A 55,864-nucleotide genomic window follows, 5' to 3' on the forward strand; every position below is an offset into this window, starting at 1 on the left:
CATCATCAAGCTCTACGGCGCCGAGCCTGCCAACTTCCTCGACGTGGGCGGCGGCGCGACCAAGGAAAAGGTCACCGAGGCGTTCAAGATCATCACCTCGGATTCCAACGTCAAGGGCATCCTCGTCAACATCTTCGGCGGCATCATGCGCTGCGACGTGATCGCCGAGGGCGTGGTCGCCGCCGTAAAAGAGGTGGGCCTGCAGGTGCCCCTCGTCGTCCGGCTCGAAGGCACCAATGTCGAAAAGGGCAAGGAGATCATCAACAATTCCGACGTCGACGTGATTGCCGCCGACGACCTCGCCGACGCCGCACAGAAGATCGTGAAGGCGGTGAAGGGGTGAGCACGCGGCGTGCCGTGGTCAGGAGCGGGAGGGATTTCCCATGCGTGACGCTCTGAGATCGGAATTCGAGGCCAAGGACTGGTCGGGACGCAAGGTCGAATCGCGCTCCGGCGCGGGCTCGACGCTCGAGGCCACGACCGCCCTGCGCGCCGCGCTACCGGGGCTGCTGGCACGCCACAACGTCCGCCGCTTCCTCGACGCGCCCTGCGGCGACTGGTTCTGGATGCAGCATGTCGATCTGGGCGATGTCCATTACATCGGCGCCGATATCGCCCGCGACGTGCTCGATGCGGTGGCCGCCCAACACGCGGGCCCGGTCCGCGAATTCGTCCATCTCGACATCACCGCCGACCCCTTGCCACGGGCCGACATGATGATGTGCCGTGATTGCCTGTTTCACCTCAAGTGGTGGCTGCGCTGGAAATTCTTCGAAAATTTCGTGGAGAGCGGCATCCCGTACCTGCTCACCAGCATGCACCACACGCCGGTGAACCGGCGGCTGAACAAGAATGGCGACTTTGCGCCCTTCAACCCGTGCATTGCCCCGTTCAACTTCTCCGACCCGTTGGAGACGATCCCCGAAACCGGCGATATCAACCTCGATCCCGCGTTCCTCGATACCGCCCGTGGCCGCCGTCAGCGGTCGATGGGCCTGTGGTCGCGCGCGCAGGTGGTCGAGGCTCTGGACCGACACGCAGCCGAGGAGAAGGCCCCCTGATCCACCCATGCAAGGCGCGCCTCCAGGGCGCTCCTGACGACAAACAGCAACACCAAAGGAAGGAGCCAGAGAAATGGCAGTCCTCGTAGACAAGGAAACCAAGGTCATCTGTCAGGGGCTCACCGGTAGCCAGGGCACGTTCCACTCCGAACAGGCCATCGCCTATGGCACGCAGATGGTCGGCGGCGTGACGCCGGGCAAGGGCGGCACCACGCATCTCGACCTGCCGGTGTTCAACTCGGTGCACGAGGCGAAACACGCGACAAAAGCCAACGCCTCCGTCATCTACGTGCCGCCCCCCTTCGCCGCCGATTCCATCCTCGAAGCGCTCGACGCCGAGATGGAATTGATCGTGTGCATCACCGAGGGCATCCCGGTCCTCGACATGATGCGCGTCAAGCGCGCGCTGATGGACAGCAAATCGGTCCTGATCGGCCCCAACTGCCCCGGCATCATCACGCCCGACGCCTGCAAGATCGGCATCATGCCCGGCCATATCCACAAGCGCGGCTCCTGCGGCGTGGTCTCGCGCTCGGGCACGCTCACCTACGAGGCGGTCAAGCAGACCACCGATGCGGGGCTGGGGCAGTCCACCTGCATCGGCATCGGCGGCGACCCGATCAAGGGGACCGAGCATATCGACGTGCTGGAATGGTTCCTCGCCGATGACGAGACCGAGAGCATCATCATGATCGGCGAGATCGGCGGCTCCGCCGAGGAGGACGCCGCGCAGTTCCTCAAGGACGAGGCAAAGAAGGGCCGCAAGAAGCCGGTCGCCGGCTTCATCGCTGGGCGCACCGCCCCTCCGGGCCGCCGCATGGGCCATGCGGGCGCCATCGTGGCGGGCGGCAAGGGCGGCGCCGATGACAAGATCGAGGCGATGCGCTCCGCCGGTATCGTCGTCGCCGACAGCCCCGCAGGCCTCGGCGAGGCCGTGCTCGAAGCGATCGGGTGACGCATTCGGCAGGCCGAGGCATCCTCGGCCTGCCCAGACACGCAAGGTTCCAAGCTCCTCCGAGGTGCCATCATGACCGACCAATCTTCCAACGACCAGTTCCACGCCTCTTCCTTCATGCAGGGGCATAACGCCGAGTATCTCGAGCAACTCTACGCGCGCTACGCCAGCGATCCCGGTGCGGTGGACGAGGCGTGGAAGAAGTTCTTCGACGATCTGGGCGATCCCGGATCAGAGGTGACGCGCGAGGCCGCCGGCCCCTCCTGGGCGCGCGGCGACTGGCCGCCGCAGCCCTCGGACGACCTGACCGCCGCGTTGACCGGTGAATGGCCCGCCGAGCCCGAGATCAAGGACGCAGGCAAGAAGATCGCCGCCAAGGCCGCCGACAAGGGCGTCGAGGTCACCGACGAACAGGTCAAGCGCGCGGTGCTCGACTCGGTGCGCGCGCTCATGCTGATCCGCGCCTATCGTATCCGCGGCCACCTCATCGCAGAGCTTGACCCGCTGGGCCTGCGCGATCACGGCCACCGCCCCGAGCTTGACCCGAAATCCTACGGGTTCACCGAGGGCGACATGGACCGTCCGATCTTTATCGACAACGTGCTCGGGCTCGAGGTCGCGTCGCTGCGCGAGATCCTCGCCATCGTCAAGCGTACCTATTGCGGCACCTTCGCGCTGCAATACATGCACATCTCCGACCCCGAACAGTCCGGCTGGCTCAAGGAGCGGATCGAGGGCTACGACAAGGAAATCAGCTTTACGCGGAACGGGCGCAAGGCGATCCTGAACAAGATGGTAGAGGCCGAGGGCTTCGAGAAATACCTCCATGTAAAGTACATGGGAACCAAGCGCTTCGGCCTCGACGGTGCCGAAAGCCTGGTTCCTGCGATGGAGCAGATCATCAAGCGCGGCGGCCAGCTCGGCGTGCGGGACATCGTCATCGGCATGCCGCACCGCGGGCGGTTGAACGTGCTGGCCAACGTGATGGGCAAGCCCTATCGCGCGCTGTTCCACGAGTTCCAGGGCGGCAGCTTCAAGCCCGAGGATGTCGACGGGTCGGGCGACGTGAAATACCACCTCGGTGCCAGCCACGACCGCGAATTCGATGGCAACACCGTTCACCTGTCGCTCACCGCCAACCCCTCGCACCTCGAGGCGGTGAACCCGGTGGTCATCGGCAAGGTCCGCGCCAAGCAGGACCAGTTGAACGACACCGAGCGCACCAAGGTCCTACCCATCCTGCTGCATGGCGACGCGGCATTTGCCGGGCAGGGCGTGGTGGCCGAGTGTTTCGGCCTCTCGGGGCTCAAGGGGCACAAGACCGGCGGCACCATGCACATCGTGGTCAACAACCAGATCGGCTTTACCACCGCGCCGCACTTCTCGCGCTCCTCGCCCTATCCCACCGATATCGCGCTGATGGTCGAGGCGCCGATCTTCCACGTCAACGGCGACGACCCCGAGGCGGTGGTGCACGCCGCCCGCGTCGCCACGGAATTCCGCCAGAAGTTCCACAAGGACGTGGTCATCGACATCATCTGCTACCGCCGCTTCGGCCATAACGAGGGGGATGAGCCGATGTTCACCAACCCCCTGATGTACAAGAAGATCAAGCAGCAGAAAACCACGCTCGCCCTCTACACCGACCGGCTGGTCAAGGACGGCCTCATCCCCGAGGGCGAGGTCGAGGACATGAAGGCGGCGTTCCAGTCGCATCTCGGCGACGAGTTCGAGGCGGGCAAGGACTATCGCCCCAACAAGGCCGACTGGCTCGACGGCGTGTGGTCCGACCTCAACCCCCACAAGGGCGATTACGAACGCGGCGAGACCTCGATCAAGCCCGAAACGCTCAAGGAGATCGGCACCGCGCTGAGCCGTGCGCCCGAGGGCTTCAACCTGCACAAGACCGTGGGCCGCCTGCTCGACGCCAAGCGCCAGATGTTCGAGACGGGCGAGGGCTTTGACTGGGCCACCGCCGAGGCGATCGCCTTCGGCTCTCTGTTGACAGAGGGCTACGGCGTCCGCCTCTCGGGTCAGGACAGCACCCGCGGCACCTTCAGCCAGCGCCATTCCGGGCTGATCGACCAGGAGACCGAGGACCGCTACTACCCGCTCAACCATATCCGCGAGGGCCAGGCGCAATACGAGGTCATCGACTCGATGCTCTCGGAATACGCCGTGCTCGGGTTCGAGTATGGCTACAGCCTCGCCGAGCCCAAGGCCCTCACCCTCTGGGAGGCGCAGTTCGGCGATTTCGCCAACGGCGCGCAGATCATGTTCGATCAGTTCATCTCCTCGGGCGAAGCGAAATGGCTGCGCATGTCGGGCCTCGTCTGCCTGCTGCCCCACGGCTACGAGGGGCAGGGCCCCGAGCACTCCTCGGCCCGGTTGGAGCGGTTCCTGACCATGTGCGGCGGCGACAACTGGATCGTGGCCAACTGCACCACCCCGGCCAACTACTTCCACATCCTGCGCCGGCAACTCTACCGCACCTTCCGCAAGCCGCTCATCCTGATGACGCCGAAATCGCTCCTGCGCCACAAGATGGCGGTCTCGGTCGCGGCGGATTTCACCACCGGCTCGTCGTTCCACCGGGTGCTGTGGGACGATGCCCAATACGGCAATTCCGATACCGAGCTTGTCCCCGACAAGAAGATCAAGCGCGTGGTCATGTGCTCGGGCAAGGTCTATTACGACCTGCTCGAAGAGCGCGACAAGCGCGGCATCGACGATGTCTACCTGATGCGGATAGAGCAGTTCTACCCGTTCCCGGCCATGTCCATGGTCAAGGAGCTCGAGCGCTTCAAGCAGGCGGAAATGGTCTGGTGCCAGGAAGAGCCCAAGAACCAGGGCGCCTGGTCCTTCATCGAGCCGAATATCGAATGGGTTCTCACGCGCATCAAGGCCAGGCACAAGCGGCCCCAATACGCCGGTCGCCCCGCCGCTGCCTCGCCCGCCACGGGCCTCGCCAAACAGCACAAAGCACAACAAGAGGCGCTGGTGGATGCCGCGCTGACCATCGAAGGGAAATAAGTGATGAGCACCGAAGTCCGTGTCCCCACCCTGGGCGAATCCGTCTCCGAGGCGACCGTCGCCACCTGGTTCAAGAAACCCGGCGACAGCGTCGCCGTCGACGAGATGCTGTGCGAGCTTGAAACCGACAAGGTGACGGTAGAGGTGCCCGCCCCCGCCGCCGGCACGCTGGGCGAGATCGTCGCGCAGGAGGGCGAAACCGTGGGTGTCGATGCGCTCCTTGCCACCATCACCGAAGGCGCGGGCAAACCCGCCCCCAAGGAAGAAAAGAAGGCCGAGGCCGCGGCCCCGAAGGACAGCGGCGGCGGCGAGGGCGAGAGCATCGACGTCATGGTCCCCACCCTTGGCGAGAGCGTGAGTGAGGCCACCGTCGCCACATGGTTCAAGGCGGTGGGCGACGCCGTCGAGGCCGACGAGATGCTGTGCGAGCTGGAAACCGACAAGGTCTCGGTCGAGGTCCCGGCCCCCGCCGCTGGCACGCTGACGGAAATCCTCGCCGGTGAGGGCGAGACCGTGCAGGCGGGCGGCAAGCTCGCGCTCATGTCCTCGGGCGCGGGCGCGGCGGCCCCCGCCAAGGCCAGCGAGGGCGACGACGACGCCCCCGCCAAAACCTCGGCCAAATCCCCGGCCAAATCATCCGGCAAGGATGTCGAGGATGCCCCCTCGGCGAAAAAGGCGATGGCCGAGGCGGGCGTCTCGCGCGATCAGGTCGAGGGCTCCGGCCGCGACGGCCGCGTGATGAAGGAAGACGTGGCCAAGGCCGGCGCCGCCGCCAAACCGGCCCACGCCGCCGCCCCCGCGCAGGCCCCCCGCGCGCCCTCCCCGGCAGAGGACGCCGCGCGAGAGGAACGGGTCAAGATGACGCGGCTCAGGCAGACCATCGCCAGGCGGCTGAAGGACAGCCAGAACACGGCCGCCATGCTCACCACCTATAACGAGGTGGACATGACCGCGGTGATGGACCTGCGCAACGAGTACAAGGCCGAGTTCGAGAAGAAGCACGGCGTGAAACTCGGCTTCATGTCCTTCTTCACCAAGGCCTGCTGCCACGCGCTCAAGGAGGTGCCCGAGGTCAACGCCGAGATCGACGGCACCGATATCGTCTACAAGAACTTCGTCCACATGGGCATCGCGGCAGGCACGCCCACCGGCCTCGTCGTGCCGGTGATCCGCGACGCCGATTCCATGAGCTTCGCCGCCATTGAAAAGGCCATCGCCGAGAAAGGCGCCCGCGCCCGCGACGGCAAGCTAAGCATGGCCGAGATGCAGGGCGGCACGTTTACCATCTCCAACGGCGGCGTCTACGGCTCGCTGATGTCCTCGCCCATCCTCAACCCGCCGCAATCGGGAATCTTGGGCATGCACAAGATCCAGCAGCGGCCCATGGTCGTGAACGGCGAGATCAAGGCCCGCCCGATGATGTACCTCGCCCTCAGCTACGACCACCGCATCGTCGACGGAAAGGGCGCAGTGACGTTCTTGGTGCGGGTCAAAGAGGCGCTCGAAGACCCGCGGCGGCTGCTGATGGATTTGTGATCGCGGGCCGGGGTAAACCCCGGCCTACCGTAGGGCGGGGTTAACCCCGCCACCAATCCAACCGGAGGCAAGCTCCATGACCGCCCGCCCCGCCGCTCCCGGCGGCCTCAAAAAGAAATGGTGGGGTTCAGCCACCAAAACGACACTGAACAAAGAGGGGTGACGTCGTAGAAATGATTGAAAGCTGGCCTTTGTATGCAATCCTCGCTCTCATCATTGCTTGTGGATTTTACCTCCAACGCATTGATCGGAGAGTAAAGTTGATAAGCGCTAGGCTGGGCCGACTTTCTCTAACGTTTCAAAAAATCGAAAACGATTTGGATTCGCTCCAAACCTCAGTTCTAATTCTTGCGAAGAATGATCCTGATATGATTGAAGAGATTACCTTGGCAAGAGATCGCAGGCCTTTGATTTTTCGCCAAATTGTAGAAAGTGGTCCTAATTCCGCGGAGATTCTCAGAGGCTTGGAATGGCCCGACATGGACGATGATCCGGTCTTTTGGAGAGAAGGTTCACTTGCCGACCACATGCGGTTACCGGAAAGCTTAGACGAAGCGCAAAGCGCGAAGGGGAACAAATGACCCCGGAACTCACCGCCCTCACACTCGCCGCGCTCCTGCAGGTCGTCCAATACCTGCTCTACGCGGTCCCCGCCAATCTCGAGCTTGGCCCCGGCTACACCATGTCCGCCCGCGACCGCGAACCGACCAAACAGATGTCCGACGGCACCGCCCGTCTGGGCCGCGCGCTCACCAACCATTTCGAGGGGCTGATCCTCTTCACCATCGCCGTCGTCACCGTCACGCTCGGCGACCAATCCACCCCCCTGACCGCCGCCTGCGCGTGGACCTACCTCGCCGCCCGCGTCGCCTATATCCCGACCTATTACCTCGGCCTGCGCCCCTGGCGCTCGCTGATCTGGGCGGTGGGCTTCTTCGCCACGCTCCTCATGCTGCTGGCGGCGCTCGTCTGATGCTTCATCTTGCCCGAAATATCCCGGGGGAGTCGCCGCAAGGCGACGGGGGCAGCGCCCCCAAACCACCGACGCAATACCGACAGAATACCGACGCGATACCGACGCGCAAAATGAAAGGACTCTGACCCATGGCCTCCTATGACGTGATCATCATCGGCGCCGGCCCCGGCGGCTATGTCTGCGCCATCCGCTGCGCGCAACTCGGCCTGAAAACCGCCGTGGTCGAGGGCCGCGAGACGCTGGGCGGCACCTGCCTCAACGTCGGCTGCATCCCCTCCAAGGCGCTGCTGCACGCCACCCATCAACTCCATGAAGCGGAACACAATTTCGCCAAGATGGGCCTCAAGGGCAAGTCGCCCTCGGTCGACTGGAAACAGATGCAGGCGTACAAGGACGACGTCATCGGCCAGAATACCAAGGGCATCGAATTCCTGTTCAAGAAGAACAAGATAGACTGGATCAAGGGCTGGGCCTCGATCCCCGGGGCGGGCAAGGTCAAGGTGGGCGACGAGACCCACGAGGCAAAGAACATCGTCATCGCCTCGGGGTCTGAATCCGCCAACGTCCCCGGCGCCGATGTCACCATCGACGAAAAAATCGTCGTCACCTCCACCGGCGCACTGGAATTGTCCAAGGTTCCCAAGAGCATGGTGGTGATCGGCGGCGGCGTGATCGGGCTCGAGATGGGCTCGGTCTATGCCCGCCTCGGCACACAGGTCACCGTGGTCGAATTCCTCGACGCCATCACCCCGGGCATGGACGGCGAGGTGCAGAAAAACTTCCAGAAGATCTTGAAGAAACAAGGCATTGATTTCGTCATGGGCGCCGCCGTCCACACCGTCGAGACGCTCAAGACCAAGGCCAAGGTGCACTACAAGCTGCGCAAGGACGACAGCGAGCATCAGCTCGACGCCGATGTCGTCCTCGTCGCCACGGGCCGCAAGCCCTATACCGAGGGGCTCGGCCTCGACAGCCTCGGTGTCGAGATGACCAAGCGCGGACAGGTCGCTGTGGGCAAGGATTGGCAGACCAACGTCAAGGGCGTCTACGCCATCGGCGACGCCATCGACGGCCCGATGCTCGCCCACAAGGCCGAGGACGAGGGCATGGCCGTGGCCGAGGTGCTGGCGGGCAAGCACGGCCACGTCAACTACGGCGTAATCCCCGGCGTGATCTACACCCACCCCGAGGTGGCCAACGTGGGCGAGACCGAAGAAACCCTGAAAGATCAAGGGCGTGCCTACAAGGTCGGCAAGTTCTCCTTCATGGGCAACGGCCGCGCCAAGGCCAATTTCGCCGCCGACGGCTTCGTCAAGATCCTCGCCGACAAGGTGACCGACCGCATCCTCGGCGCGCATATCATCGGGCCGATGGCGGGCGATCTCATCCACGAGATCTGCGTCGCGATGGAATTCGGCGCAAGCGCCGAGGACCTCGCCCTCACCTGCCACGCGCACCCCACCTATTCCGAGGCGGTGCGCGAGGCGGCGCTGGCCTGTGGCGACGGTGCGATCCACGCCTGAGCCCCTCCGGCGCGGCCAATGCGTCGCGCCGGTCTCAGCCGGACCTGCCTGATGGGATTGGAGCGGGTGAAGGGAATCGAACCCTCGTCGTCAGCTTGGGAAGCTGCTGCTCTACCATTGAGCTACACCCGCGACGCGCCTTGATTACCCGCAAATGCGCCCGCGCCGCAAGAGCAAAGCGCGCGCTATTCCGGCAGCTCCGCCTCGGGGATCATGGCAAAGAACGCGCCGCCCGACCACAGGCCGAACCACCCGTCTTGGCGGTCCCCGATCTCGACAAGGCGGTAAAAGCTCTTGCGGTCGATCAGCGCGTCGAGACCGGCGCGGACATGGACATAAGGCGACGGCTCGCCGGTCTCCGGGTCGCGCTCCACCCGGATCGGGTGATCCGGCCCGGCGGTGACGTGATCGCCGACGTTGGTCTCGAATCGCAGGTTCTGGCCCTCGCCTTCGCCGTCACGCTCGAAATCGACGGCGACGAAGGGCGCGTCATCGACGGTGATTCCCACTTTCTCGACCGGGGTGACGAGGAAGTACCTGTCGCCGTCCTTGCGCAGGATGGTGGAAAACAGCCGCACAAGCCCGTGGCGGTTGATGGGCGTGCCTTGATAGTACCACGTCCCGTCACGGGCGATCCGCATGTCGAGATCGCCGCAGAAGGGCGGGTTCCACTCATGCACCGGCGGCAGATCCCGGCCGCTGGATTTCGCGGCACGCGCCGAGGCGGCTAGGCTCTCGGCTGACGGGGTTGTGACGCTGCTCGCACTCATTGCTTTTGCCATTTCCAATTGAAACGATACATTCCACATGAAGATATAGGCCCAACCGGAGTTTTGCCATGACCGAAGAGACCGATCTCGTTGCCGGGCTGGAGGCGCTGGAGGAAAAGCTGGCGCGTGCACGGGCCTCGATCACCCGGCGCTTCATCGGGCAGGAGCGCGTCGTCGACCTGTCGCTCTCGGCTCTCCTGTGCGGTGGGCACGGGCTTTTGATCGGCTTGCCGGGGCTGGGCAAGACGCGGCTGGTGGAGACGCTGGGCACAGTGATGGGGCTCGCGACCAACCGGGTGCAGTTCACCCCCGACCTGATGCCCGCCGACATCCTCGGGAGCGAGGTGCTCGAGACCTCGAATGACGGTCGCCGAGCGTTCAAGTTCATCGAGGGGCCGATCTTCTGCCAGCTTCTCATGGCCGACGAGATCAACCGCGCCAGCCCGCGCACCCAATCGGCGCTGTTACAGGCGATGCAGGAGCGGCAGGTGACCGTGGCGGGCGAGACCCGCGCGCTGGACCAGCCCTTCCACGTCCTGGCCACGCAGAACCCGATCGAGCAGGAGGGCACCTATCCGCTGCCCGAGGCGCAGCTCGACCGCTTCCTCGTGCAGATCGAGGTGCCATACCCTGATCGCGACACCGAGCGCGCGATCCTTCTGGCCACCACCGGGGCCGACGAGGAAGAGGCGCATGGCGTGTTTACGCCCGCGGACCTGATCGCCGCGCAGCGGATGCTACGGCGGATGCCGGTGGGCGAGAGCGTGATGGAGATGATCCTCGACCTCGTCCGCGCCGCCCGCCCAGAGGAGCCCGGAGTTTCCGAGGCGGTGCGCGAAAGCGTCGCCTGGGGGCCGGGGCCGCGCGCCGCGCAGGCACTCATGCTGACGGTGCGCGCGCGGGCGATGTTGCAGGGCCGCCTCGCCCCGGATGCGAGCGACGTGGCTGCGATGGCGATGCCGGTGCTGAGCCACCGCATGGCGCTCAACTTCGCGGCACGGGCACGCGGCGACAGCCTCGGTGCTCTGATCTCGACGCTGGTCGAAGACATCACCCGGGTCGAGGCGGCAGCCTGAGATGGCCGATGCCGCCCCGAGCCTGCGCGCCCGCGCCGAGGCGGAAACGGCGCGCCTGCCGCCGCTGCTGGCGCGCGCCGACCGGCTGGCGCGCACGGTGATGATGGGCGAGCACGGTCGCAGGCGGGCGGGCACCGGTGACGATTTCTGGCAATACCGCCCCGTGCAGCCGGGCGACAGCCGCCGCATGATCGACTGGCGCCGCTCGGCACGGTCGGATGCCCAGTTTGTCCGTCAGCGCGAATGGAAACTGGCGCAAAGCGTGATGCTCTGGGTCGATCCCGCCGCCTCGATGCGCTTCGCCTCGCGCAAGGATCTGCCGGAAAAGGCCGACCGCGCGCGGCTTCTGGCGTTGGCGGTGGCGCTGCTCCTTGATCGCGCTGGTGAGCGGGTGGGGATGACCGGCACGGCGCTGCCGCCACGGCGCGGTGCGGCACAGGTCGCGCGGCTGGCCGAGGCGCTCATCGCCGAGAGCGGCGAGGATCACGCAGCGCCCGACATGTCCGGCCTCGTGCCGTATGGGCGCGCGCTGCTGGTCTCGGATTTCCTTGGTGACCCGGAGCCGGTGCGCCACGCGCTGACTGCGGCGGCGGATCGCGGCGTGCGCGGCGTGCTGCTGCAGGTGCTCGACCCTGTGGAAGAGGCGTTTCCCTATCGCGGGCGCACCATTTTCGAGAGCGTCGCCGGCACGCTCACCCATGAGACGCTCAAGGCATCTGATCTGCGCGGGCGCTATCTTGAGCGGCTCGCGGCGCGCAAGGACGAGTTGTCGTCGCTGGCGTCGGCGACCGGCTGGCAATACGGCTGCCACCACACTGACGGCCCCGCGCAGGCAGCGCTCTTGTGGCTGCACAGTGCCATCGCCGAAGGACGGGGAGGGCGCGCATGAGCCTGTTGTCCATCGGTTTCACCACGCCGTGGCTCCTATGGGCGCTGGTGGCGCTGCCGCTGTTATGGATTCTCCTGCGCGCGGTGCCGCCCGCACCGGTGCGGCGGCGCTTCCCCGGTGTGGCGCTACTCCTGGGGTTGCGCGACGAGGACAGCGTGAGCGACCGCACGCCGTGGTGGCTGTTGCTTCTGCGGATGCTGACAGTGGCGGCGGCCATCGTCGGGCTGGCGGGTCCGGTACTCAATCCCCGCGATGCCGGCGGTACGGTAAACACCGCGCCGCTGCTGCTCGTGGTCGAAGACGGCTGGGCCGCCGCACGCGATTGGCCGGCACAACGCGCCGCCATAGAGGCGCAGCTTGCACAGGCCGCGCGTGACGGGCGCACCGCCGCGTTGATGCGGTTGAGCGCGCCTGAGCGCCCGGTTTTTCGCGCCGCTGCCAACCTGCGTAGTCGCCTGCCGGGGCTCGCGCCCGCCCCGTGGAGCGCACGGCCCGAGAGCTATGCCGAGGCAGTGGCGCTGCTGCCCGAGGGCGCGGTAGAGACGCGCTGGTTCTCCGACGGGCTGGACCGCGACGGGCGCGAGGACCTGCTCGCCGCGCTTGAGGCGCGCGGCCCGGTGGTGGTGCACGAAAGCGCGCGCCCTGTTCTGGCGCTGGCCCCGCCCGGCCTAGAGGACGGGATGGTGGCCCTGCGTGCCTTGCGCGCGGGGGCAGAGGGCGCGCGCGACGTTGAGATCGCCGCGCATGGCCGCGACCCGGGCGGCGCCGAGCGGGTGCTGGCGCGCCTGCCTCTGGAGTTTGCGCCCGGGGCCACCGAGGCCACTGGCCGCCTCTCGCTACCGCCCGAGTTGCGCGCGCGGATCGACCGGTTCGAGATCGAGGGCGCGCGCCACGCCGGCGCCGTCAGCCTCGCCGATGATGGGCTGCGGCGGCGCGAAGTGGCGCTGGTCGCGGGCCGCGAGGACCGCGAGGGGCTCGAGCTTCTGTCGCCACTTTATTACCTGCGCAAGGCGCTCGCCCCCAATGCCGACATCCTCGAGGGCGCACTGCTCGATCTCATGCCTGCCAACCCCGACGCTGTCGTGCTGGCCGACGTGGCAACGCTCTCGTCGGCGGAACAGACCGCGCTGGGCGAGTGGGTCGAAGCGGGCGGCGTGCTGGTGCGCTTCGCCGGGCCAAGGCTCGCGGCAAGCGATGTTTCGCGCAGCGAGGAGGCCCCGCTCATGCCGGTGCGCCTGCGCGCGGGCGGGCGCACCGTGGGCGGCGCGATGAGTTGGGGCGCGCCCAAGACACTGGCCCCCTTCCCCGAGAACAGCCCGTTTCGCGGCCTCGAGATCCCCGAGGACGTCAACGTGACCGCACAGGTGCTGGCGCAGCCCGATCCCACCCTTGCCGACCGCGTGATCGCCCAACTGGGCGACGGCACGCCGCTGGTCACGCGCAAGCGGCTCGGTGCGGGGCAGGTGGTGCTGTTTCACGTTACGGCCAACGCCGCGTGGTCGTCGCTGCCGCTGTCGGGACTGTTCGTGCAGATGCTCGACCGGCTCGCGGTGTCCTCGACCCGGGCGGCACCGTCACCGGCAGAGCTTGCCGGGACGATATGGCAGCCGGTGCAGGTGCTCGACGGGTTCGGGCGCTTGCAGGACGCGGGCACGCGGCCCGGCGTGGCGGGCGAGCGTCTTCTTGACGCAGCCCTCGGTCCCGATCTCGTGCCCGGCATCTACGAGGGCCCCGAGCGGCGTGTGGCGCGCAACGTGATCGGGCCCGAGACGCGGATTGCGGCGTCGGAATGGCCCGCCCGCGTGCCCGTCGAGGGGCTGGCGCTCGCGCCCGAGACGCCGCTGGGCGGCTGGCTCCTGTCGGCGGCGCTGGCGCTGATGGTGGCCGATATCCTTGCGGCGCTGGCGCTCTCGGGGCGGCTCTGGCGCGGCGGGGCGGTGGCGTCCGTCCTGGCCGCGCTCGCGCTCGCCGCTGTGTCACCCGGTCCGGCGCATGCACAGGCCAGCGACGACGCGCGCGCTATCGAGGCCACGTCCGAGGTGGTGCTCGCCCACGTTCTCACCGACGATCCGCAGGTGGATGACGCCGCGCGCGCCGGTCTGCGGGGGCTTGGGCGCGTACTCACCTTCCGCACCTCGGTCGAGCCTGCGCCCCCCATCGGCGTCGATCTCGAACGCGACGAGCTTGCCTTCTACCCGATGCTCTACTGGCCGATCACCCCGGATCAGCCGCTGCCGTCGTCCGATGCTTATGCAAGGCTCAACGATTACCTGCGCAATGGCGGGTTGATCCTTTTTGATACGCGCGATGCCGATATCGCGGGCTATGGTGCGTCCTCGCCCAACGGTGCGCGGTTGCAACGGCTGGCCGCCCCGCTCGACATCCCACCGCTGGAGCCGGTGCCCGAGGATCACGTGCTCACCCGCACCTTCTATCTGCTGAGTGATTTTCCCGGCCGTCACAGGGGCCGCGACGTCTGGGTCGAGGCCGCCCCGCCCGATGCCGAACGGGCCGAGGGGATGCCGTTCCGCGATCTCAACGACGGGGTGACGCCGGTGGTGATCGGCGGCAATGACTGGGCCTCGGCCTGGGCCGTGAGCGAGCGGGGTGACCCGCTCTTCCCCGTAGGCCGCGGCTATACCGGCGAACGGCAGCGCGAGATGGCCTATCGCTTCGGCGTCAACCTCGTGATGCACGTGCTCACCGGCAACTACAAATCCGACCAGGTGCACGTGCCCGCGCTGCTGGAAAGGCTGGGACAATGACCGGCACGGTGATCTTTGACCCGCTCGTGCCGCTGTGGCTCGTCGCTGCGCTGGCAGTTGTGACGGGGGCAGTGCTGGTGCTCGCTGCGCGATTCGGGCTGGCGGGCTGGGCGCTCCGTGGGTTGGCCGCGCTGGTGCTGATCGCTGCACTCTCCGGCCCCTCCTACCGGCAGGAAGAGCGCGACCCGCTCAGTGATATCGTCCTGCTGGTCGATGACCGCAGCGCCAGCCAGCGGCTCGCGGACCGCGCGGAAACCACCACCGCCGCCGCCGAGACGCTGGCCGCCCGGATCGAGGCGCGCGACAATACCGAGCTGCGCCGTGTCACCGTCGGCGACGCGCCCGAGAACCGCGGCTCGCTGGTGATGGGCGCGCTTTCCGAGGCGCTGGCAGAGCTGCCTCGCGGTCGGGTCGCCGGGGCGATTCTGCTGTCGGACGGGCAGGTGCACGATCTGGAGGCCGCCCCCGACATGCCTGCACCGTTGCATCTCTTGCACACGGGCCGCGAGGACGACTGGGACCGGCGGCTGCGCATCGACAATGCTCCGGCATTCGCCATCCTCGGCGAGGAGGTGCGCCTGACCCTCACGATCACTGACGAGGGCGCTGCCCCCGAGGGCGTGACCACCGTTCCCGTGGATATCGCCGTCGACGGTGCGGCGCCGCAGCGCTACGACGTCCCGCTGGGGCGCGAGGTGACGCTGCCGCTCACCCTGCCGCATGGCGGGCGCAACGTGCTGCAATTCTCCACACCCGCCGCCGAGGGTGAGCTGACCGACCGCAACAACACTGCGCTGGTGCAGATCAACGGGGTGCGCGACCGGTTGAGCGTTCTGCTCGTCTCGGGGCAGCCGCACGCGGGCACGCGGACATGGCGCAACCTGCTGAAATCCGACAGTTCCGTGGACCTCGTGCATTTCACGATCCTGCGTCCGCCCGAGAAACAGGACGGCGTACCGGTGCGCGAGCTGTCGCTCATCGCCTTTCCCACCCGTGAGCTGTTTCTCGAGAAAGTGGACGAGTTCGACCTCATCATCTTCGACCGTTACCGGCGGCGCGGTATCCTGCCCTCGATCTATCTCGAGAACATCCGCCAGTATGTCGAGCGTGGCGGCGCGGTGTTGCTCGCCGCCGGGCCGGATTTCGCCGGGGCCGAGAGTATCTATCGCGGCCCGTTCGAGGAAATGGTCCCCGCGCGCCCCACCGCGCGCGTAGTCGAGAAGGGCTATCGACCGCGGATCAACGAACTGGGGCAACGGCACCCGGTGACAGCGGGACTCGATGCGGCTTGGGAGGGCGACTGGGGTCGCTGGATGCGCCAGATCGAGGTGGAGCCCGACGCGGATGGCGAGGTGGTGATGACCGGCGCGGATGAGCGCCCGTTGCTGGTGCTCGACCGGGTGGGCGAGGGGCGCGTGGCGCTCTTGGCTTCGGATCATGCCTGGCTGTGGGGGCGCGGTTACGAGGGTGGCGGGCCACAGCTCGACCTGCTGCGGCGGCTGGCGCACTGGATGATGAAGGAGCCCGAGCTCGAGGAAGAAGCGCTGCGCGCCGAGGCGACCGGGCAGACGATGCGGATCACCCGCCGCACGCTATCCGAATCGGTGCCCGACGTGACCATTACGACCCCCTCGGGCGACGAGGTGGTCCGCTCGCTCGAAAAGGTGGCACCGGGCCGGTTCGAGACCGTCTACGAGGGGCCCGAGATCGGGCTCTACCGGCTGGAGAACGGTGACGAGACGGCGGTGATCGGCCTCGGCCCGGCTGCCCCGGTGGAATTCGAGCGAACGCTGGCCACCGGTGATGTGCTCGAGCCCGCCATCGCCCCCACGGGCGGCGGCGTGCGCGCGCTCAAGGACGGGTTGCCGGCGATCCGCGAGGTGCGCGCAGGCCGCCCCGCCGCCGGGCGCGGCTGGATCGGGATCACCCCCCGCGGGGCTTACGAGACGGTGAGCGTGCGGCAGATGGCGCTCCTGCCGCCGTGGCTGGTGTTGTTGCTGACCGCCGGGTTTATCACCGCCGGGTGGCTGCGCGAGGGTAGGCGCTAGAGCGTGTCGCTCAAAAGTGGGAACCGGTTTTGAGCTTCTCGGACACGCGAAATCAATGAGTTGGAGCGGGTTGCGTGAATGCGAATGAACGCGAAACGCTCTAGGCACCGGTAACAGGGCGTTACCTCCTCACGATTCGAGGCATATCCGGGGTTGATGCGCTCCGCGACTCCGTGTGTCATGGCCCGCGTTCGGCGACTCAAGATAGCACCGTCGTCCATGGGTTGGCGCTTGACCTCGGAGAGGCAGCTTCACACGTCGCGTAAAGAAGTCGCATTGGATGCCGTGCTTCATGTAAATGTTACAAAAACGTAGCACTGATGTCACCCGAGACGCCTATCCGACGCGTGGTTGTCCAAACCTAAACCTGACAGCAGGAGCTATCATGTCCTACACCAAACTTTCCGTCTCGGCGCTGGCGCTGGCCGCCATGTCCGCGACCACGGCCGCCGCGCGCGACCAGATCAGCATCGTCGGTTCGTCCACCGTGTTCCCGTACACGCAAGCCGTGGCCGAGCAATTCTCGAATAATACCGGCGCGCCGTCGCCGATCGTGGAATCCACCGGCACCGGCGGCGGGATGCAGATTTTCTGCGAAGGCATCGGCGAAAGCCATCCAGACCTGACCGGCGCCTCGCGCGCGATGAAGGCCTCGGAATGGGCCAAGTGCGAGGAAAACGGCGTGACCGACATCACCGAGGCGATGATCGGCTATGACGGCCTGTCCATCGGCGTGTCGCGCGACAACGATTTTGCATGGGACCTGTCGCTCGAGGAAATCTACCTCGCGCTGGGTGCCGAGGTTCCGGTCGATGGCGAGTGGGTCGATAACCCCTACACCAAGTGGTCGGAAATCAACGCCGACCTGCCCGAGACCGAGATCCTCGTTCTCGGACCGCCGCCGACCTCGGGCACCCGCGACGCCTTCGTCGAGCTGGCGATGCGCGAGGGCTGCAAGGAGACCGATTACGTCGCGAATGGCGACTTCGACAAGAAATGGGTCAAGGAAAACTGCTCGCGCATGCGTACCGACGGCCCCTTCATCGAAGCTGGCGAGAATGACAACCTGATCGTGCAGCGTCTCGAGGCCGACCCGAACGCGATGGGCATCTTCGGCTATTCGTTCCTCTACGAAAACCTCGACAAGCTGAAGGGCGTGAACATCAACGGTGTCGAGCCCACTGCCGACACTATTGGTGACTTCTCCTACCCGATCTCGCGCCCGCTGTTCTTCTACGTCAAGAACGCGCATCGCGGCGTGATCCCGAACTTCCAGGAGTTCGTCGAGGAGTACATGTCCGAGGACGCGATGGCCCCCGGCGGCTATCTTGAGGAGCGCGGCATGGTTACCCTGCCCGACGATCTGCGCGCCAAGACCCAGGACGACGTCATCAACGGTGCCTCCATGGAACCCAAGAGCTGATACGGCTATACTTCTGACCGGGCACGGTACGCCGCGCCTTCCCGACGCCCCCTCTCGCAGTGGCGGGGGCGTCATTACTTGAAACCGCAGGCATTCCCATGACGCTCATCGCCTTTCTGATCCTGTTCGTCGCCGTGGTGATCGGATACGTTCTCAATCTGCGCGCGGCGCGCGCCCTCCGTGCCGGGGGCACGACGATGCATTCGCTCGACGGGTTCCACGGCGGATATGCCGCGCTGTCGGTTCTCATCCCGACCTTCTTTCTCATCGTGCTGTGGCTGCTGTTCCAGGGAACGGTGATCGAGATGCTGCTCAAGGGGGGGCTGCCGTCGGGGCAGCTCGATGGCCTCGGAACCGGCGAAATCCAGTTGATCATGGCCGAGATCCGCTCCATCGCGGGCGGTCGGATCTTCGGTGAGCCCGAGCAATGGAAGCTCGACGCCGCCGAGCGTCTCGTGTCGCTGCGCGTGACCTCGGGGATGCTTCTGGTCGCCGTCACCGCGGCGCTGGCGGCGCTGCTTCTCTCCCGCGCACGTCGCCGTGTGTCCGCCGATTTCCGGGCGCGGCAGGGCACCGAGGGCATGGTGCATGGCCTGATGGTGGCTTGCGCGACGGTGGCGATTTTCGTGACCATCGGCATCGTCGCGTCGCTCCTGTTCGAGACGATCCGTTTCTTCAACATGGTCCCCTTTTGGGATTTCGTGCTCGGCACATCGTGGGAGCCGCAGATACCGCTGCGCGAGGACCAGATCGCGGCAGAAGGCGCCTTTGGCATGTTGCCGGTGTTTCTCGGCACGCTCGTCATCGCCACGGTGGCGATGGTGGTGGCCACGCCCATCGGCCTTCTGTCGGCCATCTACCTGCATGAATTCGCCTCGCACCGGGTGCGTTCGGTGGTCAAACCGGTGCTCGAGATACTCGCCGGCGTGCCGACGGTGGTCTACGGCTTTTTCGCCATTCTCGTAATTGCCCCCGCGATTCGCTCTTTTGGTAGCGATCTGGGCCTGCCTATCGCGCCCAACACCGCGCTGGCGGCGGGCAGTGTCATGGGCATCATGCTGATCCCGTTCATCTCGTCCTTTGCCGACGACGCGTTGGGCGCGGTGCCGCGCAGCCTGCGCGACGGATCGCTCGCAGTCGGCGCCACCTCGGCCGAGACCGTTCTCAAGGTGCTCTTTCCCGCGGCGATCCCGGGCATCGTGGGGGGCATCCTGCTGGCGGTGAGCCGCGCCATCGGCGAGACGATGATCGTCGTGATGGCCGCCGGTCTCATCGCCAAGATGACGATCAACCCGCTTGACAGCGTGACCACCGTCACCGTGCAGATCGTGACCCTTCTGATCGGCGACACCGCGTTCGACAGCCCCAAGACCCTCGCGGCCTTCGCGCTCGGCATGGTGCTGTTCCTGATGACGCTGGTGATCAACGTCGCCGCCCTGCGCATCGTGCGCAAGTACCGTGAAATCTACGACTAGGACCCATGGCCATGACCGACGCGACCACGGACAAGTTCGACTGGACGGCCCCCGCCTTCCAGGCCGGTCTGCGCAAGCGCAAGCGCAGCGAATTGTGGCTCAAATCCCTCGGGCTTGGGGCGATCTCGATCGCCTTCGCGATGCTGCTTTTGCTGATCGGCTCGCTGATATCGACCGGGTATCACGCCTTCACCCAGACCCATCTGGAAATCGAGGTGGAGCTTGATCCCGACCTAATACGCGCGGACGCGCCCGAGCGCGGCAATTACCGCCAGATCCTGACGAACACGATGCAGTCGCTATTCCCTGATGTGCCCGATGATCGCGCGGAGTTGCGCAAGCTGACGAGCATCCTGTCCAACGGCGCGCAGTTCATGATCCGCGACATGGTTGTCGCTGACCCCGGCCTGATCGGCGAGACGGTGAGCGTGACCGTCCCGCTCTCGGACCCCTATGATCAGCTCAACAAGGGGCTGATCGATCCTGACACCCCCGAGGAGAACCGCCGCCTCAAGGATGACGAGATTGCAAATTTCAATCAGCTCGCCGAGGCGGACATGGTCTCCGAGCCATTAAACTGGGGACTGATCACCAACGCCGATTCGCGCTTCCCGGAACTGGCGGGGCTCAAGGGCGCGATCATCGGCTCGGCCTACGCGCTGCTGGTGTGTTTCCTGCTCGCCTTCCCCGTGGGTATTGGCGCGGCGATCTATCTAGAGGAATTCGCACCCAAGAACCGCGTCTCGGATCTCATCGAAATCAACATCAACAACCTCGCTGCGGTGCCGTCGGTGGTATTCGGCCTGCTGGGTCTCGCGGTGTTCATCGGCTGGTTCGGGATGCCGCGCTCGGTGCCCTTCGTGGGCGGACTGACGCTGGCGCTGATGACCCTGCCGACGATCATCATCGCCACCCGCGCAGCCCTCAAGGCCGTGCCCCCCTCGATCCGGGAGGCGGCGCTGGGCGTGGGGGCGTCCAGGCAACAGGTGGTGTTCGGCCATGTGCTGCCGCTCGCCATGCCGGGCATCCTGACCGGCACGATCATCGGGCTGGCACAGGCGCTGGGCGAAACCGCGCCGCTCTTGCTGATCGGAATGAACGCCTTCATCACCTCGGCCCCGGCGACGCCCTTCGATAGCGCGACCGCCTTGCCGACACAGATATTCATCTGGGCCGACAGCCCGGAACGGGGCTTCGTCAGCCGCACCTCGGCCGCGATCCTGGTCTTGCTGACCTTCCTCATCACCATGAACGCCATCGCCATCTTCCTGCGCCATAAATTCGAGCGGAAATGGTAGAAAGGACCGAGAAAAGATGTATGACGTGACAAAATCGGAGCACGACGTGGACCAGGCCGAAACCAAGATATCCGCGAGAGACGTGCAGGTCTATTATGGCGACACGCACGCCATAAAGGATGTCAACGTGGATATCGCGGACAAGACCGTGACCTCGTTCATCGGCCCCTCGGGCTGCGGCAAATCCACCTTCCTGCGCTGCATCAACCGCATGAACGACACGATCGACATCTGCCGCGTGGAAGGCGAGATCAGGATCGACGGGCAGGACATCTACGCGCCCTCCGTCGACCCGGTGCAGTTGCGCGCCAAGGTGGGCATGGTGTTTCAAAAGCCCAACCCGTTCCCCAAGTCGATCTATGACAACGTGGCCTACGGCCCCAAGATCCACGGCATGACCCGCAACAAGGCCGAGCTTGACGAGGTGGTGGAAACCGCCCTGCGCGGCGCGGGACTCTGGGATGAGGTCAAGGACCGGCTCGACACCCCCGGTACCGGGCTATCGGGCGGCCAACAGCAGCGGCTCTGCATCGCGCGTGCCGTGGCCACGCAACCCGAGGTCCTGCTGATGGACGAGCCGTGCTCGGCGCTCGACCCGATCGCGACCGCCCTGATCGAGGACCTGATCGACGGGCTAAAGAAGCAGTTTTCCGTGGTGATCGTCACTCACTCGATGCAGCAGGCGGCGCGTATCAGCCAGAAGACCGCGTTCTTCCACCTCGGCAACCTGGTGGAATATGGCGATACCGACATGATCTTTACCAACCCGCAGGATGAGCGGACGGAGAACTACATCACCGGGCGTACCGGCTGAGGCTTGGCCCCGCGCGACCAATCGCACGGGGCAGGGGCCTCATCCCTGCGCGGCCGTGACGATCAGTTCCACCTTGTACGCGGGCGTGGCGAGCTTTGCCTCTCCACAGGCGCGGGCGGGGGCGTGGCCCTCGGGCACCCAGGCATCCCAAACCGCGTTCATCTCTGCGAAATCGGCCATGTCGGCGAGCCAGATCACGCATTGCAGGATGCGCGTGGCGTCCGATCCGGCCTCGGCCAGAAGTGTCTCGACCTTCTCGAGGCAGGTGCGGGTCTGGTCGGCGACGCTGTCACCCGGGTTGCCGACCTGCCCGGCTAGGTAGATGGTGCCGTTATGGGTGACGATCTGGCTCATGCGTTGGCCGGTGTCGTGGCGGTTGATGTCGCTCATGGAATGTGCCTTTCGGTTGGGTCAGATCAGGCGGTCGGGCGCGAGTGCGGTGCGGGTGGCCGCGTCGATTTCCGGTGTACGACCGGTCAACAGTGCCGCGCTCAATCGCGATAGCGCGGGCGCGGTCTGAACGCCATAGCCACCCTGACCAGCCAGCCAGAAAAAGCCATGTGCGCGTGGATCGAAGCCTGCCACCGGCGTGCGGTCGGGGGCAAAGGTGCGCAGCCCCGCCCAGCTATGTTCCAGCCGCGTGACCTCGTGCGTCACCGCCTGCTCAAAGCGATGCAGCCCTTCGGCGAGCACCATGTCCTCTGGCCAGGCGTCATGTGGGTCCACGGGGTCCTCGTCGGCGGGAGACACCATCAGCTTGCCTGCTTCGGGTTTGGCATACCATGTCTCGGCGATGGAGCCGAAGATCGGCCAGTGCTCGGTGTCATGGCCCTCGGGGGCCGGAATGATTGCGGCGGAGCGGCGATAGGGTTGCAGGCCGAGGCGTGGCAGACCCGCCATCGCGGCCACCTCGTCGGCCCACGCGCCTGCGGCGTTGACGATGGTGGGCGCGGTGAAGGTACCTTGTGTCGTTTCCACGTGCCATAGTCCGGCCTCATGGCGCAGCGCCTGCACCTGCGCGCCGGTGACGATCCGTCCACCGCGCGAACGCAGCATCCGGGCATAGCCTTGCAACAGGAGGTCTACGTCGATTCCGCGCGCGTCGCGCTCGATCATCGCGCCGGCGATGCGTTCGGGGCGCAGGATGGGGACGATCTCGGCTGCCTCCTTGCCGGTTAGCCGCTCTACCCCCACCGCGCCATCGAGATAGGCGTCGAGCACCGGCAGTTCTTCCTCCGAGGCGACCATCAGCTCGCCGCGCGGGCTGAGGATCGGCTTGTCGCTGATCTCGCCCGGCTCTTGGAAAATTGGCTCGGCCACGGCGTTCAAGGCTCTCAGCGTGGCGTTGCCGTAATTGCGGATGAAGATCGCCGCCGAGCGGCCCGTCGCGTGATAGCCGATCTGCGGTTCGCTCTCCAGCACGGTGACGCTGGCCCCCGCGCGGGCGCATTCGGCCGCCGCGCTGATGCCCGCGATGCCGCCGCCGATGACGAGGATATCGGTCATGCCTGCGCCCCCTCGAACCCGGTGAGGGTGGCGGTGAGGTTCTGGCCCAGTTCCTCGCAGAGATAGCCGCCCTCCTGCACGAAGAGCGTGGGCAGCCCCACCTCTGCTATGGCGGCGCCGATGCGGGTGAAGCCGGGGGTGGTGATGGCAAGCCCCTGGAACGGATCGCCCTCGTAGGCGTCGAGGCCAAGCGCCACGACGACGGCATCGGCACCGAAATTGGTGATGCGTTCGAGGGCCCTGTCGAGGGTCTTGAGGTAGTCGTCGTCGCCGGTCTTGCGTGGCAGCGGCAGGTTGAGGTTGTAGCCGGTGCCGCGGCCCTCTCCGCGTTCCTGCGCATGGCCCCAAAAGAACGGGTAAAAGCGTTCGGGATCGGCATGGATCGAGATGGTCAGCACATCGTCGCGGTCGTAGAAGATGCCCTGCGTGCCATTTCCGTGATGCACGTCGACGTCGAGGATGGCGGGGCGCAGGCCAGCCATACGCAACCGTTCGGCGGCGATGGCGGCGTTGTTCAGAAAACAGAACCCCCCCGCCAGATCGCCGAAGGCATGGTGCCCCGGCGGACGGCAGAGGGCATAGGCGGCACGCGTGCCCTGCTCCAGCAGATCGGCCCCGGTCACGGCCACCTGCGCCGACCAATAGGCGGCCTCCCATGTGCCTGCGCCGATGGGACAGGCCGTATCGGCCTGGTGATAGCCTGCCTGCCCCACGGCGGACTTGGGGTAGCCATCGGTGCGCGTGGCGGGGTGGATGTTGGGGATCACCTCGGGCCCGCCGCCGTCGATCCGCTGCCAGCGGGTGTGGATGTTGCGCAGGAAGGTGACATACTCTGGTGTATGCACCGCGGCAACCGGGCCAAGCCCGGCCTCACGAGGCGCAATGAGGTCGCAGCCCGCAGCGCGCGCACCATGCGTCAGCCGCGCAATGCGCTCGGGCTGTTCGGGGCTGGGCTGGATGACGCCGTTGGCCATGAAATGCTTGGGGTCATGCTTCCACTGGCGGTCGTCGAAAATGGCCTTCATCTGCCCTCTCCCTTCAGTCTTTCAAACCCTGCCTGTGACAGGCGCATCTGTGTCACGCTCTCCTGCGGTGCAAAGCCCAGCCGCTCGTAGAACCGGCGCGCGGCGGTGCTGTGGCCATAGACTGCCAGCGTCATCCATTCTGCCTGCCACAGCTTCCCGGCCCGCCGCGCGATCTCGGCCAGAATACTCTGCCCGACCCCCTGTCCGCGCGTCGCCCCATCGACCCACAGGTCCGAGACATAGACCCCCGCCGCCCCCCGCGCCGTGGAAAAGACCGGGCTGTAGAGCGCCGCTCCGACCACGTCACCATCCCAGGCCAGAAGCCCGTAAGCCGCCGGAGTAGTGCCGGTCAGCGCCGCGCGCAAGGCGTCGAGCCCGGCCTCGTGCGTGTCCCCCAGGTCATGGCTCAGCGCACGCAGGGCGCGGTCCAGAAGAACCACGTCCGCCTCCGTCGTGACCGTGCGAAACTCCGTCATCATGACCTAGATCGCGGTCCGGTCCGCGCCCTTGAGCGCAAGCAGGCGGCGCGCGCCGTCGGCATCCACCACCTCGCGCCCCATTGCTTCGACGATGCCGCGCACCTTGGCGACCTGTTCGGCGTTTGACCGCGCCAGCGTGCCGCGCGCAATCGTCAGGCTGTCCTCCAGCCCCACGCGCACATGCCCGCCCATCGCCGCCGCCTGCGCTGCCATCGGCATCTGGTGTCGCCCTGCGGCCAGCACCGAGAACATGTAGTCATCGCCGAACAGCTTGTCCGCAATGCGCACCATGTGCGTGAGGTTCTCCGGGTCCGGCCCCATGCCCCCCAGCACGCCGAACACGAACTGGATGAAGAACGGCGCCTCGATCAGGCCACGATCCGCGAAATGGCGCAGCATGTAAAGATGGCCCAGATCGTAGCATTCGAATTCAAATCGTGCGCCGCGCTCTTGCCCCAGCTCCGTCAGGATGCGGGCGATGTCGCGCGGGGTGTTCTTGAACACAAGGTCGTCGGAGCCTTCGAGGAACGGCTTTTCCCAGTCATGCCGCCAGTCGGTGATGCGCTCGGCCATCGGGTAGAGGGCGAAGTTCATCGTTCCCATGTTGAGCGAGGCCATTTCCGGCGCGGCCTCCTTGGGCGCGGCGAGGCGTTCGTCGAGGCTCATCACCGCGCTGCCCCCGGTGGAGAGGTTGAGCACCGCGTCGCAGCCCTGTTTCAGGCGCGGCAGGAAGGCACGAAAATGCTCCGGATCGGCAGAGGGTCGGCCCGTTTCGGGGTCGCGCGCGTGCAGGTGCAGGATCGCCGCGCCCGCCTCCGCCGCCTCGATGCCCGCCGTTGCGATGTCATCGGCGGTTACCGGCAGATGCGGCGACATCGACGGCGTGTGGATCGAGCCGGTGAGCGCGCAGGTGATGATGATTTCACGCATTGCCCCTCACACGACCCGGTCCAGCGCGGGGCGGATTTCGGTGGTGAACTCCGACAGCGACGCATCCAGCATCTCGGTGATCTCGTCGAGATGCGTCTCGGTCGCGATCATCGGCGGGGCGACGATGATATGGTCGCCCTCCACCCCGTCGCGGGTGCGCCGCGAATAGACGATCAGCCCCTTGTCATAGGCGATCTGCACGAACCGGTTGAAGGCCTGAAGGTGCTTCGGCAGTGGTGCCTTGCTGCCCCGGTCGGCCATGAATTCGAACGCCGTCAGCAGCCCCTTGCCACGCACGTCGCCGATGATGGCATAGCGCTGCATCAGGCCCTCCAGCCGCTCCTTGAGCTTGACCCCCATGCGCGCCGCGTTGCCGACCAGGTCCTGCCGCTCGATCTCGTCGATCACGGCCAGACCGGCGGCGCAGGCCAGCGGGTTACCAGCATAGGTAAAGCCGTGCAAAAATCCGCCCGCATCCAGCACCGCCTCGACCAGCCGCTCGTGTGCGACCATCGCGCCAAGCGGCACGTAACCGGCGGCAAAGCCCTTGGACATGACGATGATGTCCGGCTCCAGATTCCAATGCTCGGAGGCGAGAAACTTGCCGGTGCGCCCCGCCCCGGTCATCACCTCGTCCAGGATCAGCAGCACGCCGTACTTGCGGCAAATCTCCTGCACCCGCTCCATGTAGCCCTTGGGCGGCACCAGCGCCCCGGTCGAGGCGCCACCGATGGGCTCCACCACGAAGGCCAGCACACTCTCGGGGCCTTCCTCCAGTATCTTCGCCTCCAGCATGTCGGCATAATGGTGGCCCGTGGCCTCGTCCTCGGGGTCCAGCCCGTCGAGATAGGCGCGGGGCGCGGGCACCTTCGGCATTGCCTGCATCAGCGGCGTAAAGGGCTCGGTAAGCGGCGCATAAGAGGTGATGGCGAGCGCACCGAGAGTGCAGCCGTGATACGACGGCGCGCGGCTGATGATCTTCCAGCGGCTGCCTTCGCCGGTGGCGAGCGCGTATTGCCGGGCGAGTTTCAGGGCCGATTCCACCGCCTCGGACCCGCCCGAGACGAAGAACACCCGGTTCATGCCGTCCGGGCACAGGGCGGCGGTCTTGGCGGCGAGTTTCTCCGACGCCTCGGTTTCGAAATGCAGGCGGTAGCCGAAGGTGGATTTTTCCATCTGGCGGCGCATCGCTTCGAGCACGTTCTCGTTGGAATGGCCGATATTGCAGACCATCGCGCCCGACGACCCGTCCAGATAACGCTTGCCGTCCACGTCCCACATGTAGACGCCGCGCGCCTGATCGAGCACCGGCTTGCGCTCGCGCCCCTGGTAGAAAAGGTGAGAGGGTTTCACGTTCATTCTCTTATCCCGGCAGCGCTGCGCAATCCTGCGGGCGCAGGTGCAGGTGGACCGAATCGCCCGCGGCGAAGGGGTGTTCGTCGATCATGTTGATGGCTTGCAGTTGTGCCTCGCCCGCACGCACGAAGTAGCGCACCGCCTGCCCCTGGTAATCCACGGTTTCCACGGTGGCAGGGACCGAGACAACGCCCTCGGGCGCCGGGTCGCGGGCCAGAAGCAGCTTTTCAGCGCGCACCACCAGCTTGGCCGCGCCCGTGCCCTTGAGGTTGGGGGCCTTGGCGGCGGGCACCTGCACGCGGCCGAAAGTGGGCTCTTCGAGCATGACGGCGGCGCCGTGATCGGTGCATTTCGCCACCATGATATTGGATGCGCCGAGGAAATTGGCGACGAATTCCGAGGCGGGGGTGTTATACACCTCTTCGGGTTTGCCGACCTGCTCCACGCGCCCCTCGGACATGACCACGATCAGGTCCGACATGGCGAGCGCCTCGGACTGGTCATGGGTGACGAAAACGGTGGTCACGCCGATGCGCTCCTGGATGCGCTTCAACTCCACGCGCATATCCTCGCGCAGGTTGGCATCGAGCGCCGAGAGCGGCTCGTCGAGCAAGAGCACATCCGGCTCGATCACGATGGCGCGGGCCAGCGCGATGCGCTGCTGCTGGCCGCCAGATAGTTCCTTGGGGTAGCGGTCGCCGACATTGGGCAATTGCACCAGTTCCAGCGCCGCCTGCACCTTGGCCGGAATGTCCGCCTTGGGCACGTCACGATACTTGAGGCCAAAGGCCACGTTCTCGGCCACGGTCTTGTGTGGGAACAGCGCGTAGTTCTGAAAGACGAGGCCGAGATTGCGCTTGTGAATCGGCACGTCGTTGACGCGCTTGCCGCCGATCAGGATCTCGCCCTCGGTCGGGTCGAGCAGCCCGGCGATCATGCGCAGGTTGGTCGTCTTGCCACAGCCCGACGGGCCGAGCAGCGTCAGGAAAGCGCCTTCGGGGATTTCCAGCGTGGTGCGATGCACGGCGGTGAAGGTGCCGAAACGCTTGACGATGTCTTGCAGGGTGACGGCGCTCATCGGGGGCTCCTGTCAGGGGATGAGCCGCGCCCCGGCATGGGGCGCGGCGTTGGCTTAATACCCGCGCTGCACGCGGCTGAAGGTCTCGGACCATTCCGCCTCGTTGCCGTTCCAGTAATTCGGATCGGCAAAGGTGAGCGACGCCAGCGTGCCGGTCGGATCATAGGCCGGCAGGGTCGGGATCTTGTCGCCCAGATCGACCTTGGTCCCGTCGAGCGCGGGGGGGTAGTTCTGCCCCTCGGCCACGGCGATGGAGGTCTCGGGTGCGAGCATGAAGTTCAACAACTCCTCGCAGGCCTCGACCGGGCTGCCCTTGAGAACGTGCAGGCATTCCTGCCACGCAAAGCTGCCCGGCGCATCGTAATAGCCGATGTCGTGGCCTTCCTGTTGCAACGCCGCGATACGGCCCGACCAGCCTTCGGTGACGTAGATTTCCTCCTCCGCCAGCAGGCTCATCAGTTCCGCCCCCGACGACCAGTATTTCAGGGCCAGATCGCGGTGGCTGCGGATCGCGTCCCAGACGGCCTCCATATCCTCGATGTTGTTGGGGTCCTGGCCGGTCTGGAGCGCGCCATACCAGATCCGCGTGCGCCATTCGCCCCAGCCGCCGATCTTGCCCTTGTAGGCCTCGTCGATGAGGATGCTGGCACCCTTTTCCTTCATCTCCTCGTCGGAGATATATTTGCGGTTATAGGCCAGACCCGTGGTGCCGTAATCGTAAGGCACCGCCGAGAGGTAATCCGGCGTCACCCCCCGGAACGCGTTGGTCAGCGCGTCCATCACCAGCGACATGTTGGGGATATTGTCGAGGTTCAGCTTTACCGTCAGCCCGAAATTCACGTAGCGGGCATAGTCGAACACGCCCGAGAGGTGCGCGATGTTGTACGTGCCCTCCTGGCTGGACCGGACCTGCGCGAGATACTCGTCGCTGCCCGCAAAGGTGCCGTCCACGACCTTGATGCCGGTGGCCTTGGTATAAGGCTCGAACGCATGTTCGCGGAACGCCTCGGAGACGACACCGCCCCATCCGTCGAATCGGACCTGTTGCACCTCCTGCGCGTGGGCGAACTTGGCGAATGGCGTCTGCACCCCATAGGCAAGCCCCGCCGCGCCGATCAGGCCCAGAAAATTGCGCCGGTCCAGGTCACCGTTGCGGTAGCGTTCGAGAAGTCGTTCATATCTCTTGGTATTGTCCATTGTCATATCTCCTTGTCGAGGGTTGGGGCGGTTCTTAGTTGCCGCCTTTCATGGCGAGTTTGCGGGCCACCGCCGCACCGAGCAGCGGCAGGCCCACGGTCATCACGATCATCACCGTGCCGAGCGCGTTGATTTCCGGGCTGATCGAATTGCGTAGCATCGAGAATATCTGCGTCGGCACCGTCTCCACGCCGCCGGGTTTCCAGAACAGCGTGCCGGTGATGTCGTCGAAACTGATGGTGAAGGCGAAGAGCGCGCCTGCGGCCACGGCGGGCAGCATCAGCGGCAAGGTGACCGAAAAAAACGTCTGCACCGGACTTGCCCCGAGGCTGAGCGCTGCCTCCTCCACATCGCGCTTGATGCTGACCAGCCGCGCCTGCACCACGAGGATCACGAACGGCAGGGTAAAGATCACATGCCCGGCGAGTAGCAGCGCAAAGCTCTTGCCGAGGCCGAGCCAGTTTAGAAACAACAGGAGCGCCACGGCCAGCACCACCTCGGGCACCAAGATGGGAGCGATGAGCAGCGTGGTGATCGTGTTGCGCCCGGGCACGTTGTAGCGCACCAGCGCGAGGCTGGCGAGGATGCCGAGGGTGGTCGAGATCACCGCCGTCATCAGCCCCAGCACGATCGAGGTCTGAAAGGCGCGCATCACCGCATCGTTGTTCCACAATTCCACGAACCAGCGCAGCGACATGCCGGTCATCGGAAAACTGCCGAACTGATTGGCGTTGAAGGACAGAAGCACCACCACCGCCACCGGCAGGAACATGAAGCCATAGACCAGAACGGTCCAGATTCGGATCGCCTGCCAACCCATCAGCCCAGCCCCTTCGCCAATTGCGCCATGCCGAGATAGCGATTGTAGATCGCCACCAGCACGCCCAACACAGCGAGCAGCAGGAGCGACAGCGCAGAGCCGAGCGGCCAGTTGAGCTGCGTGATGATCGCCTCGTACACGAGGTTGGCAAACATCGCATCCGTCGGTCCGCCAAGGATCACCGGCGTGATGTAGGTGCCCGCGCCCAGCACGAAGCACAGCAAACCCCCGGCGGCGAGGCCGGGCAGCGACAGTGGCAGGGTGACTTGGGTAAATGCCTCCCACCGGGTCGCCCCTAGGGAATTGGCGGCATCCTCCAGGTTGGTGTCGATGCCCTCCAGGCTCACATAGACATTGAGCACCATGAAGGGCAGCAGGAAATGCACGAGGCCGAGGATCACCGTCGCCTCGTTATAAAGCATCTGCATCGGCTCATTGATGATCCCGAGCGTCATCAGCAACGTGTTGAGCGCGCCCGAGGTCCCGAGGATGTTGATCCAGCTCATCGTGCGAATGATATAGCTGATCCAGAAGGGCAGCATCAGAAGCAGCAGCAGGATCATTTTGTTGCCGCGTGAACGCGCGATGAAATAGGCCGCCGGATAGCCCATCAGCCCGCAGATCACCGTGGTGATTGCCGCGATCTTGAGCGTGTTGAGCAGGATTTCGCGATAGAACCGGTCCGAGAGCGCCTTTTGCCAGTTGTCGAGGTAGAATCCGACCGTATCCGCGCCCATGGCCGAGCGCAGCCAGAAGGAATAGACCACGATGAACATCAGCGGAATGATCAGCAGGAACAGCACCGCCCCCAGGGCGGGCGAAAGCAATATCCACGGCTGTCTCGCCTCGCGGGCTTCGACCGACATGCGTCTCCCCTTCATGCGCCGCCCGTCCATTGCGGGCTTGCGTCGAGGGTGCAAACCGGCCAATCATTAATCAAATAGATAATAAGAATTGTGACAATAGATGAAAACTATGGAGAGCCGCGACAGCCCCGAACGCATCATGCGCGAGATGGATTGGAACCTCTTGCGTACCTTCGTCGTTCTGGCACAGTCACGCTCCGTCACCGATGCGGCGAACCGGTTGCGCCTGACCCAGCCATCGGTGTCCACTGCATTGAAAAGGTTGGAAAACCGCGTCGAGAAACGGCTCATTCACCGCGCGCCGGGGCGCTTCGAGCTGACCGAGGCAGGCGAGACGCTCTATCGCGAAGCGCTCGATATCCAGGGGGCGATCCTGCGGCTTTCCACGCTGATGCGCGACATGACCGACGAGGTTACCGGTCATGTGCGCGTCTCGCTGGCGTCCCACGTGATTTGCCCGCTTTTTGACCAGGTGCTGGCCGAATTCCACGCCGAGAACCCGCGCGCGACCCTGTCGATCGAGGTGCATTCCTCGGCACAGGCGATCGAGACGGTCTCTGCGCGCGCCTCCTCCTTCGCGATCTGCCTCGTGCACAAGCGCAACCCCAGGCTGGAATACCTGCGCCTCTACCGCGAGTTCTTCGGCCTCTTTTGCGGTCCGCCGCACCCGCTGTTCGGTCGGAGCAACCTCACGCGCGCCGATCTGACGGGGCAGAGTGCCGTCAGCTTCGAAACCGACCGCTTGCAGGACGCGCTGAAACCGGTGACGCTGATGCGTGCGCAGGCTGAACTGGGCGATCAGATCATCGCCACGTCGAGCCATCTGGAGGAAGTGCGGCGCATGATCGTCGCGGGGCTCGGGATCGGCCCCCTGCCACTGCACGTGGCCGCGCGCGACGTGCGCGACGGTCTGCTGTGGCAATTGCCGCCCTACGACCAGACAGCGGCCGTCGATGTGCATGTGGTGTGGAACCCGCAGGCGGTGCTCAACCGCGCCGAACAGGCCCTGCTCGCGGGCCTGCGTGCCCGGATCGAGGCAACCCCGATGGAGCAACGCACCTATCGCTGAGAAACCGCCGCGATCCGCATGGTCATCGTCGCCGGGCTCCCGCAGCCACGACAAGGATCGGAATGGTAGGCCCGGAGGGACTCGAACCCCCAACCAAGGCGTTATGAGCGCCCTGCTCTAACCAATTGAGCTACAGGCCCGACCTGACCGCGCGTCTTGGTAGCAGGTCGCGGGCATTGGTCAAGAGGGCGTTGATGGTCTGGACAGGGCGGGCGGTGCTGCCTAGTCTTCTCTCCATGAGCGATACGACGGGACGACGCTGGCACGACATGGGCGGGCAGGACGCAGGGCCTGTGCCGATGGATGGCCATGATTTCGCGCTTTGGGAAAAGCGCGTGGATGCGCTGATGGTGCTGTGCGGGCAGAAGGGGCTGTTTACAGTCGATGGCCTGCGCCGTGCGCTCGAGGACATGGGCGAGGACGCGTTCGAGAGCATGAGCTACTACGAACGCTGGGTCGCCGCCGTGAACCAGAACCTCGTCGAGGCCGGGGCCTACACGCTGGAGGAACTGGGCGAGCGGATGCAGGAGATCGCGGCGCGCGGGGGCACCTATGGCGAGGCGCAGTCGGATGGTTGAGCGGGTACGCGTCAAGGCGCTCACGCCGCCGGGCCATGTGCGTGCGCCGTGGTACCTGCGCGGCAAGGAGGGGGTGATCGAGCGCCCCCTGGGCCATTTCGCGAACCCCGAGCAACTGGCCTACGGCCTCAAGGCCGATACGAAACCGCTCTACCGCGTGCGCTTTCGCATGGCCGAGATATGGGGCGAGGGGGCCGAGAACCCCGACGACACGCTCGATGCCGAGATCTACGGCCATTGGTTGGAAAAGGTGGATGCCCATGCCCCATGACCATCACGATCATTTCCACCACGAGGGTATGAGCCCCTCGGGCCACCCCTACCGCGCCGACAATGACACCCCGCTCAGCTATTGGCAGCGGATGGAGATCGCGGTGCGCGAGTTGCTGGTTGAAAAGGGCCACCTGACCCCCGCCGAGATCGCGGCACAGATCGAGGCGATGGATGCCCGCAGCCCCGCCAATGGCGCGGCGGTGGTCGCGCGGGCATGGACCGATCCGGCCTTCAAGGCGCAGTTGCTGGAGAATGCCTCGGAGGCGAGCCGCGAGATGGGGTTCGACATAGGCCCGCTTAACCTGATCGCGGTGGAGAACACCGCCGACACGCACAACCTCATCGTCTGCACGCTCTGTTCGTGTTACCCTCGCAACCTGCTCGGCCTGCCGCCCGACTGGTACAAGACCCGCGCCTATCGAAGCCGCGCCGTGCGCGAGCCGCGCACGGTGCTGCGCGAATTCGGCCTCGAGTTGCCCGATCATGTCACCGTGCGCGTCCACGACAGCACCGCCGACATGCGCTACATCGTGCTGCCCGCCCGCCCCGAGGGCACCGAGGGCATGGACGAGGCGCAGCTTGCCGCACTGGTCACGCGCGACTCGATGATCGGCACGGGGCTTCCGCACCGGCCCTGACGGGCTTGTGGTCGGGGGCCGGGCCGCGTATCCCGGCGCCATAGCAGCAAGAGACCGCCTGATGAGCGACGACGACCGTCCCCCCCTTGCCGCCCGTGCCGCGGATACTGCGCTCGGGATGGCGATGTACGCGCCGATCGCGCTGTGCAAGATCCTGCCCTATCGCTGGCGTATCCCGATGATGGGGTGGCTCACCGCGCGGGTGGTGGCACCGCTGGCGGGCTACGGGCGCCGCGTGCGCGAGAACCTCGCCCACGCCGTGCCCGACCTGCCCAAGGCCGAGGTGCGCCGCCTGATGCGCGCGGTGCCCGACAATGCCGGGCGCAACATGGCCGAGCTTTACTCCACCGACGAATTCATCGCGCGCACCCGCCGCTCGTCCGTGATTGGGCCGGGGCTCGAGGCGGTCCGAGCGGCGCAGCGCGAGGGGCGGCCGATCATCTTTGTCACCGGCCATTTCGGAAGCTTCAACGCCGCGCGCATCGCCATGATCGAGCAGGGCTTCTCGATGGGTGTGTTTTACCGCAAGATGCACAACCGCTGGTTCAACCGCCGTTACGTGGCGGCGATGGGCGCGCTCAGCGAGCCGATGTTCGAGCAGGGGCGGCGCGGCATGATGCAAATGGTCAAGCATCTCAAGCGCGGCGGCGTGCTGGCGATCCTGACCGATCTCAACGCCCATGACGGCGTGCCGCTGTCATTCTTCGGCAAGCCCGCGCTGTCGCCGCTGGCCACCGCCGAGCTTGCGCTCAAGTTCGACGCGCCGCTGGTGCCGGTCTGGGGCATCCGCCGCGACAACGGTCTCGATTTCGAGATCGTCGTGGAAGAGCCGGTCCCGATGAGCGATCCCGTCACCATGACGCAGGAGGTCAACGACCGGCTGGAGCGGCAGGTGCGGGCACGGATGGATCAATGGCTGTGGATCCATCGGCGCTGGAAGGACGGTATCGGGCCGTTGGCGGATCGCGGCGAGGCGTATCTCGAGGAACTGCGCCGCAAGGACTGATCTCAGCGCTTGCGGTCGCGACGGCTCGACATCGGCTGAAAGGCCACACCCACATGTGCTTCGCAATAGGGCTTGCCGGTCTGCACGGGCAGGCCGCAGAACCAGAAATCGTCGGTCGCCGGGTCGCCCACGGGCCATTTGCAGGTCCGCTCGGTCAACTCCATAAGCGAGAGCCTCTTGGCCTTCTTCTCGATCTCGCTGACCTTGGCGAGCGCCTCGGGGTCGATCTCGTTGGCAGAAGGCTGCGGCGGCAGCGGCTGGCCTGCCGGGATGATCGCCTTGACCCGGACGCTCGTGGTGACCGGCACGGCGTTCTCTTCGGTGCTCTCGGCGGGGGCGGCGGGCTTGGTGGTCGGCTTCGGCGTGGGCTTGGCCGCCGTTTTCGGTGCCTCGGCCTCTGGCGTCGCGGCAGGCGCGGCGTTCGCCCCCGGGGCCGAGCCGTTGCGATTGGACAACCCCAGCCGGTGCACCTTGCCGATCACGGCATTGCGGGTCACGCCGCCAAGCTCCTTGGCGATCTGGCTGGCAGACTGACCTTCGCCCCACAACCTCTTCAACAGCTCGACGCGCTCATCGCTCCACGACATTCGGGGCTTCCCTTGCATTGAAAGGCGGCACAGGCCCTTTCGGCCCGCCGCCTTGTCATCTTGATCGGCCTCCTATTCTAATCACTCGACGATGAGTTACAAGGCATCGAATCGCAGGCAGCATCGCAGACAGGAGACCACCCATGACCGAGCCCGCATCGTCTGCCTCAATGCCAATGGGCGCGCGGCGTTTCGGGCGGGTCAACTGGCTTGGCCTGATGACGCTGGCGGAGCGCGAGAACCGCCGGTTCCTCGCCGTCTGGACGCAGACCCTTCTCGCGCCGCTCATCACGGCGGGGCTGTTCATGATGATCTTTTCCATCGCCATCGGGCCGCGGCGGGGCGATGTCATGGGGGTGGATTTCACCACCTTCATCGCGCCGGGCATCCTTATGATGACGGTCATTCAGAACGCGTTTGCCAATACCTCGTCGTCGATCGTGATTTCCAAGGTGCAGGGCAATATCGTCGATACGCTGATGCCGCCGCTTTCGGGTGGCGAATTGGTGCTGGGCTATCTGGCCGGGGGCGTCGGGCGCGGTCTGCTGGTGGCGCTGGCGATCGGTGTCGGGCTGTTTCTCGTTCTCGGCATTGCCCCGGCCCATCCGCTGCTCGCGCTGGCCTTTGTCCTGCTGGGGGCCGCGTTCATGAGCGGCGTGGGGATCGTCGCGGGAATTTTCGCTAACAAGTTCGACCAGATGGCGGCGATCACCAATTTTATCGTCACGCCCCTCGCGTTCCTGTCGGGCACCTTCTACTCGGTAGAGGCGCTGCCGCCGGTGCTCTATTCGATCACCCATTTCAACCCGGTCTTCTACCTGATTGACGGGGTGCGCTTCGGCATGATCGGCGTCTCCGACAGCGCGCCCGCGCTTGGTCTCGCGGTGGGGGCGGCGGCGACGCTCGCCGTCTGCCTGCTGGCCTGGCTGATGCTGGCGCGGGGCTACCGGCTCAAGGTCTGATCGCCGGGATCACTTGCAGACGCGGTCGGCGCGCTCGGCATAGGCGGTGTAGGCTTCCCAAAACCGCTGATCGCCCGAGCGCTGCGACTGCCTGATGTCCTGCGCCGATTGAAGATCGCGATAAAATGCCACCGCGCGCCGCTGCTCAAAGCCGTTCAGCGTGTCATTGGCCACGGACTGGATGCACCCGCACAGCGCGACCGAGCGTGCCTTGCGGTCCGAGGCGAGACAGGCATCGGAAATCGGACCAGACGCCATCGGCCTGCCGCCACCGGCACCGCCCGCAAAGCGGCCCGGCCCACCGCAGGCCGCAAGGCCAAGGACAAGCCAGAGAAGAAGAACCGTTTTCATTGCCCGTTGCCTCGTTTCTTGTTGCCGCGTCCATGCCGCATATGCCGGGATTTTTCAATTCACATCCGCCGCGCGGGCTGCGATGGTTTCGGTGGTCGGCCTCAGCAGGAACGCAAGCGCGATGGATTTCACCTTCTCCAACCTGATCTTTCTCGCCTTTCTGGTGATCATCCTGCAACCGTTTCTGACGGGCAGGATGTTCGCGCTGCGGCGCGCACAGGCCATCAGCACAATCCAGAGGCGCCGCAAAACCCGCATCATCACCATGATACACCGGCAGGAGCGGCGCAGCCTGTTCGGGATGAACATGTCGAACACGATCGGGCTCGAGGATGCGCAATCCATCATTTCGGCGATCAAGGCGACACCGCGCGAGATACCGATCGACCTTGTTCTCCACACGCCGGGCGGGTTGGTGCTGGCGGCCATGCAGATCGCCCGCGCGGTCGAGGCGCACCCGGCCAAGGTAACCGTTTTCGTGCCGATCTACGCCATGTCCGGCGGCACGCTCATCGCGCTGGCCGCTGACGAGATCGTCATGGGCGAATTCTCGATGCTCGGCCCGATAGACCCGCAAATCATGGGTGTCTCTGCGGCCTCGATCCTCGCCGCCCGCGACGCCAAGCCGATCGAACACGTCTCGGACCTCGCCCTTGTCCTCGCCGATGTGAGCGAAAAGGCCACCGCACAGGTCAAGCGCGGCGCGATCGAGATCATGACCCCTCGCCTGCCGCAGGACAAGGCCGAGGCGCTGGCCGATACGCTGACCGCGGGGACATGGACGCATGATTACGCGCTCACCCCCGCCGAGGCGACCGCGTTGGGCCTGCCGGTCAATGTCGGGCTGCCGCAGGACATACTCGACCTGATGAAGCTCTACCCCTCCCCGGTGCGGCAATCGGCGGTCGAGTTTCTGCCTTTTGAGCCGCCCGGGCGGCGGATCAGCTGACCCCCTACGTCGGTCGGCGCCTACCCCGCGCGCGCCAGAAGCGCCTCTTCCACCATCCGGTCGGCGATCGCGTTGGGGCTAACCGCCTCGCCGGCAGCCCGAGTGAGGATGTCATCCATACGTGCTCGTATCGCTTCAAGCCTCTCGCTCACCCATGCCGCGCGATCCTCGATATTCAGGATCTCGGCGGCCACGTTGATGATCCCGCCGCCATTGGCCACATAATCGGGCAGGTAGAGGATCCCGCGTGTCAGCAGCCTGTCCGCATCCTGCGGCGTCGAGAGCTGGTTGTTGGCCGCGCCGCAAATCATGCGGGCGCGTATCTCCGGGATCGTTTCCGCGTTCAGCACCCCGCCGATGGCACAGGGCGCAAGGATATCCGCTTCAATGGCGTGGATCGTGTCCGGTGCCACCGTCTGCGCACCAAATTCCCGCGCGGTCGTGGCCACGCGCGCGGCGTCCGTATCCGCCACGCTGAGCCGTGCGCCCGCCTCGTGCAGGATGCGGCACAGGTGCCAGCCGACATGGCCCAGCCCCTGCACCGCCACGTGCCGTCCGCTCAGATCGTCACTGCCCCAGAGCCGCGCCGCGCCCGCGCGCATTGCCGCCGCCACGCCGCGCGCGGTGACCGGCGAGGGATCGCCGCTCGCGTGCCGCCCCTGATCGCGCCCGGCGACATAGCGCGTCTCGCGCGCGATCTCGGCCATGTCGGCCGGGCTCATGCCCATGTCCTCGGCGGTCCAGTACCGCCCCCCGAGCGTGTCGATGGCCCGCCCCATCGCGCGCAGCAGCGCGGGCGTCTTGTCAGCCGCCGGATCGCCCACGATCACCGCCTTGCCGCCCCCGAGCGGAAGCCCGGCGGCAGCATTCTTGTAGCTCATCCCACGCGACAGGTTGAGCACATCCTCAAGCGCCGCGTCGTCGCTGTCGTAGACACGCATCCTGAGGCCGCCCGCCGCCGGGCCAAGCCGCGTGGAATGCAGCGCGATGAACCCGCGCAACCCGGTCTCGGCGTCCTCGACGCGGTAAACCTCTTCGTGCGAAGAAATGGAAAGACGTGTCAGCATGGTGGAATCCTCCTCAGCATGAAGGTAAGAGCGTTCAGACGCGAAAAAACGCCAATTGCGGCTCACAAAACCGCACGTTTTGGAGAACATCACCGGAAAGGGCCGAAATCTTGGTGAAAATGGACAGGATGGACCGCAAGATCGTCGCCGCCCTGCAACGCGAGGGGCGGCGCAAGCTCGCCGAGCTATCGGCGGAGGTGGGGCTTTCGCCCACTCCGCTCGCGCGGCGGATCGCCCGGCTCGAGGCCGAAGGCGTCATCACCGGCTACGGGGCCCGCGTCGATCAGGACAAGCTTGGCCTGCCGCTCAACGCCTTCGTTTTCGTCGAACTCGAGCAGCACAGCCGCGATGCGATCCGCGCCTTCGAGGCCCGGTTGCGGCAGTTCGACGAGGTGCTGGAATGCTACCTTATGACCGGCACCCGCGATGTCCTTATCCGCGTGGTGGCCGCCGATCTGTCGGCGTTCGACCGGTTCCTCGAGGACGGGCTGATGCAGACACCCGGTATCCGCGCCATGCGCACCAGCTTTGCGCTGCGCACCATGATCCGGCGCGAGGCGCTGCCCGAACACTGATGCGGCCCGGCCTCAGAGCAGCGCGCCGATGCGCGTCATCGCCTTCTCGATGGCCTCGATCGAGTTGGCATAGGAAAACCGCAGGAACCCCGCGCCCTCCGCGCCAAAGGACGTGCCGGCGACGGTGGCCACCCCCGCCTCGTCGAGAAACCGGTCCTGCGCCTCGCCCGCGCTCATCCCCGTCCCTTGGATATTGGCAAAGGCATAGAACGCCCCGCCCGGATCGGTACAACGCACCCCCGGCAGCGCATTCAGCCGTGCCACGATCAGCCGCCGCCGCGCGTCGAAGGCGCGCATCATCTCGTCCACCGCGCCCTGCGGCCCGGTCAGCGCGGCGATCCCGGCATGTTGCGCGGCGGCATTGACGCAGGAATGATCGTTGATGCACAGCCGCGTGACATGCTCCACAAGGCTCTCGGGCCAGACCGCATAGCCCAGCCGCCAGCCGGTCATCGCATAGGTCTTGGACCAGCCGTCGAGCATGATGAGCCGGTCGCGGATCTCGGGGTATTGCAAGAGCGAGACATGATCCCGCCCGCCATAAAGCATCCGGCTGTAGATCTCGTCCGACAGCACCGCCACGTGGGGATGATCCGCCAGCCCCGCCACCAGCCTGTCCACCTGCGCGCGCGGCGTGACGCCGCCGGTAGGGTTGGCGGGGCTGTTGAGCATGATAAGCCGTGTGGCGGGCGTGATCCGCGCCAGCACCGCCTCGGCATCGAAAGCAAAACCGTTCTCTTCGGCCAGCGGATAGGGCACGGCGCGCGCACCGCTGTAGTCGATCACCGACTTGTAGATCGGAAAGCCCGGGTCGGGATACATGATCTCGGCGCCCGGCTCGCCGAACATCAGCCCGGCAAAGAACATGGTCGGCTTGCCGCCCGGCACCACCACCACGCAGCCGGGATCGACCTCCGCCCCGTGGCGCGCGTGCAGGTCGGCGGCCACCGCCTCGCGCAGCGCTGGGATACCATTCGCGGGCGTATAGCCGTGATGGCCATCGCGCAACGCCTTGACGCCTGCCTCCACGATATGCGGCGGCGTCGGGAAATCCGGCTGCCCGATCCCGAGATTGACGATATCGTGCCCCTCGGCGGCCAGCGCCTGTGCGCGCGCCAGAACGGTAAAGGCCGATTCGGTCCCGAGCCGCGACAGGCTCTTGGCAAGTATCATCCCGGTCATTCTGATATCTCTCCTGTCATGCCCTCAGCCCCGCCGCAGGATCGTCGAATAATGCAGCAGGCCGTGATTTCCCAGTTGCCGCTCGACCGGGGCCCAGAGCGACGCGAGCGCGATCGCGTCGATCCCCGCCTGCCGCCCGATCTCGGCCAGATTGCGCCGCCCGTCGACGGCGGCGATGAGCGGAGCGGCCCCGCGCGGCAGGTCGGGCCGTGCCTCGACCCCTCCCATGCGCAGCACCGGGCGCTGCCCCTGCGCCACGGCGCGCGCCAGCTCAGTGGCGCGCACGCCCTTGAGATGCGGCACCAGCGCCGGCTTGCCGCCCTTCGCCGGGCCGCGCGCCTCGGCTCCGCGCACGGCATAGCCCACATGGGTCTTGATCGTGCCGGTCAGCTTCTCGGCCAGCGCCATTCGCTCTACAGGACCGAGGTGGCCGGGCGGCTCGGTGATGCGGCCCAGGTCGTATAGCGCGGGCATGGCTAAGCCTGCCAGCGCCCAGCCCGTCTGCTCCAGCATCGCGACCAGCGCCGGCACGTCAAACGCCCTGTCCTGGCTGTGCAAAAGCAGGTCGTAGAACCCCGCATCGCTGTCCTTGTGATCGCCCAGGTTGGGATTGCAGCGGAACGGATGCCCCTCGGGCAGCCCCGCCACCAGCTTGCGCGCCGCCTTCAGCCGCGCCTCGGGCGGTTGCCCTTTGAGGAGCTGTCCAAACGCCTCCTGCAACGGGTAGACGCCCGACCGGCCATAAGGCGCATAGACCATGAACCCCATGCCGCCCCCGGGCGCCAGCGCCGCCAGGAGCGCGCGAAACCCCGCCGCCGGATCGGGCAGGTGATGCAGCACGCCGCAGCAGTCGATATAGTCGAATTCCCCGAGGTCCGCGGCCTCCATCAGGCTGCCGGTCACGAACCGGATACCCTTTAGCCCCCGCACCTGCGCCCGCGCCTCGGCCACCCGGCGCGCGGCGGTCGACAGGTCCAGGTAGGTGATCTCTGCGGCGCGGCCCGCGTCGGCCATCTGTTGCGCCACCTGAATCAGCGCGTCGCCTGTGCCGCCCCCCGCCACCAGCACGCGCAAGGGCCGCGACCAGTCGCGTGCGCCGCCGTAGATGAAATGGTCGATCTCCAGCACATGCGAGGGCGAACCCGTCACCAGCCGCTTGCGCTCGTCTTCGGGGTTGCGCTCAGGGTATGGGTAGGCCTCGTATTGCGCCCTGACCTCGCTCATGCGCGCGCCTTCGTCTTCTTCTTGGCAAAAATACCCAAATCCCGCACCCGCCTCACTCGAAGAGCTTGCGAAGCTCGCGCTTGGCGCGGTCCTCGAGCTTGTCCTTGGCCGCGTCTTCGAGGCTCTGCCCCTCTTCGGGCGTGATGTTGAGCCGCTCCTGCACCTCGCGCTCCAGCCGCTCCTCGGCCTTCTTGCGTTCCTCTTTCAGGTTCATGTCGATGGCCTTTTCCAGGTCGGGCACGATGCGCGGGTTCTCCCACGGGCCGCGGATGCGCACAGGGATCGCCAGCCCCTGCGAGGTCTCGCCCTCAAGCAGGACGGGCGTGAACAGGTAGTCGATATCGCGCGCGCCCAGCCCGATCCTGCCCTCGCCCTCCGCGCGGATGAGCGGCAGGCGCATGACGAGGTCGTCATTGAAGAGATTGCCCTTGTCCATCGTGAAGCTCGCGTTCATCGCATCAAAGATCGTGGTGCCGCCGGTCACGTCGCCCGCGCGCATCAGCCGGTCGAGGTCGATGCCCGAGATCACGCCGCGCCCGGTCTCGAATCGTCCGTCGCCGCTGAGGCTCTTCATGATCGCGTCCACCGAATTGCCGACGCCGAGGAAATTCAGCGTGCCGCCCGCCTTGGTGGAGAACCGCGTGATCCCTGCGGCGTCGGTGAGGAAGCGCTCCATATCGAGCCCCTCGGCCCGCAGCGTGCCCCCTACCGAAAGCCCCGCGCGGTTGTTGACCACGAAATCGCCGGTCACGAGGCCATCATAGCCCCGCACCTCGCGCAGCGCGAACACGGCGCGCGACTGATCGAGCGTCATGAGCGTGCGCGTGCGGCCCAGCTTGAGGTCACCGAGGTCGATGCTGTCGGCGGAGAATGCCATCTCGCCATTTGCCAGCGCCAGTGCGCTGGCGTCGATGGGCTCGGTCGACCAGCCCTGCGCGCCCCCGCCGCCACCGGAGCCGCCCCCCGCCTCGCCGGTCGAGTCGGCCCCGGCCAGGCGCGACAGGTCGAGCGCGCCCGCCGCGATCTGCGCGTTGACGCGGGGCACGTCCCCGGACAGATTGACATCCGCCGCGCCAGTGAGGCTGTTGCCGCCAACCTGTAGGTTCAGCCCGCGAACCGACAGGTTCATGGCGCCGGTCAGCGTCACATCGGCCCCGCCTTTCAGGCTCTGGCCCAACCCTTCGGGCAGGGTGACCCCGGCCATTCCCAGCGCGCCGAGAAAGGCCCCGGAATCGGCGAGGTCGAGATCGAGCCGGCCCTGCACCTGCGGCTGCGTGCCTGCGCGTCCGTCAAACGCCACGCGCCCGCCCGCGGCCTCCACTGTCGCGGCAATGGTGGTCACCGCCCCGTCGATGAACCGGCCCACCTGATCGAGCCGCCCCTCGACCGAGACCGGCTCGCCGCCCCGGGAAAACGAGGCCTCGAAATCCGCCGTTCCGTCATATTCGGGCCAGCGCAGGTCGAGGTCGAGATCGCGCAACTCCTCGACCGTGCCCGCCGCGTGATCGGTGTAGATGAGCCGCGCCCCCGTCACCAGCGCCCGGTCGAGCGTCAGCGCCAGCCGCTCGGAGGTGGCGGGCGCGGCGCTGTCCGTTGCCTGCCCGGAGGGCGCCACGCCCTCCACCCCCAACTTCCAGTTGACGCGCCCGTCGGCGGCGCGCTCGAGCCGGATGACGGGATCAACAGCTTCCAGCCCGGTGATGCGGATATCGCCACCGAAGAGCGCCGCCGGTTTCACCCCGATCTTGAGACTGTCGGCTTGCAGCATCGGCCCCGCATCGGACCAGCCCGCATTGGCGACCTCGACCGCGCCGGTCGCTACGCCGAGCACGGGGTAGAGGCTGATCCGGGTCTCGCCCGACAGCGTCACCTTGCGCCCGGTGGCCTTGGTGATCTGGTCCGCGGCGATCGCGGCGACACGCTCGCCCGGCAGAAAGAACAGCGCGCCGACGAAGACGGCCGCGATCACGACGACCAGACCAATCAGCCGGAATATCCACCGCATGACGCACTCCCTCCGTGTCCTGGATCAACATTAGGGTTGGCGCGCGGGCCGAAGCAACCGCTTTTGCCCTTCCCGCACGCTGACTTGACCGTTATATCGCGCCCCATGTCGCAGAACCCTCCCGATCTTCGCCCCGATCTCGCGCCGCGCGCGCGGGTCACAGAGTCGCCCCGCACCGGCCAGCCCTCTATTGGAATGGTTTCTCTCGGGTGCCCCAAGGCGTTGGTGGACAGCGAGCGCATCCTCACGCGGCTGCGCGCCGAGGGCTATGGCATCTCTGTCGATTACACCGGGGCCGACGCGGTGATCGTCAACACCTGCGGCTTTCTCGACAGCGCCAAGGCCGAGAGCCTCGAAGCCATCGGCGAGGCGCTGGCCGAGAATGGCCGCGTCATCGTCACCGGCTGTCTCGGGGCCGAGCCCGATTATATCACCGGCGCGCATCCCAGGGTTCTGGCGGTGACCGGCCCGCACCAATACGAGCAGGTTCTCGATGCCGTGCACACCGCCGTGCCGCCGAGTCCCGATCCGTTCGTCGACCTGCTGCCCGCCTCGGGCGTCCGCCTGACACCGCGCCATTACAGCTATCTCAAGATTTCCGAGGGCTGTAACCACAAGTGCAAGTTCTGCATCATCCCGGACATGCGCGGGCGTTTGCAGTCGCGCCCCGCCCATGCGGTGATGCGCGAGGCCGAAAAGCTGGTGGAGAACGGGGTCAGGGAACTGCTGGTCATCAGCCAGGACACCTCTGCCTACGGCGTCGATATCAAGCACGCCGAGGCCAACGGTCACCGCGCCCACATCACCGACCTCGCCCGCGACCTCGGATCGCTGGGGGCGTGGGTCCGGCTGCATTACGTTTATCCCTATCCGCATGTGCGCGATCTGATCCCGCTGATGGGGCAGGTGGGGGAAAATGGCGGGCTGGTGCTGCCCTATCTCGACATCCCGTTCCAGCACGCCCATCCCGACACGTTGCGCCGCATGGCGCGGCCCGCGGCGGCGGCGAAGACATTGGACGAGATCGCCGCGTGGCGCGCGATCTGCCCGGACATCGCCCTGCGCTCGACCTTTATCGTGGGCTATCCGGGCGAGACGGAAGGCGAATTCCAGACGTTGCTCGACTGGCTCGACGAGGCACAGCTCGACCGGGTCGGCTGTTTCAAATACGAGAACGTTGCCGGTGCGCGGTCGAACGCGTTGCCCGATCATGTGGCCGAGGAGGTCAAGCAGGACCGCTGGGAGCGGTTCATGGCCCGCGCGCAGGCGATTTCCGAGGCGAAGCTGGCTGCGAAGGTCGGTCAGCGCATGAGCGTGATCGTGGACGATATCGACGAGGACGGCATCGCGACGACCCGCACGATGGCGGATGCGCCCGAGATTGACGGCAATCTCTTCATCGACGAGGGCGCGACGGGGCTGTCGGTGGGCGATATCGTGACCGTCGAGGTGGACGAGGCGGGAGAGTATGATCTGTGGGGTGTCCTGTGTTGAGCGGGCTGGGCCACGCGGGTTGCCAGACCGGCGCAGCGATGGGATGGTCAGGTATGATTTCCATGACCGGTATGGTCCTCTCCGGCAGGTCCGCGCGGTCCGCCGGACAATCGGGCGGGTGTGACGAGCGGTGAAAGTCTTTCTCACGGGCGGTGCAGGCTATATCGGCACGCATGTTCTCAACGAGCTTCTCGGGCGGGGCTGGCAGGCTTGCGTCTTTGACAATTTTAGCAACAGCACGCCTGCGGCGCTCGACCGGGTCCGGGCACTGGCCGGGCGCGATTTCGACGTTGTGGAGGGCGATATCACCGATCACGGCGGGCTGTGCGCGGCGCTGTCTGCCTTTCGCCCCGACGCGGTGATCCATCTCGCCGGGCTAAAGGCGGTGGGGGAATCCGTCCGCGATCCGCTGCTTTACTATCGCAACAACGTATACGGCGCGATGACGCTGTTGCAGGCGATGCAGGACACCGGGGTGGCGCGGATCGTGTTTTCCTCGTCGGCCACGGTTTACGGGATTCCGCTCTACATCCCATATGACGAGGTGCATCCGCTCGCACCGGTCAACCCCTATGGCCGCACCAAGTTCTTCATCGAGGAGATCATCCGCGACTGGATCGCCGCCGGAAACGGACAGTCGGCCGTTCTGTTGCGCTATTTCAACCCGGTCGGTGCGCATGACAGCGGGCGGATCGGGGAAGACCCGACCGGGATCCCCGACAACCTGATGCCGTTCGTCTCGCAGGTGGCGGTGGGGCGGCGATCCGTCCTCGATGTCTTTGGCGACGATTACGAGACCCGCGACGGGACCGGAGAGCGCGATTATATCCATGTCGTCGATCTGGCGCGCGCGCATCTCGACGCGCTGAGCCACGCGGTGGGGCACGAGGGATGCGACGTGTTCAACATCGGCACCGGGCGGGGGGCGACGGTGCTGGAGCTTGTGCACATGTTCGAGCGGGTGACGGGGCGCGAGATACCCTATCGCATCGCGCCGCGCCGCGACGGCGACATCCCGATCATGCGCGCCGACCCGACCCGCGCGCACGAGGTTCTGGGATGGCGGGCAGAGCGCCAATTGGACGAGATGTGCCGCACGGCTTGGAAGTGGCAGTCCGACAACCCCGAGGGCTATCGCTAGCCCCGGCACCGCGGGGGTGCACCGGCCTTGTCGGTTCGGTTGCGCACATGCTAAAGCCCTCTCAACGCCGAAACATTTTCCAGGCTGTGTTCAGGAGGCCCGCCATGCGCAAGCGACTTTTCGGCACCGACGGCGTTCGCGGGCAGGCCAATACGTGGCCGATGACCGCCGACATGGCGCTGCGGCTCGGGGCGGCGGCCGGGCGCTATTTCCGCACCGACAAGCAGGAACACCGCGTGGTGATCGGCAAGGACACGCGGCGCTCGGGCTATATGCTGGAATACGCGCTGACCGCCGGGTTCACCTCGACGGGGATGGACGTGTTCCTGCTCGGTCCGGTGCCGACGCCGGCCATTGGCTATCTCACGCATTCGTTGCGCGCGGATGTCGGTGTGATGATCTCGGCCAGCCACAACCCAGCCTCCGACAATGGCATCAAGCTCTTTGGCCCCGACGGGTTCAAGCTCAGCGACGAGGCCGAGGGCGAGATCGAGCGGTTGCTCGACGAGGGTGTGACCCTGTCGGCCCCCGACAATATCGGCCGGGCGCGGCGCGTGGACGATGCGCGCGGGCGCTACGTGGAATACGCCAAGACCACCTTTCCCCGCCGCCGCCGCCTTGGCGGGCTGCGCATCGTGATCGACTGCGCCAACGGCGCCGCCTACCGTGCCGCCCCCGAGGTGCTGTGGGAGCTGGGCGCCGAGGTGATCCCGCTCGGGGTGAACCCGGACGGCTACAACATCAACCTCAACTGCGGCTCGACCCGCCCCGAGGCCGCCGCGCGCAAGGTGCTGGAGACGCGCGCCGACCTGGGCATCTGCCTCGATGGCGATGCCGATCGCGTGGTGCTCATCGACGAGCAGGGGCGCGTGGCCGACGGCGATCAGTTCATGGCGCTCATCGCCACCCGCTGGGCGCGCGAGGGGCGGCTGGCGGGCGATACGCTGGTGGCCACGGTGATGTCCAATCTCGGGCTGGAGCGGCATCTGGCAGAGCAGGGCATCGCGCTCAAGCGCACGCCCGTGGGCGACCGTAACGTGGTCGAGGCGATGCGGGCGGGCGGGCACAACCTCGGCGGTGAGCAATCCGGCCATATCGTGATGACCGATTACGCCACCACCGGCGACGGGCTGATCGGCGCGTTGCAGTTCCTCGCCGCGATGGTCGAGACCGGGCAGACGGCGAGCACGCTTGCGCAGGTGTTCGAGCCGGTGCCGCAGCGCCTCGTCAATGTGCGCTTTGCCGAGGGCAAGACCCCGCTCAAAACCGACCGCGTGCAGACCGCGATGGCCGAGGCCGAGCGCGAGCTGGGCGGCGACGGGCGCCTCCTGATCCGGGAATCGGGAACCGAACCGCTCATCCGCGTGATGGCCGAGGCGGTGGACGCGCGCGTGCTCGACAGGGTGATGACCCGGCTCGTGGGCGCGGTGGAAGAGGCAAGCTGAGCGGCGGGAGCGGCGGCCGGTTCCGGCTTGGAGCCGTCGTTCGCATTAGCCGCGCATCGACGGGCCGCGGCGCGGCGATCCCACGGTGGTTCTGCCGCGCTTTATGGCAGCCAAATCCGAGAAAGGCCCGAGCGGCGCGCAGGTTGCAGCCGTATCGCCGTGCCGTGGGTGCGGCCCGGCGATGCGCGGCGGCGTGCAAGCACGCCTTGATTCCGCGCATTGGCACCAAGCTGTGAAGGTCCGCAACAGGCCAGACCCTACTCCCTCACAGGAGCGCCTCCTGCGCGGCACATCGCCTTGAGCGCGGTGGCGTGGTCGGGGTCGGCGGCGAGGCTGTCGGCGACCAGCCCCCGCGCGCTCTCCATCAGGTCGCCGCGCGGCACGACCCGGTCAAAGAGGCCCCAGGCCAGCGCCTCGTCAGTCCCGATCTTCGCGCCCGCCAGCAGGATCATCTTTGCCCGCGCCGGACCTACCAGGGCGGCGAGCCGTGCCGGGTCGCTGGGTTGCGGGCGAAAGCCGAGCCGCATCACCGGGTAGAACGCGCCTGCGCCCTCGACCGCGATGCGCAGGTCGCAGGCCAGAACCATCCCCAACGCGCCGCCCGCAACGGTCCCGTTCAGCGCCGCGACCGTGAGGTTCGGGAGCGTGGCGAGCGCACCCGAGAGCCGTTCCCACTGAGCGCTCGTCGCGAGGCCTGCGCGCGCGGCTTCGAGGTCGGCGCCGGCGGAAAACACCTTGCCCGACCCGGTCAGGATCAGTGCCCGGGCCTCGCCGTGGGCGGCCTCTGCAATATCGGCCAGCTCGGCCAGCATTGCCTCGGTCAGCGCGTTTGCCTTGTCGGGGCGGTTGAGGGTGACGGTCCATAGACCGTCCTCGCGCGCCAGCCCGATCATGCGAGGCCCGCCCGGTCGCGGATATCCGGGTCGCGCAGCGAAATCTCCTGCCCGGCGAGATCGCTCGCCTCCGGCCCGCACATCCACAGAAGCGTGCGCGCCGGCCAGTCGGCGGGGATATGCTCGGACCAGTCGAGCGCTGCCACCGCGTTGACGCCGCTTTCCTTGATCTCGCGCTGCATGTCGGTGGCGACCGTGCCGGGCGACAGGCCCATCACCCGCACCCCCGCGCCGCGCGCCTCGAGATCGGCGCTGCGCGTCAGCATCGCCGCCCCGGCCTTGGACGCGCAATAGGCGCTCCAGCCTTCCAGCGCGTTGTGCGCGGCGCCCGAACTGACGGTGATGATCGTGCCCTCGCCGCGATCCATCATCCCCGGAAGCGCCGCGCGCATGCCGTTGAACACGCCCTTGAGGTTGATGTCGATAGCGTGGCCCCAGGCGTCGGGGTCGGCTTCGGCCAGCATCGCGATCGGTGCGATTACACCCGCGTTGTTGATCAGCACATCCAGCCGCCCGAAGGCGGTGTGGCAGGCCTCGACCGCGGCCTCCATTTCCCAGTAGCGGCTGACGTCACAGGGGATGGCGATGGCGCTCGGCCCGATCTCGCCCGCAAGTTTGGCGATGGCGTCACCGTTGCGCGCCACCAACGCCACGTTCGCGCCCGCCTCGGCAAAGACACGCGCCGTCGCCGCTCCGATGCCCTTGCTCGCGCCGGTGATGAGAACGCATTTTCCGGTCATGCTCATGTCAGCCCCCTTGTGGTATTCCGTCGGTTTCTATCCGGCGTGGCCACCGAATTCCAGACGGATCGTCACTTGACCCGGGGTGTGGCAGGGCCGACATTGTTTCAGACCGTTCCGATAAAAAGGATTTGACGATGCCTCCTTGTCTCCGCGCCGCCCCGTTGCTTGTTCTCGGCCTTTCCGCCGGTCCCGCCTTCGCCGACCTGACGGCCGCGGATGTCTGGCAGAGCTGGCAGGGGCAGCTATCGCAGCTCGGCTACGAGATCACGGGCACGCCGCAGCAGGGCAGCGACGGGATCGTGATCCCCGACCTCGGCCTGACGCAGGAGCTGCCGGATGACGGCGGGCGCGTCGAGATGCGGATGGGCCGGATCGAGATGACCGAAGCAGGCGACGGCACGGTCGAGCTGATCTATCCGCCCACCATGCCGATGGCCGTTGCCGTCACGCCCGCCGATGACGAGCCACTGACAGCCGTACTGACGCTCAGCCATGATGGCCTGTGGATCACCGCCTCCGGCACACCGGAGGAAATCGACTATGCCTATGCCGCGCAGATGATGCGCATCGAGATCGGCGACGTGACGGTCGGCGGCAAAGCTATCGAGACCCTCGCTGGCGGGTTGACGTTCGAGGATCTGGAGGGGAACAGCACAACCCGGTTCAACAAGGATGTGCGCCGCGTCGAGCAGCGCCTTTCCTCCGGCACCGTCGGCTATCGGTTCAAGATTGTCGATGAGAAGACGGGCTCGGCCCTCGATCTCGCGGGCGAAGCCGACAGCATGACCCACGAGTCGCGCATGCACATGCCCGGGACCGGCGATCCGTCGGACATGGTGGCGGCGCTCGAAAACGGGTTCCGCCTGGAAACCGACCTCGCCTTCGGCGCGGGCTCGTCGCAGTTCGAGGTCTCCGAGGACGACGAGACCATGACCGGCTCCTCGCGCAGCGACACGGTCCGGATCAGCGGGGCGTTCTCGGCGGATGGGCTGGTTTACGAGAGCGACGCAAGGGGGCTGGAGGTCACCACAGAGCTCGACATGTTCCCGACGCCGCTGACCTATGCCATCGACCGCGCCTTCGCGCGGTTCCGGCTACCTGTGGCACAGGGCGAGGAATTACAGGATTTCGGCCTGTCGATAGATTTCGCCGGTCTCCGGCTGCCCGATGAGTTGTGGTCCATGATCGACCCGGAGGCCACCCTGCCGCGCGATCCGGCGAATCTCGCGGTGAACCTGACGGGCAAGGCGCGGCTGACGACGAATATCTTTGATGAGGCGGAGATTTCCGCCCTCGAAGAGCGCGGCGAGACCCCCGGCGATCTCGACAGCCTGTCGCTTGAAAAGCTGGCGTTCTCGGTGGCGGGCGCGCGCCTCACCGGTGAGGGCGCGATCACGCTGGACAATGCCGAGGGGCTCGACATGCCGCCGGCGGAGGGGACCGTCGATCTGCGGCTCGAAGGCGGCGAGGGACTGTTGCAGAAGCTGGTGGATATCGGCCTGATCCCCGAGGATCAGGCCATGACCGCGCGGATGATGGCGTCGATGTTCGCCAATGCGGTCGAGGGCGAGGATACGCTGACCTCGCGCATCGAGATCGAGAAGGATGGCACCGTGACGGTGAACGGCCAGCGGATGCGCTGAGCTCTTGCACCGGGGGGCGCGGCGATCTACCTCCCGCGGGACCGTGAGGAGGGACGATGCCGGATACGCTCGATGATCTGACCCATGCGCTCGTCGATGCGGCGCGCAAGGCCGGGGCCGGGGCCGCCGACGCCATCGCCATGCGTGGCCAATCGGTGATCGTGGATATGCGCGGCGGCACGCTGGAACAGGCCGAGCGCGCCGAGGGCGTCGATATCGGCCTGCGCGTGCTGGTGGGCAGGCGGCAGGCCAATGTCTCTGCGTCGGATACCCGGCCCGAGACCATTGCCGCGCTGGCCGAACGGGCCGTGGCGATGGCGCGAGAGGCCCCCGAGGATCCGTTTGCCGGGCTTGCCGACGCAACACAGCTTTCCGTGCGGCGCGATGCAGCCGGGCTCGATCTGTGCGATCCCGGCCCCGCCCCCGCCCCCGATGCGCTCATGCGGATGGCCGAGGAGGCCGAGGCGGCGGCGCTGGGCGTGGCTGGGGTCGCCCAAGTGCAATCGGCCTCGGCCGCGTGGTCGCGCCGCGAGATGCACATCGCGGCGAGCAACGGCTTCTCCGGCGGCTATGCGCGCAGCGATACGAGCCTGTCCTGCGTGGCCATTGCCGGGACCGGCACGGGGATGGAGCGTGACCACGACGCCGACTCTCGCGTGTTTGCCGCCGACCTGCGCGATCCATCCGAGATCGGGCGGCGCGCCGGGGAGCGCGCGGCCGAGCGAACCGGCGCGCGCAGGCCGCGGACGGGCGCCTATCCGGTGATCTTCGACGAGCGGGTGGCGGGCACGCTGATCGGTCACTTGCTGTCGGCGGCCAACGGCGCGGCGGTGGCGCGCGGGTCGTCCTGGCTGCGCGACCGGATCGGCACGCCGGTGCTGCCCGATACGCTCGACCTGCGCGAGGACCCGCACCGCGTCCGCGTGTCCGGCTCGCGGCTCTTCGATGCAGAGGGGCTGCCGACGGCACCGCGTGCGATCGTCGAAGGGGGCGTACTGTGCGGCTACACGCTCGATCTGGCCTCGGCGCGCAAGCTGGGGATGACGCCCACGGGCAACGCGGCGCGCGGGGTGTCCGGTGTACCGTCGCCCGCGACGTGGAACGTCGCACTCACCCAAGGGGAGCAGAGCCGCGCCGACCTGTTGCGCGAGATGGGCACCGGGCTTCTGGTCACCTCGCTTATCGGCGCGACCATCAACCCCAATACCGGCGACTACTCGCGCGGGGCGGCCGGGTTCTGGGTCGAGGGGGGCGGGATTTCGCACCCGGTCAACGAATGCACCATCGCCGGGAGCCTTCCCGAGATGCTGCGCCGGATCACGCCCGCCAACGATGCGCGCCTGCATCTGAGCCGCGTGGTGCCGTCGCTTCTGGTCGAGGGGCTGACGCTTGCCGGCGCATGACCTCGCGCTGCTGATCGAGGCGGCGCGCGAGGCGGGGGCACTGGCGAGCGATCTCGTGACCGGCCCGCTCGACACGATCGACAAGCCCGGCGGTGCCGGTCCGGTGACGGCGGTGGACCTCGCTGTGGATGCCTGCCTCGCCGCGCGCCTGCGCGCCGCGCGTCCCGATTACGGCTGGCTGTCGGAAGAGACAGAGGACGATCCCGCGCGGCTCCGGGCTGATCGGGTGTTCATCGTCGATCCGATCGACGGCACGCGCAGCATGATCGAGGGCAGTGGCCTGTGGGCGCACGCGCTGGCGGTGGTCGAGCGCGGCGTGGTTACCGCCGCCGTGATCTATCTGCCGATGCGCGACAAGCTCTACGCCGCCGCCGCGGGGCAGGGGGCTACGCTCAACGGGATGCCGATCCGCGCGGGCGCGCGCCGCGCCCTGCCGGGGGCCACGTTGCTCGCGGCAAAGCCCGCGCTCGACCCTGCGCATTGGCGGGACGGGCGGGTGCCGCTCTTGCGCCGGGGCTTTCGGCCCTCGCTTGCCTACCGGCTCGCGCTGGTAGCGGAGGGGCGCTATGACGCGATGCTGACACTGCGCCCGACCTGGGAATGGGACGCGGCGGCGGGTGACCTGATCCTGCGCGAAGCCGGGGCAGCGACCTCGGACCGCCGCGGCGGCCCGCTCGTGTTCAACAACCCGGTGCCGCAGGTCAAAGGGCTGGCCGCCGCCAACCATACGCTTCACTCCGGGCTCATCGCTGCGCTCGCGGATTGAACGCGCTTGTCATTTCACCTTGGGCCAAATACTCCGGGGGTGCGGGGGCTGGCCCCCGCGTTTCAGCCACCTTTCGGTCCCGCAATGCCCCGTTCCGACAATCTTACCGGCGCGCTCCTGATGATGGGGTCGATGGCGGCGTTCACCTTCAACGACGCGATGATAAAGTCGCTGTCGGGGCAGATATCGCTGTTTCAGGTGATGTTCCTGCGCGGGGTGCTGACCACGGCGATGGTGGCGGTGATCGCCTGGCGCATGGGGGCGTTGCGCCAGCGCCTGCCGCGCGCCGACCGGTGGCCGGTGTTCTGGCGGATGGTGGGCGAGGTGGGCTCGGCCTATTTCTTTGTCACCGCGCTCTTTCACATGCCGATCGCCAATATCAGCGCGATCATGCAGGCGCTGCCGCTGACCATCACGCTCGCCGCCGCGCTGTTCTTTGGCGAGCCGGTGGGCTGGAAACGAATGTCGGCCATCATCGCGGGGTTCATCGGCGTGATGCTGATCGTGCGTCCGGGTACCGAGGGGTTCACCATCTATTCGGTCTACGGCCTCGCGGCGGTGGCGATGGTCACGCTGCGCGATCTGGCCACGCGCAGGTTGTCGCGCGAAGTGCCCTCGATGCAGGTGACGCTCATCACCTCGGCCTGCATCATGGTGTTCTTCGGCTTGGCGACCGTGCCGCAGGGCTGGGCCCCGGTGGACGGTCGCGCCGCCCTGCTGATCGGTGGGGCGGCGGTGATGATCATCGGCGGATACCTGTTTTCCATCATGGTGATGCGGGTAGGCGAGATATCGTTCGTCGCGCCGTTCCGCTATACGAGCCTCATCTGGGCGCTGATCCTTGGATGGGTGGTGTTCGGCGACTGGCCGCAAACGATCACGCTCGTTGGCGCTGGGATCGTGGTGGCCTCGGGGGTATTCACCCTCTACCGCGAGACGCGGATCAGCCGGCGTGCGCGGGCCTTGCGGAAAAAAGAGCTTTCACTCGGTCCTCGTCCACGTTGAACCGCTCGCGAAAGAGCGCGCGCCGCGCGTCGTCGAGCGGGCTGAGCGCGGGCGGGTGCTGTGCCTCGCCGGTGTCGTTGTCGTCGTGCAGGGCGCGCAGGTACATCTCTGGTCCCGGGTTGATGAGCGTCGGCATCTCGTGGTGCAGCTTGTGATGGCCGTAATTCATCACCGTTTTCGCATCACCGGGGCGGAACAGCACGGCGAGGCCACAGGCCCAGAAATGCGTCTGCACCGCCTCGGCCTCGATACCCTGCTCCGACAGGCGCACCGCATAGCCGCGATTGTATTCGAACGCCACGTTGCGCCATGCCCGCCGCATCCGCCGCGTGTTGCGTTCGAACCAGCGCAGGCTCTGCACGAATCCCACCGACACCGCGTCGTCATCGTCGAGCCGGAACTGGATCGACTCGGTCTCGTCCTCGCCGAGCGCCTGCTTGATGGCGCGGCGCATCGCGTCGCGGTGGCGCATCGGCTCCATCTCCACGATCCGCATCTGCGGCACATCTGCGGCAAGATCGTGCAGGCGCGACCGCCACGGCTCGGGCAGGCTCTCGCCGGTGACCACGAGAAAGGTGAAATCGCCATTGGATTGCGCGGCGATAGAGGGCAGGGTCAGGCTCTCGAAATGCGCGAAACGCAGTGCCATCCGGTCGGGCGCGTAGAGATAGGCCTCGCGTTCGGCCACCGATCCGTGCATCCGCTTGAACCCGCCGAGGGCGGGGTAGGAGAAGCGGCACAATCCGATGACGCGCATGGCGCGGGCCTCGCGGGTGGTCTCGGGTGGCCCAAGTCTTGGCATCCCGGGCCGCTGTTGACAAGCATGGCGACTCTGCCTATACGCCGCTCAATCCACAGGCGCGGGGCGGGTTGCCCTGCCGTCTGTTTCATAACTTGAGTGGTCATGATCCGGGCGAATGCGCCCCGATCCTCTGGAAGCCCGCCGCGTCGCACCGGATGAAAAGGTGCGGATGCGGTGTATGCGTGTTGCGGACGCGCAGCGCGTTTTCGATGAACCGCAGGGGCGTGCCCTTGCAGACACATGTGTTGAGAGACGGGGAAAGAACCGGAATGCCAACGATCCAGCAGCTGATCCGCAAGCCGCGGCAGCCGAAAGTCAGAGCCACGAAATCGCAGCACCTTCAGGGCTGCCCGCAGAAACGCGGCGTGTGCACGCGCGTCTATACGACGACGCCGAAGAAGCCGAACTCGGCCATGCGCAAGGTTGCCAAGGTGCGCCTGACCAACGGCTTCGAGGTTATCAGCTACATTCCCGGCGAAAAGCACAACCTGCAAGAGCACTCGGTCGTCCTGATCCGCGGCGGCCGCGTCAAGGACCTTCCCGGCGTGCGCTACCACATCCTGCGCGGTGTGCTCGACACGCAGGGCGTCAAGGACCGCAAGCAGCGCCGTTCGAAATACGGGGCGAAGCGCCCGAAATAAGGATTTCGGGCGTCCCGGCATCGCGCCGGGGCATCGCCCGCAGAGGAACAAGAGGAAGATAAGATGTCCCGTCGTCACGCCGCCGAAAAGCGCGATATCCTGCCCGACGCCAAGTATGGCGACCGGGTTCTGACCAAGTTCATGAACAACCTGATGGTGGATGGCAAGAAATCCGCCGCGGAAAAGATCGTCTACAACGCGCTCGAGCGTGTCGAGACCAAGATCAAGCGCGCGCCGGTCGAGGTGTTTCACGAGGCGCTCGACAACATCAAGCCGTCGGTCGAGGTTCGCTCTCGTCGCGTCGGCGGGGCCACCTACCAGGTGCCCGTCGAGGTCCGCACCGAGCGTCGCGAGGCGCTGGCGATCCGCTGGCTGATCAACGCGTCGCGTGCCCGCAACGAGAAGACGATGGAAGAGCGTCTGGCGGGCGAATTGCTCGACGCCGTCCAGAGCCGCGGCTCGGCCGTCAAGAAACGCGAAGACACCCACAAGATGGCCGACGCCAACAAGGCGTTCAGCCACT

General features: G+C 66.5%; 53 protein-coding genes and 2 tRNA genes (2 of these 55 only partly in view). 33 read left to right on the forward strand and 22 right to left on the reverse strand.

Features of this window, described 5'->3' with window-relative positions; translation table 11 throughout:
• The 8 genes from sucC to lpdA form a co-directional block, all read left to right on the forward strand.
• Positions 1-343, forward strand: the 3' end of a protein-coding gene (gene sucC / locus C6W92_RS02220) for an ADP-forming succinate--CoA ligase subunit beta (protein WP_129431439.1). Its footprint begins 851 nt before the window's first position; only the last 343 of its 1,194 coding nucleotides appear in the window; its start codon lies beyond the left edge, outside the window; its stop codon occupies positions 341-343.
• Positions 344-383: 40 nt separating this feature from the next.
• Complete coding sequence (locus C6W92_RS02225) at positions 384-1,061, forward strand: class I SAM-dependent methyltransferase (protein WP_129431440.1); 678 nt, start codon at positions 384-386, stop codon at positions 1,059-1,061.
• A 73-nt stretch (positions 1,062-1,134) separates the two neighbouring features.
• Positions 1,135-2,016 (forward strand): succinate--CoA ligase subunit alpha, encoded by an 882-nt coding sequence (sucD, locus tag C6W92_RS02230; protein WP_129431441.1) that lies wholly within the window; start codon positions 1,135-1,137, stop codon positions 2,014-2,016.
• Between the two features lie 72 nt (positions 2,017-2,088).
• Positions 2,089-5,049 (forward strand): 2-oxoglutarate dehydrogenase E1 component, encoded by a 2,961-nt coding sequence (locus C6W92_RS02235; RefSeq protein WP_129431442.1) that lies wholly within the window; start codon positions 2,089-2,091, stop codon positions 5,047-5,049.
• 3 nt (positions 5,050-5,052) lie between these two features.
• The gene (gene odhB, locus C6W92_RS02240) at positions 5,053-6,585 is read left to right on the forward strand and encodes a 2-oxoglutarate dehydrogenase complex dihydrolipoyllysine-residue succinyltransferase (protein WP_129431443.1); all 1,533 of its coding nucleotides are present in this window, start codon (positions 5,053-5,055) and stop codon (positions 6,583-6,585) included.
• 368 nt (positions 6,586-6,953) lie between these two features.
• Complete coding sequence (locus tag C6W92_RS02245) at positions 6,954-7,166, forward strand: hypothetical protein (RefSeq protein ID WP_129431444.1); 213 nt, start codon at positions 6,954-6,956, stop codon at positions 7,164-7,166.
• Positions 7,163-7,558, forward strand: a complete 396-nt coding sequence (locus tag C6W92_RS02250; RefSeq protein WP_129431445.1) for an MAPEG family protein — start codon at positions 7,163-7,165, stop codon at positions 7,556-7,558. The genes C6W92_RS02245 and C6W92_RS02250 overlap by 4 nt, the downstream gene beginning before the upstream one ends.
• A 131-nt stretch (positions 7,559-7,689) precedes the next feature.
• Positions 7,690-9,084, forward strand: coding sequence for a dihydrolipoyl dehydrogenase (gene lpdA / locus C6W92_RS02255; RefSeq protein ID WP_129431446.1), 1,395 nt, complete (start codon positions 7,690-7,692; stop codon positions 9,082-9,084).
• A 58-nt stretch (positions 9,085-9,142) separates the two neighbouring features.
• Here the strand turns inward: lpdA and C6W92_RS02260 are convergent.
• Together C6W92_RS02260 and C6W92_RS02265 are read right to left on the reverse strand one after the other, a co-directional pair.
• A tRNA-Gly gene (locus tag C6W92_RS02260) sits at positions 9,143-9,216 on the reverse strand.
• A 53-nt stretch (positions 9,217-9,269) separates the two neighbouring features.
• Positions 9,270-9,854, reverse strand: a complete 585-nt coding sequence (locus tag C6W92_RS02265) for a DUF1285 domain-containing protein (protein WP_129431447.1) — start codon at positions 9,852-9,854, stop codon at positions 9,270-9,272.
• Positions 9,855-9,922: 68 nt separating this feature from the next.
• Here C6W92_RS02265 and C6W92_RS02270 point away from each other — a divergent pair, with 68 nt between their 5' ends.
• The 8 genes from C6W92_RS02270 (at position 9,923) to pstB (ending at position 21,642) form a co-directional block, all read left to right on the forward strand.
• Positions 9,923-10,930: an AAA family ATPase gene (locus C6W92_RS02270; RefSeq protein WP_129431448.1), complete on the forward strand. Its 1,008-nt coding sequence runs from the start codon at positions 9,923-9,925 to the stop codon at positions 10,928-10,930.
• A 1-nt stretch (position 10,931) separates the two neighbouring features.
• Positions 10,932-11,819, forward strand: coding sequence for a DUF58 domain-containing protein (locus tag C6W92_RS02275; RefSeq protein WP_129431449.1), 888 nt, complete (start codon positions 10,932-10,934; stop codon positions 11,817-11,819).
• Positions 11,816-14,584 (forward strand): DUF4159 domain-containing protein, encoded by a 2,769-nt coding sequence (locus tag C6W92_RS02280; RefSeq protein WP_129431450.1) that lies wholly within the window; start codon positions 11,816-11,818, stop codon positions 14,582-14,584. The genes C6W92_RS02275 and C6W92_RS02280 overlap by 4 nt, the downstream gene beginning before the upstream one ends.
• Positions 14,581-16,632 carry a glutamine amidotransferase gene (locus C6W92_RS02285; RefSeq protein WP_129431451.1) on the forward strand — a complete coding sequence of 684 codons (2,052 nt, stop codon included), beginning with the start codon at positions 14,581-14,583 and terminating at the stop codon, positions 16,630-16,632. The genes C6W92_RS02280 and C6W92_RS02285 overlap by 4 nt, the downstream gene beginning before the upstream one ends.
• Before the next feature lie 385 nt (positions 16,633-17,017).
• Complete coding sequence (locus C6W92_RS02290; RefSeq protein WP_129431452.1) at positions 17,018-18,055, forward strand: substrate-binding domain-containing protein; 1,038 nt, start codon at positions 17,018-17,020, stop codon at positions 18,053-18,055.
• A gap of 98 nt (positions 18,056-18,153) precedes the next feature.
• Complete coding sequence (pstC, locus tag C6W92_RS02295; RefSeq protein WP_129431453.1) at positions 18,154-19,530, forward strand: phosphate ABC transporter permease subunit PstC; 1,377 nt, start codon at positions 18,154-18,156, stop codon at positions 19,528-19,530.
• Between the two features lie 11 nt (positions 19,531-19,541).
• Positions 19,542-20,828, forward strand: coding sequence for a phosphate ABC transporter permease PstA (gene pstA / locus C6W92_RS02300; RefSeq protein ID WP_206735491.1), 1,287 nt, complete (start codon positions 19,542-19,544; stop codon positions 20,826-20,828).
• 16 nt (positions 20,829-20,844) lie between these two features.
• Positions 20,845-21,642, forward strand: a complete 798-nt coding sequence (gene pstB / locus C6W92_RS02305; protein WP_129431455.1) for a phosphate ABC transporter ATP-binding protein PstB — start codon at positions 20,845-20,847, stop codon at positions 21,640-21,642.
• Positions 21,643-21,681: 39 nt separating this feature from the next.
• Here pstB and C6W92_RS02310 read toward each other — a convergent pair whose 3' ends face one another.
• Genes C6W92_RS02310 through C6W92_RS02355 form a run of 10 tightly spaced genes read right to left on the reverse strand, consistent with a single transcriptional unit; the run spans position 21,682 to position 30,899 of the window.
• Positions 21,682-22,032 (reverse strand): RidA family protein, encoded by a 351-nt coding sequence (locus tag C6W92_RS02310; protein ID WP_129431456.1) that lies wholly within the window; start codon positions 22,030-22,032, stop codon positions 21,682-21,684.
• Between the two features lie 21 nt (positions 22,033-22,053).
• Positions 22,054-23,148, reverse strand: a complete 1,095-nt coding sequence (locus tag C6W92_RS02315) for an FAD-binding oxidoreductase (RefSeq protein ID WP_129431457.1) — start codon at positions 23,146-23,148, stop codon at positions 22,054-22,056.
• Positions 23,145-24,173 (reverse strand): histone deacetylase family protein, encoded by a 1,029-nt coding sequence (locus C6W92_RS02320; protein WP_129431458.1) that lies wholly within the window; start codon positions 24,171-24,173, stop codon positions 23,145-23,147. Before C6W92_RS02320 ends, C6W92_RS02315 begins: the two co-directional genes overlap by 4 nt.
• Complete coding sequence (locus tag C6W92_RS02325) at positions 24,170-24,652, reverse strand: N-acetyltransferase (protein ID WP_241691045.1); 483 nt, start codon at positions 24,650-24,652, stop codon at positions 24,170-24,172. The genes C6W92_RS02320 and C6W92_RS02325 overlap by 4 nt, the downstream gene beginning before the upstream one ends.
• A gap of 3 nt (positions 24,653-24,655) precedes the next feature.
• A complete protein-coding gene (locus C6W92_RS02330; protein ID WP_129431459.1) occupies positions 24,656-25,582 on the reverse strand; it encodes a 3-keto-5-aminohexanoate cleavage protein in 927 nt (308 codons plus the stop codon).
• Positions 25,583-25,588: 6 nt separating this feature from the next.
• On the reverse strand, positions 25,589-26,941 hold the full coding sequence (locus C6W92_RS02335; protein ID WP_129431460.1) for an aspartate aminotransferase family protein: 1,353 nt from the start codon (positions 26,939-26,941) through the stop codon (positions 25,589-25,591).
• Between the two features lie 4 nt (positions 26,942-26,945).
• Positions 26,946-28,016: an ABC transporter ATP-binding protein gene (locus C6W92_RS02340; protein ID WP_129431461.1), complete on the reverse strand. Its 1,071-nt coding sequence runs from the start codon at positions 28,014-28,016 to the stop codon at positions 26,946-26,948.
• 54 nt (positions 28,017-28,070) lie between these two features.
• Complete coding sequence (locus C6W92_RS02345; protein WP_129431462.1) at positions 28,071-29,213, reverse strand: extracellular solute-binding protein; 1,143 nt, start codon at positions 29,211-29,213, stop codon at positions 28,071-28,073.
• A 34-nt stretch (positions 29,214-29,247) separates the two neighbouring features.
• Positions 29,248-30,033 carry an ABC transporter permease gene (locus C6W92_RS02350; RefSeq protein WP_129431463.1) on the reverse strand — a complete coding sequence of 262 codons (786 nt, stop codon included), beginning with the start codon at positions 30,031-30,033 and terminating at the stop codon, positions 29,248-29,250.
• On the reverse strand, positions 30,033-30,899 hold the full coding sequence (locus C6W92_RS02355) for an ABC transporter permease (protein WP_129431464.1): 867 nt from the start codon (positions 30,897-30,899) through the stop codon (positions 30,033-30,035). The genes C6W92_RS02350 and C6W92_RS02355 overlap by 1 nt, the downstream gene beginning before the upstream one ends.
• 109 nt (positions 30,900-31,008) lie before the next feature.
• On the opposite strand from C6W92_RS02355, the gene C6W92_RS02360 reads away from it, so the two are divergent.
• On the forward strand, positions 31,009-31,968 hold the full coding sequence (locus tag C6W92_RS02360; protein ID WP_129431501.1) for a LysR family transcriptional regulator: 960 nt from the start codon (positions 31,009-31,011) through the stop codon (positions 31,966-31,968).
• 63 nt (positions 31,969-32,031) lie between these two features.
• Here C6W92_RS02360 and C6W92_RS02365 read toward each other — a convergent pair.
• Positions 32,032-32,108 (reverse strand) — tRNA-Ile (locus C6W92_RS02365).
• A 96-nt stretch (positions 32,109-32,204) separates the two neighbouring features.
• Here C6W92_RS02365 and C6W92_RS18110 point away from each other — a divergent pair.
• The 4 genes from C6W92_RS18110 to C6W92_RS02385 all read left to right on the forward strand — a co-directional run bounded on the left by C6W92_RS18110 (position 32,205) and on the right by C6W92_RS02385 (position 34,463).
• Positions 32,205-32,546, forward strand: coding sequence for an SH3-like domain-containing protein (locus tag C6W92_RS18110; protein WP_277815877.1), 342 nt, complete (start codon positions 32,205-32,207; stop codon positions 32,544-32,546).
• Positions 32,539-32,817 carry an SH3-like domain-containing protein gene (locus C6W92_RS18115; protein ID WP_129431465.1) on the forward strand — a complete coding sequence of 93 codons (279 nt, stop codon included), beginning with the start codon at positions 32,539-32,541 and terminating at the stop codon, positions 32,815-32,817. The genes C6W92_RS18110 and C6W92_RS18115 overlap by 8 nt, the downstream gene beginning before the upstream one ends.
• Positions 32,807-33,457 (forward strand): nitrile hydratase subunit alpha, encoded by a 651-nt coding sequence (gene nthA / locus C6W92_RS02380; protein WP_129431466.1) that lies wholly within the window; start codon positions 32,807-32,809, stop codon positions 33,455-33,457. Before C6W92_RS18115 ends, nthA begins: the two co-directional genes overlap by 11 nt.
• A 61-nt stretch (positions 33,458-33,518) precedes the next feature.
• The gene (locus tag C6W92_RS02385; protein WP_129431467.1) at positions 33,519-34,463 is read left to right on the forward strand and encodes a lysophospholipid acyltransferase family protein; all 945 of its coding nucleotides are present in this window, start codon (positions 33,519-33,521) and stop codon (positions 34,461-34,463) included.
• A gap of 2 nt (positions 34,464-34,465) precedes the next feature.
• Here the strand turns inward: C6W92_RS02385 and C6W92_RS02390 are convergent, their stop codons facing one another.
• Complete coding sequence (locus tag C6W92_RS02390) at positions 34,466-35,050, reverse strand: GcrA family cell cycle regulator (protein ID WP_129431468.1); 585 nt, start codon at positions 35,048-35,050, stop codon at positions 34,466-34,468.
• Between the two features lie 143 nt (positions 35,051-35,193).
• Here C6W92_RS02390 and C6W92_RS02395 point away from each other — a divergent pair, with 143 nt between their 5' ends.
• Positions 35,194-36,012 (forward strand): ABC transporter permease, encoded by an 819-nt coding sequence (locus C6W92_RS02395; RefSeq protein ID WP_129431469.1) that lies wholly within the window; start codon positions 35,194-35,196, stop codon positions 36,010-36,012.
• A gap of 9 nt (positions 36,013-36,021) precedes the next feature.
• Here C6W92_RS02395 and C6W92_RS02400 read toward each other — a convergent pair whose 3' ends face one another.
• The gene (locus C6W92_RS02400) at positions 36,022-36,363 is read right to left on the reverse strand and encodes a hypothetical protein (protein WP_129431470.1); all 342 of its coding nucleotides are present in this window, start codon (positions 36,361-36,363) and stop codon (positions 36,022-36,024) included.
• Positions 36,364-36,484: 121 nt separating this feature from the next.
• Here C6W92_RS02400 and C6W92_RS02405 point away from each other — a divergent pair, with 121 nt between their 5' ends.
• Complete coding sequence (locus tag C6W92_RS02405; RefSeq protein ID WP_129431471.1) at positions 36,485-37,312, forward strand: ATP-dependent Clp protease proteolytic subunit; 828 nt, start codon at positions 36,485-36,487, stop codon at positions 37,310-37,312.
• A gap of 20 nt (positions 37,313-37,332) precedes the next feature.
• On the opposite strand, the gene C6W92_RS02410 is transcribed toward C6W92_RS02405, so the two are convergent.
• Positions 37,333-38,379, reverse strand: coding sequence for a Glu/Leu/Phe/Val dehydrogenase dimerization domain-containing protein (locus C6W92_RS02410; protein ID WP_129431472.1), 1,047 nt, complete (start codon positions 38,377-38,379; stop codon positions 37,333-37,335).
• Between the two features lie 119 nt (positions 38,380-38,498).
• Between C6W92_RS02410 and C6W92_RS02415 the strand changes: the two genes are divergently transcribed.
• Positions 38,499-38,954 carry an Lrp/AsnC family transcriptional regulator gene (locus tag C6W92_RS02415; RefSeq protein WP_129431473.1) on the forward strand — a complete coding sequence of 152 codons (456 nt, stop codon included), beginning with the start codon at positions 38,499-38,501 and terminating at the stop codon, positions 38,952-38,954.
• A 12-nt stretch (positions 38,955-38,966) separates the two neighbouring features.
• Here C6W92_RS02415 and C6W92_RS02420 read toward each other — a convergent pair whose 3' ends face one another.
• From C6W92_RS02420 to C6W92_RS02430, 3 genes are read right to left on the reverse strand one after another with little or no spacing between them, the layout of a single operon-like run.
• Positions 38,967-40,136, reverse strand: a complete 1,170-nt coding sequence (locus C6W92_RS02420) for a pyridoxal phosphate-dependent aminotransferase (RefSeq protein ID WP_129431474.1) — start codon at positions 40,134-40,136, stop codon at positions 38,967-38,969.
• A 24-nt stretch (positions 40,137-40,160) separates the two neighbouring features.
• Positions 40,161-41,360 (reverse strand): class I SAM-dependent methyltransferase, encoded by a 1,200-nt coding sequence (locus tag C6W92_RS02425; RefSeq protein WP_129431475.1) that lies wholly within the window; start codon positions 41,358-41,360, stop codon positions 40,161-40,163.
• A 52-nt stretch (positions 41,361-41,412) separates the two neighbouring features.
• Positions 41,413-43,365, reverse strand: coding sequence for an AsmA family protein (locus C6W92_RS02430; protein WP_129431476.1), 1,953 nt, complete (start codon positions 43,363-43,365; stop codon positions 41,413-41,415).
• 105 nt (positions 43,366-43,470) lie between these two features.
• Between C6W92_RS02430 and rimO the strand changes: the two genes are divergently transcribed.
• From rimO to glmM, 3 genes are all read left to right on the forward strand, one after another.
• On the forward strand, positions 43,471-44,859 hold the full coding sequence (gene rimO / locus C6W92_RS02435; RefSeq protein WP_129431477.1) for a 30S ribosomal protein S12 methylthiotransferase RimO: 1,389 nt from the start codon (positions 43,471-43,473) through the stop codon (positions 44,857-44,859).
• A gap of 130 nt (positions 44,860-44,989) precedes the next feature.
• Positions 44,990-46,000, forward strand: a complete 1,011-nt coding sequence (gene galE / locus C6W92_RS02440) for a UDP-glucose 4-epimerase GalE (RefSeq protein ID WP_129431478.1) — start codon at positions 44,990-44,992, stop codon at positions 45,998-46,000.
• 104 nt (positions 46,001-46,104) lie between these two features.
• Entirely contained in the window at positions 46,105-47,445 is a 1,341-nt protein-coding gene (glmM, locus tag C6W92_RS02445; protein ID WP_129431479.1) for a phosphoglucosamine mutase, read from the forward strand.
• Between the two features lie 257 nt (positions 47,446-47,702).
• Here glmM and C6W92_RS02450 read toward each other — a convergent pair whose 3' ends face one another.
• Both C6W92_RS02450 and C6W92_RS02455 read right to left on the reverse strand, forming a co-directional pair.
• Positions 47,703-48,338: an enoyl-CoA hydratase/isomerase family protein gene (locus tag C6W92_RS02450; protein WP_129431480.1), complete on the reverse strand. Its 636-nt coding sequence runs from the start codon at positions 48,336-48,338 to the stop codon at positions 47,703-47,705.
• Positions 48,335-49,084 (reverse strand): SDR family oxidoreductase, encoded by a 750-nt coding sequence (locus tag C6W92_RS02455; protein WP_129431481.1) that lies wholly within the window; start codon positions 49,082-49,084, stop codon positions 48,335-48,337. The genes C6W92_RS02450 and C6W92_RS02455 overlap by 4 nt, the downstream gene beginning before the upstream one ends.
• A 131-nt stretch (positions 49,085-49,215) precedes the next feature.
• Here C6W92_RS02455 and C6W92_RS02460 point away from each other — a divergent pair, with 131 nt between their 5' ends.
• The 4 genes from C6W92_RS02460 (at position 49,216) to C6W92_RS02475 (ending at position 53,898) form a co-directional block, all read left to right on the forward strand.
• Positions 49,216-50,724, forward strand: a complete 1,509-nt coding sequence (locus tag C6W92_RS02460) for a DUF2125 domain-containing protein (RefSeq protein WP_129431482.1) — start codon at positions 49,216-49,218, stop codon at positions 50,722-50,724.
• 56 nt (positions 50,725-50,780) lie between these two features.
• Positions 50,781-52,127: a TldD/PmbA family protein gene (locus C6W92_RS02465; RefSeq protein WP_129431483.1), complete on the forward strand. Its 1,347-nt coding sequence runs from the start codon at positions 50,781-50,783 to the stop codon at positions 52,125-52,127.
• Positions 52,114-52,893 (forward strand): 3'(2'),5'-bisphosphate nucleotidase CysQ, encoded by a 780-nt coding sequence (locus tag C6W92_RS02470; RefSeq protein ID WP_129431484.1) that lies wholly within the window; start codon positions 52,114-52,116, stop codon positions 52,891-52,893. Before C6W92_RS02465 ends, C6W92_RS02470 begins: the two co-directional genes overlap by 14 nt.
• Positions 52,894-52,977: 84 nt before the next feature.
• Positions 52,978-53,898 (forward strand): DMT family transporter, encoded by a 921-nt coding sequence (locus C6W92_RS02475; protein ID WP_129431485.1) that lies wholly within the window; start codon positions 52,978-52,980, stop codon positions 53,896-53,898.
• On the opposite strand, the gene C6W92_RS02480 is transcribed toward C6W92_RS02475, so the two are convergent.
• On the reverse strand, positions 53,837-54,700 hold the full coding sequence (locus tag C6W92_RS02480; protein WP_241691046.1) for a glycosyltransferase: 864 nt from the start codon (positions 54,698-54,700) through the stop codon (positions 53,837-53,839). The two genes, C6W92_RS02475 and C6W92_RS02480, sit on opposite strands and share 62 nt — an antisense overlap.
• A 269-nt stretch (positions 54,701-54,969) precedes the next feature.
• Between C6W92_RS02480 and rpsL the strand changes: the two genes are divergently transcribed.
• Positions 54,970-55,341 (forward strand): 30S ribosomal protein S12, encoded by a 372-nt coding sequence (rpsL, locus tag C6W92_RS02485; RefSeq protein WP_104018583.1) that lies wholly within the window; start codon positions 54,970-54,972, stop codon positions 55,339-55,341.
• 63 nt (positions 55,342-55,404) lie between these two features.
• Positions 55,405-55,864, forward strand: partial view of a 30S ribosomal protein S7 gene (gene rpsG, locus C6W92_RS02490; RefSeq protein ID WP_129431486.1) — the 5' portion only. The gene runs 11 nt beyond the window's last position; the window shows 460 of its 471 coding nt (coding positions 1-460); its start codon is at positions 55,405-55,407; its stop codon lies off the right edge, out of view.

This window comes from Roseovarius sp. A46, from assembly GCF_004126395.1.
Classification (GTDB): Bacteria; Pseudomonadota; Alphaproteobacteria; order Rhodobacterales; family Rhodobacteraceae; genus Roseovarius; species Roseovarius nitratireducens.

Excerpts from the sequence above, each read along its gene's own strand:
- C6W92_RS02235 (WP_129431442.1), top strand. The coding sequence starts at position 2,089 with ATGACCGACCAATCTTCCAACGACCAGTTCCACGCCTCTTCCTTCATG.
- pstB (WP_129431455.1), top strand. The coding sequence starts at position 20,845 with ATGTATGACGTGACAAAATCGGAGCACGACGTGGACCAGGCCGAAACC.
- C6W92_RS02430 (WP_129431476.1), bottom strand. The coding sequence starts at position 43,365 with ATGCGGTGGATATTCCGGCTGATTGGTCTGGTCGTCGTGATCGCGGCC.
- C6W92_RS02465 (WP_129431483.1), top strand. The coding sequence starts at position 50,781 with ATGCCGGATACGCTCGATGATCTGACCCATGCGCTCGTCGATGCGGCG.
- odhB (WP_129431443.1), top strand. The coding sequence starts at position 5,053 with ATGAGCACCGAAGTCCGTGTCCCCACCCTGGGCGAATCCGTCTCCGAG.
- C6W92_RS02340 (WP_129431461.1), bottom strand. The coding sequence starts at position 28,016 with ATGAGCGCCGTCACCCTGCAAGACATCGTCAAGCGTTTCGGCACCTTC.
- C6W92_RS02330 (WP_129431459.1), bottom strand. The coding sequence starts at position 25,582 with ATGCGTGAAATCATCATCACCTGCGCGCTCACCGGCTCGATCCACACG.
- C6W92_RS02315 (WP_129431457.1), bottom strand. The coding sequence starts at position 23,148 with ATGACCGATATCCTCGTCATCGGCGGCGGCATCGCGGGCATCAGCGCG.
- lpdA (WP_129431446.1), top strand. The coding sequence starts at position 7,690 with ATGGCCTCCTATGACGTGATCATCATCGGCGCCGGCCCCGGCGGCTAT.
- rimO (WP_129431477.1), top strand. The coding sequence starts at position 43,471 with ATGTCGCAGAACCCTCCCGATCTTCGCCCCGATCTCGCGCCGCGCGCG.
- C6W92_RS02385 (WP_129431467.1), top strand. The coding sequence starts at position 33,519 with ATGAGCGACGACGACCGTCCCCCCCTTGCCGCCCGTGCCGCGGATACT.
- glmM (WP_129431479.1), top strand. The coding sequence starts at position 46,105 with ATGCGCAAGCGACTTTTCGGCACCGACGGCGTTCGCGGGCAGGCCAAT.
- C6W92_RS02480 (WP_241691046.1), bottom strand. The coding sequence starts at position 54,700 with ATGCCAAGACTTGGGCCACCCGAGACCACCCGCGAGGCCCGCGCCATG.
- C6W92_RS02455 (WP_129431481.1), bottom strand. The coding sequence starts at position 49,084 with ATGAGCATGACCGGAAAATGCGTTCTCATCACCGGCGCGAGCAAGGGC.
- C6W92_RS02245 (WP_129431444.1), top strand. The coding sequence starts at position 6,954 with ATGATTGAAGAGATTACCTTGGCAAGAGATCGCAGGCCTTTGATTTTT.
- C6W92_RS02355 (WP_129431464.1), bottom strand. The coding sequence starts at position 30,899 with ATGTCGGTCGAAGCCCGCGAGGCGAGACAGCCGTGGATATTGCTTTCG.
- sucD (WP_129431441.1), top strand. The coding sequence starts at position 1,135 with ATGGCAGTCCTCGTAGACAAGGAAACCAAGGTCATCTGTCAGGGGCTC.
- C6W92_RS02415 (WP_129431473.1), top strand. The coding sequence starts at position 38,499 with ATGGACAGGATGGACCGCAAGATCGTCGCCGCCCTGCAACGCGAGGGG.
- nthA (WP_129431466.1), top strand. The coding sequence starts at position 32,807 with ATGCCCCATGACCATCACGATCATTTCCACCACGAGGGTATGAGCCCC.
- C6W92_RS02350 (WP_129431463.1), bottom strand. The coding sequence starts at position 30,033 with ATGGGTTGGCAGGCGATCCGAATCTGGACCGTTCTGGTCTATGGCTTC.
- C6W92_RS02310 (WP_129431456.1), bottom strand. The coding sequence starts at position 22,032 with ATGAGCGACATCAACCGCCACGACACCGGCCAACGCATGAGCCAGATC.
- C6W92_RS02460 (WP_129431482.1), top strand. The coding sequence starts at position 49,216 with ATGCCTCCTTGTCTCCGCGCCGCCCCGTTGCTTGTTCTCGGCCTTTCC.
- C6W92_RS02320 (WP_129431458.1), bottom strand. The coding sequence starts at position 24,173 with ATGAAGGCCATTTTCGACGACCGCCAGTGGAAGCATGACCCCAAGCAT.
- pstC (WP_129431453.1), top strand. The coding sequence starts at position 18,154 with ATGACGCTCATCGCCTTTCTGATCCTGTTCGTCGCCGTGGTGATCGGA.
- C6W92_RS02395 (WP_129431469.1), top strand. The coding sequence starts at position 35,194 with ATGACCGAGCCCGCATCGTCTGCCTCAATGCCAATGGGCGCGCGGCGT.
- C6W92_RS02335 (WP_129431460.1), bottom strand. The coding sequence starts at position 26,941 with ATGAACGTGAAACCCTCTCACCTTTTCTACCAGGGGCGCGAGCGCAAG.
- C6W92_RS02410 (WP_129431472.1), bottom strand. The coding sequence starts at position 38,379 with ATGCTGACACGTCTTTCCATTTCTTCGCACGAAGAGGTTTACCGCGTC.
- C6W92_RS02225 (WP_129431440.1), top strand. The coding sequence starts at position 384 with ATGCGTGACGCTCTGAGATCGGAATTCGAGGCCAAGGACTGGTCGGGA.
- C6W92_RS02345 (WP_129431462.1), bottom strand. The coding sequence starts at position 29,213 with ATGGACAATACCAAGAGATATGAACGACTTCTCGAACGCTACCGCAAC.
- C6W92_RS02420 (WP_129431474.1), bottom strand. The coding sequence starts at position 40,136 with ATGACCGGGATGATACTTGCCAAGAGCCTGTCGCGGCTCGGGACCGAA.
- C6W92_RS02405 (WP_129431471.1), top strand. The coding sequence starts at position 36,485 with ATGGATTTCACCTTCTCCAACCTGATCTTTCTCGCCTTTCTGGTGATC.
- C6W92_RS02390 (WP_129431468.1), bottom strand. The coding sequence starts at position 35,050 with ATGTCGTGGAGCGATGAGCGCGTCGAGCTGTTGAAGAGGTTGTGGGGC.
- C6W92_RS02250 (WP_129431445.1), top strand. The coding sequence starts at position 7,163 with ATGACCCCGGAACTCACCGCCCTCACACTCGCCGCGCTCCTGCAGGTC.
- C6W92_RS02475 (WP_129431485.1), top strand. The coding sequence starts at position 52,978 with ATGCCCCGTTCCGACAATCTTACCGGCGCGCTCCTGATGATGGGGTCG.
- C6W92_RS02400 (WP_129431470.1), bottom strand. The coding sequence starts at position 36,363 with ATGAAAACGGTTCTTCTTCTCTGGCTTGTCCTTGGCCTTGCGGCCTGC.
- C6W92_RS02290 (WP_129431452.1), top strand. The coding sequence starts at position 17,018 with ATGTCCTACACCAAACTTTCCGTCTCGGCGCTGGCGCTGGCCGCCATG.
- C6W92_RS02270 (WP_129431448.1), top strand. The coding sequence starts at position 9,923 with ATGACCGAAGAGACCGATCTCGTTGCCGGGCTGGAGGCGCTGGAGGAA.
- rpsL (WP_104018583.1), top strand. The coding sequence starts at position 54,970 with ATGCCAACGATCCAGCAGCTGATCCGCAAGCCGCGGCAGCCGAAAGTC.
- C6W92_RS02275 (WP_129431449.1), top strand. The coding sequence starts at position 10,932 with ATGGCCGATGCCGCCCCGAGCCTGCGCGCCCGCGCCGAGGCGGAAACG.
- C6W92_RS02265 (WP_129431447.1), bottom strand. The coding sequence starts at position 9,854 with ATGAGTGCGAGCAGCGTCACAACCCCGTCAGCCGAGAGCCTAGCCGCC.
- pstA (WP_206735491.1), top strand. The coding sequence starts at position 19,542 with ATGACCGACGCGACCACGGACAAGTTCGACTGGACGGCCCCCGCCTTC.
- C6W92_RS02360 (WP_129431501.1), top strand. The coding sequence starts at position 31,009 with ATGGAGAGCCGCGACAGCCCCGAACGCATCATGCGCGAGATGGATTGG.
- C6W92_RS02325 (WP_241691045.1), bottom strand. The coding sequence starts at position 24,652 with ATGATGACGGAGTTTCGCACGGTCACGACGGAGGCGGACGTGGTTCTT.
- C6W92_RS18115 (WP_129431465.1), top strand. The coding sequence starts at position 32,539 with ATGGTTGAGCGGGTACGCGTCAAGGCGCTCACGCCGCCGGGCCATGTG.
- C6W92_RS02280 (WP_129431450.1), top strand. The coding sequence starts at position 11,816 with ATGAGCCTGTTGTCCATCGGTTTCACCACGCCGTGGCTCCTATGGGCG.
- C6W92_RS02425 (WP_129431475.1), bottom strand. The coding sequence starts at position 41,360 with ATGAGCGAGGTCAGGGCGCAATACGAGGCCTACCCATACCCTGAGCGC.
- C6W92_RS02285 (WP_129431451.1), top strand. The coding sequence starts at position 14,581 with ATGACCGGCACGGTGATCTTTGACCCGCTCGTGCCGCTGTGGCTCGTC.
- C6W92_RS18110 (WP_277815877.1), top strand. The coding sequence starts at position 32,205 with ATGAGCGATACGACGGGACGACGCTGGCACGACATGGGCGGGCAGGAC.
- C6W92_RS02450 (WP_129431480.1), bottom strand. The coding sequence starts at position 48,338 with ATGATCGGGCTGGCGCGCGAGGACGGTCTATGGACCGTCACCCTCAAC.